Annotated in this window: 55 protein-coding genes and 1 pseudogene (2 of these 56 running past the window's edge); 32 read left to right on the forward strand and 24 right to left on the reverse strand. The window is 55.7% G+C overall.

Going from position 1 to position 56496, the window contains the following annotated elements; genetic code table 11:
• Nucleotides 1-247, forward strand: the 3' portion of a protein-coding gene (gene trmL, locus ID864_RS20860) for a tRNA (uridine(34)/cytosine(34)/5-carboxymethylaminomethyluridine(34)-2'-O)-methyltransferase TrmL (protein ID WP_099754397.1). The gene continues 227 nt to the left of window position 1, outside the view; 247 of the gene's 474 nt are visible here — the last part of the coding sequence; its start codon lies off the left edge, out of view; the stop codon is at nt 245-247.
• A gap of 113 nt (nt 248-360) precedes the next feature.
• Here the strand turns inward: trmL and cysE are convergent, their stop codons facing one another.
• The 5 genes from cysE to ID864_RS20885 form a co-directional block, all read right to left on the reverse strand.
• The gene (cysE, locus tag ID864_RS20865) at nt 361-1182 is read right to left on the reverse strand and encodes a serine O-acetyltransferase (RefSeq protein WP_048914251.1); all 822 of its coding nucleotides are present in this window, start codon (nt 1180-1182) and stop codon (nt 361-363) included.
• A 64-nt stretch (nt 1183-1246) separates the two neighbouring features.
• A complete protein-coding gene (gpsA, locus tag ID864_RS20870) occupies nt 1247-2266 on the reverse strand; it encodes an NAD(P)H-dependent glycerol-3-phosphate dehydrogenase (RefSeq protein ID WP_048914250.1) in 1020 nt (339 codons plus the stop codon).
• Nucleotides 2266-2733 (reverse strand): protein-export chaperone SecB, encoded by a 468-nt coding sequence (gene secB / locus ID864_RS20875; RefSeq protein ID WP_048914249.1) that lies wholly within the window; start codon nt 2731-2733, stop codon nt 2266-2268. The genes gpsA and secB overlap by 1 nt, the downstream gene beginning before the upstream one ends.
• An 82-nt stretch (nt 2734-2815) precedes the next feature.
• Nucleotides 2816-3067 (reverse strand): glutaredoxin 3, encoded by a 252-nt coding sequence (grxC, locus tag ID864_RS20880; RefSeq protein WP_048914248.1) that lies wholly within the window; start codon nt 3065-3067, stop codon nt 2816-2818.
• A gap of 33 nt (nt 3068-3100) precedes the next feature.
• Complete coding sequence (locus ID864_RS20885; RefSeq protein ID WP_048914247.1) at nt 3101-3532, reverse strand: rhodanese-like domain-containing protein; 432 nt, start codon at nt 3530-3532, stop codon at nt 3101-3103.
• A gap of 305 nt (nt 3533-3837) precedes the next feature.
• On the opposite strand from ID864_RS20885, the gene envC reads away from it, so the two are divergent.
• Together envC and ID864_RS20895 are read left to right on the forward strand one after the other, a co-directional pair.
• Complete coding sequence (gene envC, locus ID864_RS20890) at nt 3838-5145, forward strand: murein hydrolase activator EnvC (RefSeq protein WP_048914246.1); 1308 nt, start codon at nt 3838-3840, stop codon at nt 5143-5145.
• Nucleotides 5146-5147: 2 nt separating this feature from the next.
• Nucleotides 5148-6053, forward strand: coding sequence for a divergent polysaccharide deacetylase family protein (locus ID864_RS20895; RefSeq protein ID WP_048914245.1), 906 nt, complete (start codon nt 5148-5150; stop codon nt 6051-6053).
• A 130-nt stretch (nt 6054-6183) separates the two neighbouring features.
• Here the strand turns inward: ID864_RS20895 and tdh are convergent, their stop codons facing one another.
• Together tdh and kbl are read right to left on the reverse strand one after the other, a co-directional pair.
• The gene (gene tdh / locus ID864_RS20900) at nt 6184-7212 is read right to left on the reverse strand and encodes an L-threonine 3-dehydrogenase (protein ID WP_099754404.1); all 1029 of its coding nucleotides are present in this window, start codon (nt 7210-7212) and stop codon (nt 6184-6186) included.
• The gene (gene kbl / locus ID864_RS20905; RefSeq protein ID WP_048914244.1) at nt 7212-8420 is read right to left on the reverse strand and encodes a glycine C-acetyltransferase; all 1209 of its coding nucleotides are present in this window, start codon (nt 8418-8420) and stop codon (nt 7212-7214) included. The genes tdh and kbl overlap by 1 nt, the downstream gene beginning before the upstream one ends.
• 230 nt (nt 8421-8650) lie before the next feature.
• On the opposite strand from kbl, the gene rfaD reads away from it, so the two are divergent.
• Genes rfaD through ID864_RS20925 form a run of 4 tightly spaced genes read left to right on the forward strand, consistent with a single transcriptional unit; the run spans nt 8651 to nt 12716 of the window.
• Complete coding sequence (gene rfaD / locus ID864_RS20910) at nt 8651-9583, forward strand: ADP-glyceromanno-heptose 6-epimerase (protein ID WP_048914243.1); 933 nt, start codon at nt 8651-8653, stop codon at nt 9581-9583.
• A 14-nt stretch (nt 9584-9597) separates the two neighbouring features.
• Nucleotides 9598-10644, forward strand: a complete 1047-nt coding sequence (gene rfaF / locus ID864_RS20915; protein ID WP_191150311.1) for an ADP-heptose--LPS heptosyltransferase RfaF — start codon at nt 9598-9600, stop codon at nt 10642-10644.
• Complete coding sequence (gene rfaC / locus ID864_RS20920) at nt 10645-11634, forward strand: lipopolysaccharide heptosyltransferase RfaC (protein WP_048914241.1); 990 nt, start codon at nt 10645-10647, stop codon at nt 11632-11634. It abuts the gene before it with no gap.
• 5 nt (nt 11635-11639) lie between these two features.
• A complete protein-coding gene (locus ID864_RS20925) occupies nt 11640-12716 on the forward strand; it encodes a glycosyltransferase family 9 protein (RefSeq protein WP_062818046.1) in 1077 nt (358 codons plus the stop codon).
• Nucleotides 12717-12757: 41 nt separating this feature from the next.
• Here the strand turns inward: ID864_RS20925 and ID864_RS20930 are convergent, their stop codons facing one another.
• Both ID864_RS20930 and ID864_RS20935 read right to left on the reverse strand, forming a co-directional pair.
• Nucleotides 12758-13870, reverse strand: coding sequence for a glycosyltransferase family 9 protein (locus ID864_RS20930; RefSeq protein ID WP_048914238.1), 1113 nt, complete (start codon nt 13868-13870; stop codon nt 12758-12760).
• Between the two features lie 70 nt (nt 13871-13940).
• A complete protein-coding gene (locus tag ID864_RS20935) occupies nt 13941-14900 on the reverse strand; it encodes a polysaccharide deacetylase family protein (protein WP_191150312.1) in 960 nt (319 codons plus the stop codon).
• 160 nt (nt 14901-15060) lie between these two features.
• Between ID864_RS20935 and rfaQ the strand changes: the two genes are divergently transcribed.
• The 3 genes from rfaQ to ID864_RS20950 are packed head-to-tail and all read left to right on the forward strand — an operon-like array spanning nt 15061 to nt 18359.
• Entirely contained in the window at nt 15061-16134 is a 1074-nt protein-coding gene (gene rfaQ / locus ID864_RS20940; RefSeq protein ID WP_048914236.1) for a putative lipopolysaccharide heptosyltransferase III, read from the forward strand.
• The gene (locus ID864_RS20945; protein ID WP_048914235.1) at nt 16131-17258 is read left to right on the forward strand and encodes a glycosyltransferase family 4 protein; all 1128 of its coding nucleotides are present in this window, start codon (nt 16131-16133) and stop codon (nt 17256-17258) included. Before rfaQ ends, ID864_RS20945 begins: the two co-directional genes overlap by 4 nt.
• A 3-nt stretch (nt 17259-17261) precedes the next feature.
• A complete protein-coding gene (locus ID864_RS20950) occupies nt 17262-18359 on the forward strand; it encodes a glycosyltransferase (RefSeq protein WP_191150313.1) in 1098 nt (365 codons plus the stop codon).
• Here ID864_RS20950 and ID864_RS20955 read toward each other — a convergent pair.
• The gene (locus ID864_RS20955; RefSeq protein ID WP_191150314.1) at nt 18349-19365 is read right to left on the reverse strand and encodes a glycosyltransferase family 9 protein; all 1017 of its coding nucleotides are present in this window, start codon (nt 19363-19365) and stop codon (nt 18349-18351) included. The genes ID864_RS20950 and ID864_RS20955 overlap by 11 nt on opposite strands.
• A gap of 398 nt (nt 19366-19763) precedes the next feature.
• Here ID864_RS20955 and waaA point away from each other — a divergent pair, with 398 nt between their 5' ends.
• From waaA to coaD, 3 genes are read left to right on the forward strand one after another with little or no spacing between them, the layout of a single operon-like run.
• Nucleotides 19764-21038: a lipid IV(A) 3-deoxy-D-manno-octulosonic acid transferase gene (waaA, locus tag ID864_RS20960; protein WP_048914232.1), complete on the forward strand. Its 1275-nt coding sequence runs from the start codon at nt 19764-19766 to the stop codon at nt 21036-21038.
• Nucleotides 21039-21815 carry a glycosyltransferase family 2 protein gene (locus ID864_RS20965; RefSeq protein WP_048914231.1) on the forward strand — a complete coding sequence of 259 codons (777 nt, stop codon included), beginning with the start codon at nt 21039-21041 and terminating at the stop codon, nt 21813-21815.
• Nucleotides 21812-22288: a pantetheine-phosphate adenylyltransferase gene (gene coaD, locus ID864_RS20970; protein WP_048914230.1), complete on the forward strand. Its 477-nt coding sequence runs from the start codon at nt 21812-21814 to the stop codon at nt 22286-22288. The genes ID864_RS20965 and coaD overlap by 4 nt, the downstream gene beginning before the upstream one ends.
• A gap of 2 nt (nt 22289-22290) precedes the next feature.
• On the opposite strand, the gene mutM is transcribed toward coaD, so the two are convergent.
• From mutM to radC, 4 genes are all read right to left on the reverse strand, one after another.
• Entirely contained in the window at nt 22291-23100 is an 810-nt protein-coding gene (mutM, locus tag ID864_RS20975) for a bifunctional DNA-formamidopyrimidine glycosylase/DNA-(apurinic or apyrimidinic site) lyase (protein ID WP_191150315.1), read from the reverse strand.
• Between the two features lie 107 nt (nt 23101-23207).
• Nucleotides 23208-23375 (reverse strand): 50S ribosomal protein L33, encoded by a 168-nt coding sequence (gene rpmG / locus ID864_RS20980; protein WP_001051798.1) that lies wholly within the window; start codon nt 23373-23375, stop codon nt 23208-23210.
• A 17-nt stretch (nt 23376-23392) separates the two neighbouring features.
• The gene (gene rpmB / locus ID864_RS20985) at nt 23393-23629 is read right to left on the reverse strand and encodes a 50S ribosomal protein L28 (RefSeq protein WP_034888493.1); all 237 of its coding nucleotides are present in this window, start codon (nt 23627-23629) and stop codon (nt 23393-23395) included.
• A 298-nt stretch (nt 23630-23927) separates the two neighbouring features.
• Nucleotides 23928-24611 (reverse strand): RadC family protein, encoded by a 684-nt coding sequence (gene radC, locus ID864_RS20990; RefSeq protein ID WP_048914228.1) that lies wholly within the window; start codon nt 24609-24611, stop codon nt 23928-23930.
• A gap of 191 nt (nt 24612-24802) precedes the next feature.
• Between radC and coaBC the strand changes: the two genes are divergently transcribed.
• The 3 genes from coaBC to slmA all read left to right on the forward strand — a co-directional run bounded on the left by coaBC (nt 24803) and on the right by slmA (nt 27168).
• The gene (gene coaBC / locus ID864_RS20995) at nt 24803-26017 is read left to right on the forward strand and encodes a bifunctional phosphopantothenoylcysteine decarboxylase/phosphopantothenate--cysteine ligase CoaBC (protein ID WP_048914227.1); all 1215 of its coding nucleotides are present in this window, start codon (nt 24803-24805) and stop codon (nt 26015-26017) included.
• Entirely contained in the window at nt 25995-26453 is a 459-nt protein-coding gene (gene dut / locus ID864_RS21000) for a dUTP diphosphatase (RefSeq protein WP_048914226.1), read from the forward strand. The genes coaBC and dut overlap by 23 nt, the downstream gene beginning before the upstream one ends.
• A 118-nt stretch (nt 26454-26571) precedes the next feature.
• On the forward strand, nt 26572-27168 hold the full coding sequence (gene slmA / locus ID864_RS21005; RefSeq protein WP_099755044.1) for a nucleoid occlusion factor SlmA: 597 nt from the start codon (nt 26572-26574) through the stop codon (nt 27166-27168).
• Between the two features lie 58 nt (nt 27169-27226).
• Here the strand turns inward: slmA and pyrE are convergent, their stop codons facing one another.
• Together pyrE and rph are read right to left on the reverse strand one after the other, a co-directional pair.
• Nucleotides 27227-27868, reverse strand: coding sequence for an orotate phosphoribosyltransferase (gene pyrE / locus ID864_RS21010; protein WP_048914224.1), 642 nt, complete (start codon nt 27866-27868; stop codon nt 27227-27229).
• A gap of 57 nt (nt 27869-27925) precedes the next feature.
• On the reverse strand, nt 27926-28642 hold the full coding sequence (rph, locus tag ID864_RS21015; RefSeq protein WP_191150316.1) for a ribonuclease PH: 717 nt from the start codon (nt 28640-28642) through the stop codon (nt 27926-27928).
• 209 nt (nt 28643-28851) lie between these two features.
• Between rph and ID864_RS21020 the strand changes: the two genes are divergently transcribed.
• Nucleotides 28852-30036 (forward strand): NupC/NupG family nucleoside CNT transporter, encoded by a 1185-nt coding sequence (locus ID864_RS21020; RefSeq protein WP_048914222.1) that lies wholly within the window; start codon nt 28852-28854, stop codon nt 30034-30036.
• A gap of 51 nt (nt 30037-30087) precedes the next feature.
• Here the strand turns inward: ID864_RS21020 and ID864_RS21025 are convergent, their stop codons facing one another.
• Nucleotides 30088-30516: a DUF3574 domain-containing protein gene (locus ID864_RS21025; RefSeq protein ID WP_191150317.1), complete on the reverse strand. Its 429-nt coding sequence runs from the start codon at nt 30514-30516 to the stop codon at nt 30088-30090.
• A gap of 155 nt (nt 30517-30671) precedes the next feature.
• Here ID864_RS21025 and ID864_RS21030 point away from each other — a divergent pair, with 155 nt between their 5' ends.
• The 3 genes from ID864_RS21030 (at nt 30672) to ID864_RS21040 (ending at nt 33557) form a co-directional block, all read left to right on the forward strand.
• Nucleotides 30672-31535 carry a YicC/YloC family endoribonuclease gene (locus tag ID864_RS21030; protein ID WP_048914220.1) on the forward strand — a complete coding sequence of 288 codons (864 nt, stop codon included), beginning with the start codon at nt 30672-30674 and terminating at the stop codon, nt 31533-31535.
• 169 nt (nt 31536-31704) lie between these two features.
• Nucleotides 31705-32043 carry a zinc ribbon domain-containing protein YjdM gene (locus tag ID864_RS21035; protein WP_048914219.1) on the forward strand — a complete coding sequence of 113 codons (339 nt, stop codon included), beginning with the start codon at nt 31705-31707 and terminating at the stop codon, nt 32041-32043.
• Between the two features lie 149 nt (nt 32044-32192).
• The gene (locus ID864_RS21040) at nt 32193-33557 is read left to right on the forward strand and encodes an MFS transporter (RefSeq protein WP_048914218.1); all 1365 of its coding nucleotides are present in this window, start codon (nt 32193-32195) and stop codon (nt 33555-33557) included.
• 230 nt (nt 33558-33787) lie between these two features.
• Here the strand turns inward: ID864_RS21040 and ID864_RS21045 are convergent, their stop codons facing one another.
• The gene (locus tag ID864_RS21045; protein WP_048914217.1) at nt 33788-34432 is read right to left on the reverse strand and encodes a response regulator transcription factor; all 645 of its coding nucleotides are present in this window, start codon (nt 34430-34432) and stop codon (nt 33788-33790) included.
• Between the two features lie 442 nt (nt 34433-34874).
• On the opposite strand from ID864_RS21045, the gene ID864_RS21050 reads away from it, so the two are divergent.
• Nucleotides 34875-35492 carry a trimeric intracellular cation channel family protein gene (locus ID864_RS21050; RefSeq protein WP_048914212.1) on the forward strand — a complete coding sequence of 206 codons (618 nt, stop codon included), beginning with the start codon at nt 34875-34877 and terminating at the stop codon, nt 35490-35492.
• On the opposite strand, the gene ligB is transcribed toward ID864_RS21050, so the two are convergent.
• On the reverse strand, nt 35489-37153 hold the full coding sequence (ligB, locus tag ID864_RS21055) for an NAD-dependent DNA ligase LigB (RefSeq protein WP_191150318.1): 1665 nt from the start codon (nt 37151-37153) through the stop codon (nt 35489-35491). The two genes, ID864_RS21050 and ligB, sit on opposite strands and share 4 nt — an antisense overlap.
• Before the next feature lie 260 nt (nt 37154-37413).
• On the opposite strand from ligB, the gene gmk reads away from it, so the two are divergent.
• From gmk to rluF, 8 genes are all read left to right on the forward strand, one after another.
• The gene (gmk, locus tag ID864_RS21060) at nt 37414-38037 is read left to right on the forward strand and encodes a guanylate kinase (RefSeq protein WP_048914210.1); all 624 of its coding nucleotides are present in this window, start codon (nt 37414-37416) and stop codon (nt 38035-38037) included.
• Between the two features lie 56 nt (nt 38038-38093).
• Nucleotides 38094-38369, forward strand: a complete 276-nt coding sequence (rpoZ, locus tag ID864_RS21065; RefSeq protein ID WP_016191359.1) for a DNA-directed RNA polymerase subunit omega — start codon at nt 38094-38096, stop codon at nt 38367-38369.
• Nucleotides 38370-38388: 19 nt separating this feature from the next.
• Nucleotides 38389-40524 (forward strand): bifunctional GTP diphosphokinase/guanosine-3',5'-bis pyrophosphate 3'-pyrophosphohydrolase, encoded by a 2136-nt coding sequence (gene spoT, locus ID864_RS21070; protein ID WP_099754588.1) that lies wholly within the window; start codon nt 38389-38391, stop codon nt 40522-40524.
• 83 nt (nt 40525-40607) lie between these two features.
• Nucleotides 40608-41303, forward strand: coding sequence for a tRNA (guanosine(18)-2'-O)-methyltransferase TrmH (trmH, locus tag ID864_RS21075; RefSeq protein WP_048914208.1), 696 nt, complete (start codon nt 40608-40610; stop codon nt 41301-41303).
• Nucleotides 41303-43384 (forward strand): ATP-dependent DNA helicase RecG, encoded by a 2082-nt coding sequence (gene recG, locus ID864_RS21080; RefSeq protein ID WP_191150319.1) that lies wholly within the window; start codon nt 41303-41305, stop codon nt 43382-43384. The genes trmH and recG overlap by 1 nt, the downstream gene beginning before the upstream one ends.
• 101 nt (nt 43385-43485) lie before the next feature.
• On the forward strand, nt 43486-44874 hold the full coding sequence (locus ID864_RS21085) for a nucleobase:cation symporter-2 family protein (RefSeq protein ID WP_191150320.1): 1389 nt from the start codon (nt 43486-43488) through the stop codon (nt 44872-44874).
• 128 nt (nt 44875-45002) lie between these two features.
• Complete coding sequence (locus ID864_RS21090) at nt 45003-46682, forward strand: AsmA family protein (RefSeq protein WP_191150321.1); 1680 nt, start codon at nt 45003-45005, stop codon at nt 46680-46682.
• A gap of 74 nt (nt 46683-46756) precedes the next feature.
• The gene (rluF, locus tag ID864_RS21095) at nt 46757-47629 is read left to right on the forward strand and encodes a 23S rRNA pseudouridine(2604) synthase RluF (protein WP_048914205.1); all 873 of its coding nucleotides are present in this window, start codon (nt 46757-46759) and stop codon (nt 47627-47629) included.
• Here the strand turns inward: rluF and fabY are convergent.
• The 5 genes and pseudogenes from fabY to typA all read right to left on the reverse strand — a co-directional run bounded on the left by fabY (nt 47626) and on the right by typA (nt 52486).
• A pseudogene (gene fabY / locus ID864_RS21100) lies at nt 47626-48551 on the reverse strand (fatty acid biosynthesis protein FabY). The gene rluF and the pseudogene fabY overlap by 4 nt on opposite strands.
• Before the next feature lie 59 nt (nt 48552-48610).
• Nucleotides 48611-49048 carry a D-aminoacyl-tRNA deacylase gene (dtd, locus tag ID864_RS21105; protein ID WP_048914203.1) on the reverse strand — a complete coding sequence of 146 codons (438 nt, stop codon included), beginning with the start codon at nt 49046-49048 and terminating at the stop codon, nt 48611-48613.
• Nucleotides 49045-49917 carry a virulence factor BrkB family protein gene (locus ID864_RS21110; RefSeq protein ID WP_048914202.1) on the reverse strand — a complete coding sequence of 291 codons (873 nt, stop codon included), beginning with the start codon at nt 49915-49917 and terminating at the stop codon, nt 49045-49047. The genes dtd and ID864_RS21110 overlap by 4 nt, the downstream gene beginning before the upstream one ends.
• Nucleotides 49914-50516, reverse strand: coding sequence for a glucose-1-phosphatase (gene yihX / locus ID864_RS21115; RefSeq protein WP_048914201.1), 603 nt, complete (start codon nt 50514-50516; stop codon nt 49914-49916). The genes ID864_RS21110 and yihX overlap by 4 nt, the downstream gene beginning before the upstream one ends.
• Nucleotides 50517-50662: 146 nt before the next feature.
• Nucleotides 50663-52486: a ribosome-dependent GTPase TypA gene (gene typA / locus ID864_RS21120; protein WP_048914200.1), complete on the reverse strand. Its 1824-nt coding sequence runs from the start codon at nt 52484-52486 to the stop codon at nt 50663-50665.
• 434 nt (nt 52487-52920) lie between these two features.
• Between typA and glnA the strand changes: the two genes are divergently transcribed.
• The 3 genes from glnA to glnG all read left to right on the forward strand — a co-directional run.
• A complete protein-coding gene (glnA, locus tag ID864_RS21125; RefSeq protein WP_048914199.1) occupies nt 52921-54330 on the forward strand; it encodes a glutamate--ammonia ligase in 1410 nt (469 codons plus the stop codon).
• Between the two features lie 149 nt (nt 54331-54479).
• Nucleotides 54480-55529: a nitrogen regulation protein NR(II) gene (gene glnL / locus ID864_RS21130; RefSeq protein ID WP_048914198.1), complete on the forward strand. Its 1050-nt coding sequence runs from the start codon at nt 54480-54482 to the stop codon at nt 55527-55529.
• 7 nt (nt 55530-55536) lie between these two features.
• Nucleotides 55537-56496, forward strand: partial view of a nitrogen regulation protein NR(I) gene (gene glnG, locus ID864_RS21135; RefSeq protein WP_048914197.1) — the 5' portion only. Its footprint extends 450 nt past the window's final position; 960 of the gene's 1410 nt are visible here — the first part of the coding sequence; the start codon lies at nt 55537-55539; its stop codon lies beyond the right edge, outside the window.

Raw genomic sequence — 56496 nt, forward strand, 5'->3', positions numbered from 1 at the left:
TGCACTCACCACCAAGGGAACCCCTGCCCACAGCGCTGTCAGCTACCAGCCTGGCGATTACCTGCTGTTTGGCCCGGAGACGCGCGGCCTGCCCGCCAGCATTCTTGATGCGCTGCCGGCACAGCAAAAAATCCGCATCCCGATGATGGCGGACAGCCGCAGCATGAATTTGTCGAATGCAGTTTCGGTGGTGGTGTATGAGGCGTGGCGGCAGTTAGATTACGCAGGCGCGTTATTGAAAGGCTGATGCAGCTATTCAGGGGCCGTCGGTGTCGCAGCTAGTTTGGATACGGCCAGCGCGCAGTCACCGCAGCGGACACGTAGTTAAGGTAGGGGTCGATCAACGATCGACCCGCAAAATCAAATCCCGTCACCAAATTCAAAGCCCGGCACCATGCCATTAAAATGCTGATCCATATCCATGGATGGCTTGTCGCTGCCCGGCTTGCCGACAATACGCGCCGGTACCCCCGCCGCGGTAGTGTGCGGCGGCACCGGCTGCAGCACCACGGATCCGGCGCCGATCTTCGCGCCGCGCCCCACTTCGATATTGCCGAGGATCTTCGCACCGGCGCCGATCATCACCCCTTCGCGGATCTTCGGATGACGGTCGCCGCTGGTTTTGCCGGTCCCACCCAGGGTGACCGACTGCAGGATCGAGACATCATCCTCGATGATCGCCGTTTCACCCACCACGATGCCCGTGGCGTGGTCCAGCATGATGCCGCGACCAATGGTCGCTGCCGGGTGGATATCCACCGCGAAGGAGACGGAGATTTCGTTCTGCAGGTAAACCGCCAGCGCACGGCGGCCCTCATTCCACAGCCAGTGGCCAATGCGATAGGCCTGCAGGGCGTGGAAGCCTTTCAGGTAGAGCAGCGGCGTGGAGTATTTATCCACCGCCGGGTCACGCTGGCGTACCGCCTGAATATCGCAGGCCGCTGAGATGATCATCGACGGGTCCTGACGATAAGCATCCTGAATCACCTCACGAATGGCGATTGCCGGCATGATCGGATTAGCCAGCTTGTTGGCGAGCATATAGCTCAGCGCGCTGCCCAGGTCATCATGCTTGAGCAGAGTGGCGTGGTAAAAGCTGGCCAGCATCGGTTCACAATCGGCCAGCGCACGCGCTTCCGTTTTGATGTTCTCCCAGATCAGTTCAGGCTCTACACACGGCATGGCTCACTCCCCATTAAAAAATAGCGCCCGTCTGGGCGCCAGCATCACAATATGATGAACCCGGTCAGCTCCCGCTGTTTTCGTCCTTCCTTGTGCGCCCGAGCAGGCTGGTTGCCGCCTCACGCGCATTCTTACCACAGTAAAGCACCTGATAAATCTGCTCGGTAATGGGCATTTCCACGCCGAACCGTGCAGCCAGCGCCTTCACTTCTTTGGTATTACGGAATCCTTCCACCACCTGCCCAATCGTGGCCTGTGCGCCTTCAACATCGGCACCCTGCCCCAGCATCATGCCGAAACGGCGGTTACGCGACTGATTATCGGTACAGGTGAGTACCAGATCGCCCAGCCCGGCCATGCCCATAAACGTCGTGGCATCTGCACCCAGTGCGGCACCCAGGCGGCTCATTTCGGCCAGCCCGCGGGTAATCAGCGCGGTGCGGGCATTGGCGCCAAAGCCAATACCGTCCGACATGCCAGCGCCGATAGCGATAACGTTTTTCACCGCTCCGCCCAGCTGCACGCCGATAAAATCAGGGTTGTTATACACGCGGAAGCTTTTACCGCAGTGCAGCAGCTGCTGCAGCTCTTCGGCAAACTGCGTGTCCGTCGCTGCCAGCGCAATCGCCGTTGGCAGGCCAGCGGCCAGCTCTTTAGCGAAAGTCGGGCCGGAAATCACCGCCAGCGGAATATCGTCACCGAGGATCTCACGCGCCACGTCTTGCAACAAGCGGCCCGTCTCCTTTTCCAGACCTTTCGTAGCCCACACAATGCGCGAATCAGCGCGCAGATGCGGCTTAATCTGTTGCAGCACGTCACCAAACACGTGGCTTGGCACCACCACCAGCAGGTCGCGGCTGGCCGCAATCGCCGCAGCGAGGTCGGTTTCAAGGTGGAGCGTAGCGGGGAAAGGGACATCGGGAAGGAAAGCGGTGTTACAGCGGTCGGCCTGCAGTTGCGCCTGGTGCTGCGGGTTATGCCCCCACAGCACCACGTCATGGCCGTTACGCGCCAGCGTAATCGCCAAAGCGGTGCCGTACGAGCCGGCACCGATGACGCTCATAGAAGCATGAAGGCTACGCATTAAGCGTCCTGCTGCTGTGCTGCACCTTCACCTTCAGACTGCTGCAGATAGTTCATGAACAGCGCGTCAAAGTTAACCGGTGCAAGGTTCAGCTGCGGGAAAGTACCGCGTGATACCAGGCTGGTGATGCACTCACGTGCATACGGGAACAGAATGTTAGGGCAGTAAGCGCCCAGGCAATGAGCCATCTGCGTGCCTTCGATACCACCGATAGAGAAGATACCTGCCTGCTGTACTTCACACAGGAACGCAGAGTCTTCGCCGACGGTTGCGGTCACGGTGACGCGCAGTACCACTTCATACACATCGTCAGCCAGTTGGCTTGACGCGGTGTCGAGGTCCAGTTTCACTTCCGGTTCCCACTCTTTCTGGAAAACCTGTGGCGCGTTAGGCGCTTCGAAAGAGATATCTTTGGTGTAGATACGCTGGATCTGGAAAGACATATCGGTGTTGTTCTGTTCTGACATGGTACGTAATCCTATTGGTTAATAATCCGTTATTGAGCTGCAGCAATAGTCAGGCAATGTGCGCCAGATGCGCAGCCTTCCCTTATTTTAACAGCGGTTCAAGGCCATCACGACCGTCGAGTGCAAACAGGTCGTCACAGCCGCCGATGTGCTGTGCATCAATAAAAATCTGAGGCACCGTGGTCCGGCCGCTACGTTCAATCATCTTTTCACGCAGGTCAGCATTCCCGTCAATTGGAATTTCTTTGAAATTCACGCCTTTCTGGCTCAGTAGTGCTTTCGCCCGATGGCAGAAAGGACAGGTTGCTTTGGTGTAGATCTCAACGTTAGCCATGGTGGCCCTCCAGTAATCGTTATTGCGCGCGGTTTATTTGCCGCGCACCAGCGGCAGATTATCGCCGCTCCAGCCGGATACGCCTTCTTTCAGCACGTAAACCTGCTCATAGCCTGCAGCATTCAGCTGCGCCGCAGAATCGGATGCGGAGGTGCCGGTAGCACACACCACGATCAGCGGTTGGGCTTTATATTTTTCCAGCTCGCCGAAGCTACCTTTCTTGATATCTGCGGCCAGCACATTAATCGCATTAGAAATATGGCCCTTGCGGTAATCATCGCGCCCACGCACGTCCACTACCACGGCTTCTTCTTTGTTAATTAAACGGGTTGCTTCACCACGGCTAATTACTTTTACCTTGGAGAACATGCCCTTAACGGTGGTCACGATCACCAAAACCAGCAGAACAACCCACGCCAGAGCTAAAATGGTGTGATTGCCTGCGAACTGCATAATATCTTGCATGAGGGGTAACAACTCCCGAAAGGGTTAATAAGCTAAAACAAGGCTTCTGAGTATACCTGCCAGGAGTGCCATGTACAGTCGCGTAGAGCCTCAGAGTGATGTTTTCTGCGACAGATTACAAAAAAAAGTTGCCTTAAGTGAAAGCAGCTATCCTGTGATGGCGACGCTGCGTTCTTAAGCGGCGAATTGTTGTGCAATCGGGGCTTTTTGTGGCATCGGATCTGGCGGAAATGTTACCGTCAGTAATAGAAAACCAGCGCGAGATGGCTGGTAAGCTGCTGTTCATCGTGGAATAATCCGGGGCTATGAGGGAAAAAGCGACAGTGTTACATTCATGGACCCCGCGTAAACAGCAGGCTGCTGCCCTGCCACTGCGCGTAAGCATGTCCAATCTGGCAGTCGGGGTACTCTGTACCAGCGCCCTGCTGTTCTCTTTTTCCGCTCTCGCGGCAGAAGACAACAAGTCTCAGCTGCAAAGTATTCAACAGGATATCGCGGCAAAAGAGAAAAGCGTCAGGCTGCAAAAGCAGCAGCGCAGTCAGCTCCTTGACCAGCTGCAGAGCCAGGAGAAGGTCATTGCCCAGGCTAGCCGCCAGCTGCGCGACACGCAGAGCAGCCTCACCACGCTGAATAAAGAGATTTCCGCGCTTAACGCCTCCATTACTCAACTCCAGCAGCAGCAGACCCAGCAGGAATCAATTCTGGCTGAGCAGCTGGATGCCGCTTTCCGCCAGGGTCAGCACAGCGGGCTGCAGCTGATCCTCAGCAATGAAGAGAGCCAGCGCAGCGAACGTATGCTGGCCTATTTCGGCTACCTCAATGAGGCGCGCCAGAAATCGATTGAAGACCTCAAGCAAACGCGCAGCGATCTCTCTGCGCAGAAAGCCAGCCTGGTGGATAAGCAGGCCCAGCAGAAGTCGCTATTAGCACAGCAGCAGTCGCAGCAGGCGAAGCTGGAAAGCGCTCGCCAGGCGCGCAAGAAAACCATCACCACGCTCGAATCCTCGCTGGAGAAAGATCAGGCCCAGCTGGTTGAGCTGCGTCAGAACGAAAGCCGCCTGCAGGATAAAATCGCCAGGGCCGAACGTGAAGCTAAGGCGCGGGCGGAACGTGAAGCGCGCGAGGCTGAAAAAGTTCGCCAGCGTGAGGCGCAGGCGAAGAGCAAAGGCACCACCTACAAACCGACCGACAGCGAGCGGTCGCTGATGTCGCGCACCGGCGGCCTTGGTCGGCCGGGCGGTCAGATGGTCTGGCCGATTCGTGGCAGCATTGAACACCGCTTCGGTGAGCAGCTGCAGGGAGAACTGCGCTGGAAAGGACTGGTCATCGACGCACCGGAAGGCACCGAAGTTAAAGCGATTGCCGATGGCCGCGTGCTGATGGCCGACTGGCTGCAGGGCTACGGCCTGGTGGTCGTGGTCGAGCACGGCAAAGGCGATATGAGTCTGTATGGTTATAACCAGAGTGCGCTGGTGAGCGTAGGTACCCAGGTCCGTGCAGGACAGCCTATCGCGCTGGTCGGCACCAGCGGTGGGCGCGGCACGCCGTCACTCTACTTTGAAATCCGCCGTCAGGGACAGGCAGTCAATCCACTACCGTGGTTAGGAAGATAGTTTTGTTTCAATACCGAAAACTCAGCGGTCTGCTGGTCGCCATCATGATGGTCAGCCCGGCGTACGCCGGTAAGCTTTCGATTGTCATTGACGATTTCGGCTATCGCCCGGCGCAGGAAAATCAGGTACTACAGATGCCTGCAGCCATCTCCGTTGCGGTGCTGCCCAATGCCCCGCACGCCCGTGAGATGGCGACCAAAGCCCACCAGCGCGGCCACGAGGTGCTGATCCACCTGCCGATGGCCCCCCTTAGCAAACAGCCGCTGGAAAAAGACACGCTGCGCCCGGACATGTCGAGCGAGGAGATTACGCGCATCGTGCGTGAGGCCGTCGCCGACGTACCGTTTGCCGTTGGGCTAAACAATCATATGGGTAGCGCGATGACCTCCAGCCTGCCGGGAATGCAGAAAGTGATGCAGGTGCTCGATCGCTACAATTTCTACTTCCTTGACAGCATGACCATCGGCAACAGCCAGTCAACCCGCGCCGCCGCAGGCACCAGCGTGAAGGTGATCAAGCGCCGCGTATTCCTTGACGATACGCAGAATGAGGCCGATATCCGCCAGCAGTTTACCCGAGCAGTACGCCTGGCGCAGCGCGATGGCTCCGCGATCGCCATTGGCCACCCGCATCCGACCACGGTGCGCGTGCTGCAGCAGATGCTGCCGACGCTGCCCGCCGATATTACCCTGGTGCGTCCAAGCCAGCTGCTAAACGAGCCGCAGCGCGGCAGCAATCGCCCGCTGCCGGCAGAAAAACCGCAGCCGCGTAATCCGTTCCGCGGCGCAGAAGTGTGCAAGGTGACGGTTAAACCCGTGCCGGCCACGCGAGCGCTGAGCGTGATCGCTGACAGCATCAGCAACAGCCCGCTGGTGCAGAGCCTGAAGAAAAACCTTTTCGGGAAATAGCCGCTGTAAAGGCCGACCTTTTTTCAGTCAGACCCACCCTGGCTGACCGAAAAAGAGGGTCAGCCCCTACAACTCACTGATATGCATAATAAGGTAGAGGTCGACCGCTTTCGGGTCGACCCTGTCTGAATTAGCTCCAGTCGAGGATCACTTTCCCTGAATGCCCGGAGCGCATCTCATCAAAGCCCTGCTGGAAGGCAGCAATCGGATAGCGGTGGGTGATCACCGGGGTCAGATCCAGCCCGGACTGCAGCAGTGCGGCCATTTTATACCAGGTTTCAAACATCTCCCGGCCATAGATCCCTTTGATAAACAGCCCTTTGAAAATCACCTGATTCCAGTCGATCGCCATTGAGGCAGGGGGGATACCGAGCATAGCGATGCGCCCGCCGTGGTTCATCACGTCGAGCATGGCGCGAAACCCGTCCGGTACGCCGGACATCTCCAGCCCGACGTCAAACCCTTCCGTCATGCCGAGTTCCGCCATCACCTGCGGCAGATTTTCATGGCTGACATTCACCGCCCGCGTGACGCCCATCTTGCGCGCCAGATCCAGCCGATACTGGTTAACGTCGGTGATCACCACGTGCCGGGCGCCAACGTGACGACAGATAGCCGCCGCCATTATCCCGATCGGCCCGGCACCGGTGATCAGCACATCTTCGCCGACCAGATCAAAGGAGAGCGCGGTATGCACCGCATTCCCAAACGGGTCAAAAATCGCCGCCAGATCGTCAGGAATGTTATCGGGGATTTTGAAGGCGTTCACCGCCGGGATGACCAGATATTCGGCAAAGCAGCCCTGTCGGTTGACGCCGACGCCAATCGCATTGCGGCACAGATGCGTGCGGCCACCGCGACAGTTGCGGCAGTGCCCGCAGGTGATATGCCCTTCACCGGACACGCGGTCGCCAATGCGAAAGCCAGCTACTTCCTGGCCCAGCGCAACAATTTCTCCAACATATTCATGGCCCGTGATCATCGGCACCGGAATAGTCTTCTGCGACCACTCATCCCAGTTGTAGATATGCACGTCGGTGCCGCAAATCGCCGTTTTGCGGATTTTAATCAGCACGTCGTTATGGCCCGGCTCCGGGATTGCCGCATCCTCAATCATCCAGATCCCCGGCTCAGCGTGCAGCTTGGCTAAGGCCTTCATCATGCCTCCCGCAGGGCAATCACGCCCAGTTCCTGGCCCACCTTCACAAAGGCCGCTACGGCACGTTCCAGCTGCGCCTGACTGTGCGCGGCGGAGATCTGGGTGCGAATACGCGCCTCTCCTTTTGGCACCACCGGATAAAAGAAGCCGGTAACGTAAATCCCTTCATGCTGCAGGCGGCTGGCAAACTCCTGCGCCAGCCGCGCTTCGCCCAGCATCACCGGGATAATGGCATGATCGGCCCCGGCCAGGGTAAAGCCCGCCGCGCTCATCGCACTGCGGAAATAGCGCACGTTGTCCCACAGGCGCTGGCGCAAGCCCTGCCCGTCCGCCAGCATATTCAGCACCTGAATCGAGGCCGCAACAATTGAGGGCGCCAGCGAGTTAGAGAACAGGTAAGGCCGCGAGCGCTGGCGCAGCCACTCCACCACCTCTTTTTTAGCCGCCGTGTAGCCACCTGAGGCGCCCCCAAGCGCTTTACCCAGGGTGCCGGTGATAATATCTACCCGCCCCATTACGTCGCAGTGTTCATGGCTGCCGCGCCCCTGCTCGCCGACAAAGCCGACGGCATGCGAGTCGTCTACCATTACCAGCGCCTTGTAGTGTTCCGCCAGGTCACAGACGCCGCGCAGGTTGGCGATCGCGCCATCCATGGAGAATACCCCGTCGGTGGCGATCAAAATATGGCGCGCTCCGGCCGCCTGCGCCTGCTGCAGGCGCGCTTCCAGCTCCGCCATGTCGTTGTTGGCATAGCGGTAGCGCTGCGCTTTACACAGGCGGATGCCATCAATGATCGAAGCGTGATTCAACGCATCGGAAATCACCGCATCCTGCTCGCTTAACAGCGTCTCAAACAGCCCACCGTTGGCGTCAAAGCAGGAGGAGTAGAGGATGGCATCTTCCATGCCGAGAAACGCCGCCAGCTGCTGCTCCAGCTGACGATGGCTGTCCTGCGTACCGCAGATAAAACGCACCGAGGCCATGCCAAAACCGTGGGTATCCATGCCTGTTTTCGCCGCGGCGATTAAGGCGGGATGATTCGCCAGGCCAAGATAGTTATTGGCACAGAAGTTCAGCAGCCTGCTGCCGTCCGCCAGCACGATCTCCGCCTGCTGCTCGCTGATAATCTGCCGCTCACGCTTGAACAACCCTTCCTGTTCAGCGCGGGCCAACTCTCCTTTAAGCTGTTGATAGAATTCCTGACTCACCTTTATCCTCCAGAAATCATTTTTTGCGATACAGATTACTGAAAGTGAAGCACAGGCTTGAACAACCACGCGGGGGAATGTGAATTTTGCAGCATAACTCACGGAAAATAACGCTGAGCAGCGGGGGTTACGGACTCCTCTGGCTGTCGAGGGCGCAATGAGATGTTATGATAAGAGCCATTAGCGTGTGAAACCTCCTGTTTCACCCCACTGTATTAGGGTTAAAGCTCATGATTATCGTTACCGGCGGCGCTGGATTTATTGGCAGCAACATCATTAAAGCGCTGAATGATAAGGGTCACACCGACATTCTGGTGGTCGACAATCTGAAAGACGGCACTAAATTCGCCAACCTGACGGATCTCAATATTGCCGACTACATGGATAAGGAAGATTTTCTGATTTCACTGCTCGCCGATGAAGACTTCGGTGATGTGGAAGCCATTTTCCATGAAGGCGCCTGCTCTTCCACCACCGAGTGGGATGGCAAATACATGATGGATAACAATTACCAGTACTCGAAAGAGCTGCTGCACTGGTGCCTGGAGCATCAGGTTCCATTCCTGTACGCCTCTTCCGCCGCCACTTACGGCGGCCGCAACGCTGACTTTATCGAAGAGCGCCAGTATGAAGAGCCGCTGAACGTCTACGGCTACTCGAAAATGTTGTTCGACCACTACGTGCGTAACATCCTGCCGGAGGCGCAGTCTCAGGTGTGCGGATTCCGCTACTTCAACGTGTACGGGCCGCGTGAAGGCCATAAAGGCAGCATGGCGAGCGTCGCCTTCCACCTCAATACCCAGCTGAACAACGGCGAGAACCCGAAGCTGTTTGAAGGCAGCGACGGCTTTAAGCGCGACTTCATCTACGTGGAAGACGTGGCCTCCGTAAACCTGTGGTTCTGGGAAAATGGGGTCTCCGGCATCTTTAACTGCGGTACCGGCCGCGCCGAATCTTTCCAGGAAGTGGCCGATGCCGCCCTGAAATATCATCAGAACGGTGAAATCGAATACATTCCATTCCCGGAAAAACTGAAAGGCCGCTACCAGGCGTTTACCCTGGCGGATCAGACCAAACTGCGTGCGGCAGGCTATGACAAGCCGTTTAAAACCGTCGCCGAAGGCGTGGCAGAGTATATGGCCTGGCTGAACCGTAACGCGTAAGAGGCCTTCCGGCGATGAAAATTCTGGTAATCGGCCCGTCATGGGTCGGCGATATGATGATGTCGCAAAGTCTCTATCGCACCCTGAAGGCCGAAAATCCTGACGCCGTAATCGATGTGATGGCACCCGCGTGGTGCCGTCCTCTGCTATCACGCATGCCGGAAGTGAACGAGGCGCTGTCCATGCCGCTCGGCCACGGCGCGCTGGAAATTGGCGAGCGCCGTCGTCTGGGCAAGTCGCTGCGTGCCGCCGGCTATGAGCGTGCTTACGTACTGCCAAACTCATTTAAATCTGCGCTGGTGCCCTTCTTCGCCGCCATCCCCCGCCGTACCGGCTGGCGCGGCGAGATGCGTTACGGGCTGCTGAATGATGTCCGCGTGCTGGATAAAGCGGCTTTTCCGCTGATGGTGCAGCGCTATGTCGCGCTTGGCTATGACAAGGCGCGTATTCAGCGCGCGCAAGATCTACCGCAGCCGCTGCTGTGGCCTAAGCTGGCGGTAGGGGAAGATGAGAAGCAGGCGACCGTTGCCGCATTCAGCCTTAACCCGCAGCGCCCGATCGTTGGTTTTTGCCCCGGCGCTGAGTTCGGTCCGGCTAAACGCTGGCCACACTACCACTACGCCACGCTAGCGCAGCGCCTGATCGATCAGGGCTACCAGGTGGTGCTGTTTGGTTCGGCGAAAGACGCTGAGACCGGCGAAGCGATCCTCGCCTCGCTGGCTGAAGAGTCACGCCAGCACTGCTGTAATCTGGCCGGGAAAACCCAGCTGGAACAGGCAGTCATTCTGCTGGCTGCCTGCCATGCCGTGATCAGCAATGACTCGGGGCTGATGCACATCGCCGCCGCGCTCGACCGCCCGCTAATCGCGCTGTATGGCCCAAGCAGCCCGGATTTCACCCCACCACTTTCCAATAAAGCACGCGTGATCCGCCTGATTACGGGCTACCATAAAGTGCGTAAAGGTGATGCCGCCGAAGGCTATCACCAGAGCCTGATTGATATTACTCCAGAACGCGTCCTGACCGAGCTGGAAACGCTTTGCCCCCGGCCTGGAGTCTGAATGCGGGTTCTGATAATTAAAACCTCCTCCATGGGGGATGTGCTTCACTCTTTGCCGGCGTTAACTGACGCCATGCACGCCATTCCCGGTATTCGCTTTGACTGGGTGGTGGAAGAGGGCTTTGCCCAGATCCCTTCCTGGCACCCGGCGGTCGACCGCGTGTTACCTGTTGCCATCCGCCGCTGGCGTAAGCACTGGTTCGGTAGCCAGGTGCGTGAAGAGCGGGTCGCATTCAAACGCGAACTGCAGTCGCGGGAATATGACGCGGTGATTGACGCCCAGGGGCTGATTAAAAGCGCCGCGCTGGTGACGCGCCTGGCGAAAGGTATTAAACACGGCGCAGACAGAAATAGCGCACGCGAGCCATTTGCCAGCTGGTGGTACGATAAGCGTTACGAAATCAGTAAGCAGCAGCACGCGGTGCAGCGTACCCGCGAACTGTTCGCCAAAAGTCTTGGTTACGACCTGCCCACCACTACCGGTGACTACGCCATTGCCCAGCACTTCACCGCTGAACTGCCCGCTGATGCCAACCAGTACCTGGTGTTTTTACACGCCACCACGCGCGATAATAAGCACTGGCCGGAAAGCCACTGGCGTGAGCTGATCGGATTGATGCAGCCTTCAGGCCTAAAGATTAAATTGCCTTGGGGTGCCGAGCATGAGCATCAGCGCGCACTCAGGCTGGCCGAGGGCTTCGACTTTGTTGAGGTCCTGCCTAAGCTGACGCTGGAACAGGTTGCCCGCACGCTGGCTGGTGCGCGTGCGGTGGTATCGGTTGATACCGGCCTTAGCCACTTGACCGCCGCCCTCGATCGGCCGAATATTACCCTTTATGGCCCGACGGACCCGGGGTTGATTGGCGGTTATGGCAAGAATCAGTATGTACTGCTGGCTGCAGATAAAAATATTTCCACGATCGAACCCGCAATAGTTTTTAAAGAACTGCAGAATATTCCTAATATTTTTTCTGTTACAGATAGTTGGTAGAAAAGATGAGTAAGAAAAAATTTTCTAAATTACGTGAATGGAATCGTCGTAAAAATTATTTCTTCAAATCCTTACGGATGGATATAGCACGAATTTTACACGATCATAAAAAACCAAGGCATTTTGACCTGGCTTCTGTAAAACAAGTACTCTTTTTACGAGATGATGATAAAATAGGCGACATGGTTGTCTCAACTTCTTTATTTCGTGAGTTTGGGAAGGCAGGCTTCAAGATTGATGTACTGGCTGGAAAAAATAACGCCAGTGTCATTGAGCACAATCCTTATATCCGTCGAATTGTCGTCGCTCCCGGGGATCAAAATGATAGTATTTCCCTGGCAAAGAAATTAGCCCGCCACCAGTATGATTTGGTAGTTGATATGGGAGATAAAATATCTCCGGCAAGACTTCGTTTTATTAAATCAATCAATTCAAAGAACGTCATTGGATTTAATAAATCAAAATATAACATTTATAATAAATCACTCGATTACTTGGGTTACGACACGCACATTACTGCCCGATACTCTTTATTATTAGATACCATGCAGTTTAAAGACTTTAGTACTGACTATGACTTACACTGCCCTGATGAGATTAAAAATTCTGTAGGTTTATTTTTCGATAACCTCCCTGGATCCCTGAAAATAGTGATCAATCCTTTCGCAGCCGATACGCGACGCGATTTATCTATTTCTCAACTGGAAGAACTAGTAAGTAGAATAAAAGAAAAATGGTCAGGGGCAGAAATAATTATTATTGGAATGATGTCACGTATTAGCTGCCTGGCGATCCCTGAGACACATACAAACCCGTTCAACTCCCTAAGTAGCGCAATTGAAATAATTCGACGTGCCGATTTAGTCATTAGCCCGGACACCTCAATCGTGCATATAGCAACAGCTTGGAAAAAACGTTTGGTGTGTTTGTATGGTAATGATGTACATGGAGAGTTTATTAATAGCGCGGTGTGGGGCCCGGGAAACACTCATGCTGTGCAGCTCTTCACAAAAGATAAGGATCATCCAATATCGAGCATCGCAGTTAACGACATAATGTCAGCTATCGAAAAGTTGATTTAAAGATCAAGCTCCAGCTTATGGGGCTTGATCTTTATCGTTAATTAGTTACTCTTTTCCGTTGAACCAGAGATAGTCCTCAAACGAGGAATAATCTTACTTAAAACCATATCAGGTTTAATCAGTGACATTGGGGATGAGTAAATCTGGCTACTCTTGTGACGAGCTACATAAATAACATCATGCAAATGCTTATCCTGCAAGGGACCCGTCGCATAAGGATTAGCAGTAACAAACAGACTTACTGTGGCTGTTTTTGCCGCAATAGCAATATGCAGAGGACCCGTATCCCCTGTAAGCAGCACAGAGAACCGACTAATCATATCCGTCAATTGTTTAAGACCCGTTTTACCGACATGGTCCGTAACCCGATAATGATAAGCAGGATCGATATGCTGCCAGAACGATTTTACCAGCCCCTTCTCTTCTGGCCCGCCAATTAGCGAAATATGTAAAGCAGGAAAGGAGCTTAGTAAGGCTTCAGCGACTTTGGCAAAATTCTCTGGTGGCCAACAACGTTCGGGTTTTGATGCGCCCATCTGAAAACCAACGGTAAGTACAACCGAGGAGCGAGTCTTTGGTATTGCCATTGGCAGTTTCATCTGGAAGTTGCTTATTTCGCAGCCCAGAGGCTCAACCAGCGCAAGTTTGCGCTGTATGATATGACCAACAAATCCAATTGTGTAATCAGTTAACCAGCGATCACGTGGTTCAAAATCATCATAGTAGTTATCGCGAATAACATACTGAGCCCCCGCCAAAATTGCGCTGAGATAATCATAGGGTTCATGGGAATGCAGCAGAAGAGCCAGGTCAGGTTTATCCTTCTCGCTCTTCAATCCTCGAATCATCGCCCCCATGGTAGAATACTTATTATTCCACCATACTACCCTATCCCAGTCCTCACCGTCCTGTAAAAACTCACGAAACTTTTCATGTGCAACGAGCGTTATTCGTGCTGAAGGATAACGTTTTCTGACTGCACGAATTGCCGGGGAGTTGAAGAGAAAATCGCCCAAGGCGGTGGTTGAATAAATGACGATATTTTTAAATTCATGACTTTTGTCAATGGATTGATTTACTTGAAGCCGTCGGTTAAAACGCGTATAGCCTGATAAAAATAGGCTAATCGCCTTTTTCTTCCATTGCTTACTCATCACAATTTCTCAAATTAAGGTTCAGTTAAACAGCCGTTCATCAGCATATAAAGTTACAGGATATTACATCCTACAAGCGCAGTTTTTCTTGATAATACTCTGACAAGGTCTGCCCGACAGTTCTTGATTGCAGCCATTCAAATAGCGCCTCAAGATCATCATACAATGTCTCAATATGTTCGTTCGTCTTAAACGTCGGACTACCACCCGGCATAAACTCTGAGGAGTGCAGCATAAACTCAACATAATCGCTGCCGTCAGCCAGCGTTTTCTCAGCGACATCAATCATCTGTGCAACATTGCCCCCCATCGGGCGCAGCCAGTGAACCGACGGGCTACGCTGCTTGCCACGCAGGCGATCGTAACCCTGCTTGACGACGTTCATTAAGGACGAATGCTTATAGCGGATGCTCATCGGCACTTCCAGCAAGGGCGACTGCCCCGCTTTTGCTATGTCATGTTCGTCGATAAAATAGGCGCAGTCGGGGAAATGCTGATAGTTAGTCCCACCTTGACCTTTTGGGTCCCCCGGAGAAAATGCCCAGTTCACGCGTGGGGTAACAGAGCAGTCAACCTGATAACCAAGCTCAATCAGCAGCTGAGCATAATACTCATTGAATGCCCAGCGGCCGGCACGATGGCTGCGCATCTTGACCTGCAAAGTATCCTCAAGCAGCTGAGTCATATAGCTAACCTTTTCTCTGATAACCTTTGCAGGATACTCAATCAGATAGGGCTTGTTCCGCCAGTCATCTCCGGTAAGGTCGTGTAGCGGAGGGCTGTTCCATGCATGCAGATGCATCCCGATTTCACCACTGTTGCGGGCAATCACATCGCGCGCGAATTCGACATAGGCGGGATCAACCGCCATTTCATAGTTGGTCAGCCATGTGGGTTTAAAGGAATACTTCTCGCAAAGCTGCTGGAATCGAGGCAGAAAAAGGGTGTTTTCCGTTGTGATACGGTCATGGTTTTGCCAAAGGTTATCGCCTTCGGTATCGATGGTGATGATAAACGCGGGCTTAGCCATTTTCCTTCCTGCAGTGAGATTTATCTGCCCGTTATGTTACGTAGCCAGCGGCAATTGCGCAAAGTTATTCTCCCCCCAGACAGCCAGGTGGCTATGATGCTAGCCACGTCCCAGCCACTGCTTTAGAATCAGCAACTGGTTTACTAAACAGTGATCGAGTATGACAAATCAGGACCTGCCGCTTTCATCCCACCCTGTTGCCCGCATTCTGGTGATCAAGTTTCGTCACCATGGCGATATGCTTTTAACCACTCCGGTTATCCGCTCGCTGAAAGCAGCCTGGCCCGATGCCACTGTGGACGTACTGCTATATGAAGAAACCCGCGCCATGCTTACGCATCATCCTGATATTCATCAGGTCTATGCAATAGACCGTACGTGGAAAAAACAGGGCATTCGCTTTCAGGTCAGCCAGGAGTGGCAGCTGTTGAAAACGCTGAGAAAGCAGCGTTACGATCTGGTGGTGAATCTTGCTGACCAGTGGCGCAGTGCATTGATTACACGCTTTACCGGTGCCCCGGTGCGGCTTGGTTTTGATTTTCCAAAACGTCAGGGCGCGCTATGGCGCCGCTGTCATTCGCATTTAGTCCCAACAGAGACACATAATACTCTGCATACCGTAGAACAGAATCTGTCGCTACTTGCCCCGTTAAAATTGCCCTCCACCGACACTACCGTTGGTATGTATTACGCCGAAAGCGATCGCCTTAAAGTGCGCGAGCAGATCAATGGCGCAACGAAATATATCGTGGTACAGCCTACTTCGCGCTGGTTTTTCAAATGCTGGAGCGAGGAGAAAATGGCCGCCGTTATCCAGTCATTGCAGAATGATGGCCATACTATTGTGCTGACTTCCGGACCCGATAAAAAAGAGCTGGCGATGGTCAGTCAGATTGAGGGCCTACTCTCATCACGGCAGAATGTTATCTCCCTGGCCGGTCAGCTGACGCTAAACCAACTGGCGGCGCTGATAGATGAGGCCGGGCTATTTATTGGTGTGGATTCCGTACCCATGCACATGGCCGCCGCATTGCAAACCCCCTGTATCGCGCTTTTTGGCCCGTCAAAGTTAGTCTTCTGGCGGCCATGGCAGGTAAACGGTGAGGTAATCTGGGCTGGCGACTTTGCTCCCCTACCCGATCCAGATGCTGTCGATACCAAAACCGCAGAACGTTTCCTGGATGCCATTCCAGTGGAAACTGTGCTCAGTGCAGCGAGGAAATTACTGGCATGAAACCGATTCGGCTGGCCATTGTTCGCCAGAAATACCGCCCGGATGGCGGAGCGGAGCGCTTTATCTCTCGCGCACTTGAGGCGCTGGATAATCAGGCGATGGATCTCAATGTCATCACCCGTCAGTGGCAGGGCGAACGCCAGGCTAACTGGCATCTGCATATTTGCGATCCGTTTAAATGGGGCCGCATCAGTCGCGAGCGTGGCTTTGCCGATGCTGCCAGAAAAATCTGGCAGCGTGAGAAATTCGATATCGTGCAGAGCCACGAGCGCATTGCCGGTTGTGATATTTATCGTGCCGGAGATGGTGTTCATCAGCGCTGGCTGGAACAACGTTCGCTTATCCTTCCTGCATGGCGTCAGAAGCTGCTGATGAGTAATCGTTATCACCGCTACGTGATGCATGCCGAACGCGAGATGTATCAGGCAAAGGAGCTTAAGGCCGTTATTTGCAACGCGCAAATGGTGAAAGACGAAATCATTGAGCGTTTTGGCGTTGCTGGCGACAAGATCCATGTTATCTACAATGCCATCAGCACTACCCAGTTTGTTCCAGTCAGCGAAGTGGAACGCAGTAAGCTGCGTGCCAAACTGGGTCTTCCTCTTAATGCCACCATTCTGATCTATGTCGGTTCTGGCTTTGAACGTAAGGGGCTGGCCGCCGCCATCAGAGCGGTCGCTGGCACCAACCGCTATCTGGTGGTGGTTGGCAAAGATAAGGCGGAAAAACAGTATCAGTCACTGGCCAGCGAACTGGGCTGCAGCGAACGGATTATCTTTGCGGGTATGCAACAGGATACGCGCCCATGGTATCAGGCCGCTGACGGTTTATTACTGCCAACGCTCTATGACCCCTTCCCCAATGTCATTCTGGAAGCCATGGCCTGTGGATTACCCGTGATCACCTCGACCACCTGTGGTGGCAGCGAGTTTATTGAGCAAGGGAAAAATGGCTATGTCTGCGATGCGCTGGACATTTCCGCGCTGCGTGATGCAGTGATGTCACTCCCCGACCACGCCGTTGGCAGCGAGATGGCAAATCATGCCCGAGCGCGCGTGATGGGTTCATCCCCTCAGCGCCTGTCGCAGCAGCTGGTTGCTCTTTATCAACACATTCTGGATTAAACCATGCGTATCTTGATGATTATCGATGGACTGCCGGGTGGCGGGGCTGAAAAAGTGGTGCTGACGCTCTGCGAAGGCATGCAGAAGATGGGACATCAGGTTACTCTGTTTTCCCTGCGTAATGTCTGCAAGTACGCTCTTCCTGAGGGGATTGATTATCAGGTTGTGGAGAGTGATAGCAAGGTACCGTGGCGTAAACTGACTGAACTGAAACGTCGGGCAGCCGGTCTGGACCGTGCAATTGCCGCCAGTGAAATGCAGGCAGGAAGTTTCGACCTGGTCTTCTCGCACCTGCACAAAACCGATCGCATCGTTGCTCGTTGTAAAAATCTGTCGCCGGAAAAAATGTGGTACTGCATTCACGGCATACTCTCCACTTCGTATCTCGGGCACCGTAAAGGTATCGATCGCTGGATCAAGCTGCGAAAAATAGCCCGAATTTATCAGGGAAAGAATATTGTTGCCGTCTCACAGGCCGTGGCGGATGATTTGCAAACCAGGCTCTCGATAACGCCGCGCCGGCTGGCGGTGATCAATAACCCGTTTGATATCGCCCATCTGCTTGCTCAGGCAGAACAGCCCTTTTCTCTGACAAAAGAGCCCTATATCGTCCATGTAGGTCGTTTTCACCCGACAAAACGCCACGATCGTCTGTTAAAGGCTTATGCCGGGACAGGGATTGAGGCCAAACTTGTGCTGGCAGGGACAGGCGACGAAGCGCGGATAGCATCAGTTAAAGAGCTGGCTGAAAAACTGGGCATCAACGATCGCGTCATTTTTGCGGGTTTCCAGGCTAATCCCTATCCCTTGATCAAACATGCCGGGATGCTGGTACTCAGTTCAGATAGCGAAGGCTTTGGCAATGTGCTGGTCGAAGCATTGCTATGTGGTACCCCCGTTGCCAGTACACGCTGCCCCGGGGGACCTGCAGAAATTCTGGAACGTGCGGGCATGAGCAATGCGCTTTCAGAGTTGAGCAGTGAATCACTGGCGCAAGTGATGGCTGATATCTGGCAGAACCCCCCAGTTATCAATCGCCAACGGCTGATGAGCTACGATCTGCAGCCCATCTGTCAGCAGTATCTTTCGCTTAAGGATTAATTCGTGCCAATTTCTGCCAGACCTCATCAACACTCACATCGACACAATCACCTGATGAGGTCTGCAGTATTTGCGACTCACCCGACCACGGACGCCATGATTTCTGGTCAGTATCACCAAAAAACACCACCTGCTTTTTCTGCATCGCTGCGGCCAGATGCATCTGCCCACCATCACTGCATAGCACCTGCGCACACTGCTCGTACGCTGCAACCAGCTCACGCACGGAAGCGGTAGGATAGAGTGAAACACGCGGGCTATGACATGCCGCCAGTACCTGCTCGGCGCGGTGCCGATCGCCAACATCATCCGGCGCCAGCGTGCCCTGCGGCGACCAGAAGATCAGTACACTTCCGCTGTTTTCCTGCAGATACTGCTGAATAATGGCGACATAGCGCTCCAGCGGCCAACGCCGTTTCGGACTGCGGCTGCTGATGTGCACAGCCAGCCCAATCGGTTGCCTTGGCTGAAGCTGTTCAATACGTTGCCGGGCATGCTCGCGCTCCTGCTCGGTGAGCCAAATGCGCACGGGCGGAATGGCAATCTGTTGGTCAGTGATCGCTGACAGATAACTGAAGGTCTGCTCAACCTGATGCTCACCGCGAAAATCCGCACGGCGGTAAGGCACAGTGATGCTTTTGTCACCGGTATCGGCGCCAATAATATGCTTTGCACCGGCCATTTTCGCCAGACGCAGACTGTATTTACAAGGAACGGGATTCGCAAGAATGGTGGCGTCAAAATGAATGCGGCGCAGCTGCATAAACATTTTCAGGCGTTCAAAATAGACCCCCAGCTTGGCGGATCTCCCCGCAGCGTGCTTCGCCTTGCGGTAAATAAAGGTGCGGGTAATATGCGGATTATTTTTCACCACGTCCTGACTAACAGTGTTGATCAGCAGATAGACGTTAGCCTCAGGATAAGCCGTTTTTATCCCTTCGATCAGCGGTGTTGTACAAACCAAATCGCCGATATTGTCCCGGCGTATCACTAAAATATTCTTCATTACTCATTAACCTGCAGCGCACGGGTGCGCCAGATATACATAATCGATTTAAGGCGCGATTAGCGCGTTACCATCCCCTGAGTACTCCTCATCCATTGAATATTTCCTCCTTACCGCCAGCGGCAACGGGTGTTGCCTGGGCTATTTGACATCTCTCAGACGGGAATTGCACACGGAAAGTCAAAAAAAATCCAGGTAATCCTTTGCAGTTTGAACCCATTCAAATTTACAGGGATGACTATTTTCTCAGATGAGGGGATGATTTCAGTGCTCCAGCCGCAGGTTCACCCTTATGAAGTAGTGTGAGCCCGCCCAACTTATCTGCTAACATGCCGCATTATTTCTCTTTTTTTGGCTATCTCCGGGCGTAAGTCTCTGTTCACCTGAAAAGCAATGTGATGATTACCATTTATACCGCTCTGCTGTATCTCATTCAGCCGTTAATCTGGCTTCGTCTCTGGCTCCGCGGCCGGAAAGCTCCTGCCTATCGCAAACGCTGGGCGGAACGCTATGGCTTTTGCGCAGGCAAAGTAAAGCCTGACGGTATTCTGTTGCATTCAGTTTCGGTGGGCGAAACGCTGGCCGCCATTCCGCTGGTGCGGGCGCTGCGCCATCGCTACCCCGATCTGCCTATCGTGGTCACCACCATGACCCCCACCGGGTCTGAACGAGCCAGCTCCGCCTTCGGCAAAGATGTGCATCACGTCTATCTGCCTTACGACCTGCCCGGGGCGATGAACCGCTTCTTCGATACCGTGCGCCCACGCCTGGTGATCATCATGGAAACCGAGCTCTGGCCGAACATGATCACCCAGCTGCACGAGCGCAAAATCCCGCTGGTGATTGCCAACGCGCGGCTGTCAGAACGCTCCGCCAGGGGTTACCAGAAAATCGGCAAATTTATGAAGCGATTGCTGCAACGTATTACGCTTATCGCCGCGCAGAATGCCGAAGACGGGGAGCGCTTTATCAGCCTTGGTCTGAAGCGCTCTCATCTGGCGGTCACCGGCAGCCTGAAATTTGATATTTCCGTGACGCCAGAGCTGGCTGCCCGCGCGATCACGCTGCGCCGCCAGTGGGCGCCACGCCGCCCGGTGTGGATTGCCACCAGTACCCATGAAGGGGAAGAGAGTATTATTCTGGACGCGCACCGCAAATTACTGGCGCGATTCCCTAATCTGCTGCTGATCCTGGTGCCGCGCCACCCGGAACGTTTCGAGACGGCGCGCGCGCTGACGCAAAAAAATGGCTTCAGCTATATCCTGCGCAGCAGCGGTGAGATCCCGTCCGGCAGCACTGAGGTGGTGATTGGCGATACCATGGGCGAGCTGATGCTGCTGTACGGTATCGCCGATCTCGCCTTTGTTGGCGGCAGCCTGGTCGAGCGCGGTGGCCACAATCCACTGGAGCCTGCCGCCCACGCAATTCCGGTACTGATGGGGCCACATACCTTTAATTTTAAAGATATCTGCGCCCGCCTGCAGCAGGCAGATGGTCTGATTACCGTTACGGATGCGGAGTCGCTGGATAAAGAGATCGGCAATCTGCTGACCGATGAGGACTACCGCCTCTACTACGGCCGTCATGCCGTTGATGTGCTGCATCAGAACCAGGGTGCTCTGCAGCGCCTGCTACATTTACTGGAACCTCATCTGCCACAGCGGAATCATTAAATGAGCGTACGTCAGAAACTGTCGGTAGTGATGATAGCCAAAAACGCGGCCGAGCTGCTGCCTGAATGTCTTGAGTCCGTTAGCTGGGCGGATGAAATTATCGTACTCGACTCCGGCAGCAGCGACGCCACCGCGGCCATTGCCGAACGGCACGGCGCGCGGGTTTATCACTCCAGCGAGTGGCACGGCTACGGCAAACAGCGCCAGCTGGCACAGAGCTACGCCAGCCATCCGATGATTTTAACCCTCGACAGCGATGAGCGCGTCACGCCTGAACTGCAGCACGCCATTGAACAAGTGCTGCAGCAGCCCGCTTCAGACAGCGTCTACAGCATCGCCCGGCGCAACCTGTTTCTCGGGCGCTTTATGCGCCACAGCGGCTGGTATCCCGACCGCGTCACCCGCCTCTATCCACGCCACTACCGTTACAACGACAACCAGGTGCATGAGTCGCTGGAAACATCCGGCAAGCGCGCCACGCCGCTCAAGGGCGACCTGCTGCATCTGACCTGCCGGGATTTTTCTGCCTTCCAGTGGAAGCAGTTTGCCTACGCGGAAGCCTGGGCTAAACAGCGTCACCAGCAGGGTAAGCGCTGTGGGATTGCCGCCATTTTCGGCCATACCTTCGGGGCATTTTTCAAAACGCTGGTGCTGCGCGCAGGTTTTCTTGATGGTAAGCAGGGATGGCTGTTGGCGGTGGTCAACGCACAGTATACTTTTAACAAATACGCGGCCCTCTGGGCTCTGAATCACGCATCCAGGAAGGGCAGACTATGAGCACCAAAGCCATCTACCCCGGCACCTTTGATCCGATGACTAACGGCCACCTTGATATCGTGTCCCGCGCGGCCCTGATGTTTGACAGCATCGTGCTGGCCGTTGCCGCCAGTCCGAGCAAAAAACCGCTGTTTTCCCTTGAGGAGCGCGTGGCGCTGGCGACCGAGGTGGTCGCGCATCTGCCAAATGTGGCAGTGGTGGGGTTTAGCGACCTGATGGCGAACTTTGCTAAAGCGCAGCAGGCGAATGTCCTGGTGCGCGGCCTGCGCGCCGTCTCCGACTTCGAATACGAGCTGCAGCTGGCGCATATGAACCGCCACCTGCTGCCGACGCTGGAAAGCGTTTTCCTGATGCCTTCCGAACAGTACTCGTTTATCTCATCGTCCCTGATGAAAGAGGTGGCGCGCCACGGTGGTGAAGTGCAGGCGTTCCTGCCAGCGCCGGTATATCAGGCGCTGAAAACCAAACTCTGAGATTACTTCTGGCAGCGGCGGCAGAAGAAGGTGCTGCGCTGCCCGTGCTTGCTGATTTCAATCGGCGTACCGCACGCTCTGCACGGCTCCCCTGCCCGACCATAAACCTGCAGCTCCTGAGCAAAATAGCCCGGCTTGCCGTCGCTTTGTAAAAAGTCGCGCAGCGTGGTGCCGCCCTGCTCAATCGAACGCAGCAGCACCGCCTTGATGGTGCGGACCAGCAGCGCGGTATCGGCTTCGCTCAGTTCCATTGCCGGACGATCGGGCAGGATCCCAGCGACAAACAGCGATTCGCTGGCGTAGATGTTGCCCACCCCCACCACTATCTTGTTGTCCATCAGCCACGGTTTTACCGCCGTGCGTTTGCCGCGTGATTTTTCAAACAGATACTGCGCGGAAAAGTCATCGCTCAACGGTTCTGGCCCGAGGTGGGAGAGTACCGAGCTGGCCGTCAGATCCGGGCTCCACAGCCAGGCGCCAAAGCGGCGCGGGTCGGTATAACGCAGCACTTTGCCATTGCTCATCACCAGGTCGACGTGGTCATGCTTCGCCGCAGGTAGCTCCTCCGGCAGCACGCGCAGGCTGCCCGACATACCGAGGTGGATGATGATCCAGCCCGTCGGCAGCTCCAGCAGCAGATATTTAGCCCGGCGCTGAACGCTGAGGACCGGCTGGTCGCTTAGCGCGTGGATCTCCTGTGACACCGGCCAGCGCAGGCGTGAATTTCGCACCACCGCATGCAGAATAGTGGCGCCAACCAGGTACGGTTCGATCCCGCGTCGGCTGGTTTCTACCTCGGGTAACTCTGGCATATTCTCGCCTCCGTTGCTGTTTGGTCACCTGCGATGCCGCATAGTATTACAGACCCGCAGAAACAAAAAAACCCGGCCGAAGCCGGGTTTTTATCCACTGAGATTAATTACTTAATCTTAGCTTCTTTATAGATCACGTGCTGGCGGACAACCGGATCGAATTTCTTCAGTTCCAGTTTTTCCGGCTTAGTACGCTTGTTCTTCGTGGTGGTATAGAAGTGACCTGTCCCAGCAGAAGAAACCAGCTTGATCTTCTCGCGAATACCTTTAGCCATGATTCAGTTCCTTTACCTTAGTACTTCTCACCACGGGTACGCAGATCGGCCAGAACCGTCTCAATACCCTTTTTATCAATTACGCGCATGCCTTTGGCAGTTACGCGCAGTGTAACGAAGCGCTTTTCGCTCTCAACCCAAAAACGGTGAGAGTGCAGGTTCGGCAGGAAACGGCGTTTCGTCGCGTTCATTGCGTGGGAACGGTTGTTACCCGTCACCGGACGCTTGCCAGTTACTTGGCAGACTCGTGACATGTCTATTCTCCAAAAATCAAATCAGCTCGAGCTTTAAAAATAAGGTTTTAGCCGCCTCGTCAGGCTTATAGCCCATCCAGGCGAGTTCTATGTGAACCCGCTGAGCAGGCCCAAAACGCCAAACCCGAGATTCTCAAAGGTGGCGTAGTATACGCCCTGTGGCGCGAGTGCTCAAGCCCCGTACAGATAAAGATCCCTCTGGATCGCGTACAATTGTCTTATCTGCACGGGATTTGTTCGCTTTAGCTGCTGTAAAACCTCAGGTAAAGCAAAAAAAGGCTAAATTACAGGCTGGCGCTCACAGCCATCCGCGTTCGGCAAATGAGACGTACTCCTCCCGGCCGAGCACAAAGTGGTCGAGCACCCGAATGTGCATAAGAGTGCAGGCACTCACTATTTGCTGCGTAATATTGCGGTCGGCCCGGCTGGGCTCAGCCACGCCGGACGGGTGATTATGTGCCAGAATCACTGCACCTGCATTGCGTTTCAACGCTTCACGCACAATTTCCCGCGGGTGAACCTCCACGCTGTTCAGGGTGCCGCTGAACATTTCGCTGGTGTAGATCACCCGGTGCTGATTATCCAGAAAGATCACCTGAAAAATCTCCCTTTCTTTATCCCCAAGCGAACTGCGTAAGAAATCCAGCACCTCGGTAGAACTATCAACCACACGGTTTTCCACCGATTCCCGGCAGGCATGGCAGCGCTTTGCCAGCTCCGCTATCGCCTTGAGCTGGGAATATTTCGCTAATCCGATGCCATGGATGGCCTGCAATTTTTTCGCGGGCGCATTCATCAGCTGATAGAGAGAACCGAACTCGACCAGCAGCCGCTGTGCCAGCGCCATCACAGACATCTCTCTGGTACCGATGCGCAGAAAAATCGCTAATAGTTCGCTATCACTAAGCGTGGCCACCCCAAATTTATCCAGCTTTTCACGCGGAGGCATCCCCGGCTCCTGCCACCCGTTGGTTTTGCTCATCGTTTGCTCCCTCTTCCTGAAGTGCAGAAAGCATGGCATTATATACAGTAGTTTTCTATGGCGATGTGCTGACTTTACGAGACGGCTCGCAAAGGTGGCGAGGTGCGAAATAGTCAGCCAGACGGAGTGTGGTAAAATGTTTCTCTTGTGGCGCGAATAGCGCCAGCAGGCTTAACAGAAGGCGACAGCAAATGATGGAATTAACCGGGAAACGTATTGTTCTGGGCGTCAGCGGGGGTATTGCCGCGTATAAAGCCCCCGAGCTGGTGCGCCGCCTGCGCGACCGAGGCGCGGAAGTGCGCGTGGTCATGACCGACGCGGCAAAAGCGTTTATTACCCCGCTCAGCCTTCAGGCCGTTTCCGGTTATCCGGTCTCTGATGATTTGCTCGACCCGGCAGCAGAAGCGGCAATGGGCCATATCGAACTCGGCAAGTGGGCCGAGTTGGTGATTCTGGCACCTGCCACCGCTGACCTGATTGCCCGCGTGGCGGCAGGGATGGCTAACGACCTGGTGACCACCATTTGCCTGGCCTCTGCGGCACCGCTGGCCGTGGTCCCGGCGATGAATCAGCAGATGTACCGCGCCCTGCCTACCCAGCACAATTTGCAGGTGTTGGCCCAGCGTGGGGTGATGATCTGGGGGCCGGACAGCGGCAGCCAGGCCTGTGGTGATATCGGGCCGGGGCGCATGCTCGACCCGCTGGCGATTGTTAACTATGCGGTGAGCTGGGCCGCCCCCGTTAACGATCTGCAACATCTCAACCTTATGATCACCGCCGGCCCGACGCGGGAAGCGCTCGACCCGGTGCGCTTTATCAGTAATCACAGCTCGGGGAAAATGGGCTTTGCCATCGCCGCTGCGGCCGCAAAACGCGGCGCCCGCGTTACGCTGGTTGCCGGGCCGGTAGAGCTGCCGACCCCGGCGGGCGTCACGCGGGTGGATGTGGTCAGCGCACTGGAGATGCAGCAGGCAGTGATGGACCAGGCAGCAAGCCAGCAGATCTTTATCGGCTGTGCGGCCGTGGGCGACTACCGCGCGGTGGCCATTGCTGAGGAAAAAATCAAAAAACAGGGTGAAGAAATTACCCTGAAAATGGTGAAAAACCCTGATATTGTCGCCGGCGTGGCGGCGATGCAGGAACACCGTCCCTTTGTCGTAGGATTTGCCGCTGAAACCCAGAATGTGGAAGAATACGCGCAACAAAAACGCGTGCGCAAGAATCTGGACATGATCTGCGCTAACGATGTTGCCAAAGCCGGGCAGGGTTTCAAAAGCGATACCAATGCTCTTCACCTTTTTTGGCAGGAGGGAGAAAAAGTCTTACCGCTCAGCGATAAGTCACTCCTTGGCCAACAGTTACTAGACGAGATTGTCAGCCGTTATGATGAAAAAAATCGACGTTAAAATCCTGGATGCGCGCGTAGGCAGCGATTTCCCGTTACCTACCTATGCCACCTCCGGTTCCGCCGGGCTGGATCTGCGCGCCTGCCTGGATGAAGCATTCGTACTGAATCCGGGTGCCACCACGCTGGTACCCACCGGCCTGGCTATTCATATCGCCGATCCTGAACTGGCCGCGGTGATCTTGCCGCGCTCTGGCCTTGGCCATAAACACGGCGTGGTTCTGGGCAATCTGGTTGGCCTGATTGACTCTGATTATCAGGGGCAGCTGATGGTTTCCGTCTGGAACCGCGGGCAGGACTCCTTTACTATCGAGCCTGGCGAACGTATCGCTCAGATGGTGTTCGTGCCGGTGGTACAGGCTGAATTCAATCTGGTGAACGACTTCGACGCCAGCGTACGTGGCGAAGGTGGTTTCGGTCACTCCGGCCGCCAGTAACTCTCCACCGCTCCGTAACGAACGATAAGCTGATTTTTTTCTTCCGTGAGCCTTTGCTCACGGACGTTGCGTGGGCATTTGCCCGTTTATGGTGATGTTCTCAGGGGTCTTTTAAGGCATGGCAGAAAAAAAGAGTGCGAAAAGGAATCGTCGCGAAGAAATCCTGCAGGCACTGGCGCAGATGCTGGAATCCAGCGATGGCAGCCAGCGCATCACGACCGCCAAGCTGGCGGCGAATGTTGGGGTATCAGAAGCGGCTCTTTACCGGCATTTTCCCAGCAAAACCAAGATGTTTGACAGCCTGATCGAATTTATTGAAGACAGCCTGATTACGCGCATCAATCTGATACTGAAGGACGAGAAAGAGACGCTGCCGCGTCTGCGTCTGATTACCCAGTTAATTCTGGGCTTTGGTGAGCGTAATCCAGGTTTAACGCGCATTCTGACCGGTCATGCGCTGATGTTCGAACAGGATCGTTTGCAGGGGCGGATTAATCAGCTGTTCGAACGCATTGAGGTGCAGCTGCGCCTGGTGATGCGCGAAAAGAAAATTCGTGAGGGTGAAGGTTTTGCCACCGATGAGGCACTGCTGGCCAGCCAGCTGCTGGCGTTCTGCGAAGGGCTGCTGTCGCGCTTTGTGCGTTCAGAGTTCCGTTATCGTCCGACCGTTGACTTCGACGTGCGCTGGCCGCTGCTGGCCGCTCAGCTGGTGTGACATTGTGGGTTGATCATAAGGGCCGATCGAAAAAGAAGATCGGCCCCTACAGAAACGCTTAAATACCAAACTCGCTGCGGTACTCGCGCACCGCCACCAGGTGGTCGGCCAGTTCCGGCTTCTCTTCCAGATAGGCAATCAGCTCTTTCAGCGTGATAATTGAAATCACCTTGCAGCCGTAATCGCGCTCCACTTCCTGAATCGCAGAAATCGCCCCGCGCCCGCGTTCCTGGCGGTCTAACGAAATCAGCACGCCTGCCAGCGTGGCATTGTTTGCCGCGATGATCTCCATCGACTCACGGATGGCCGTCCCCGCGGTGATCACGTCATCCACCAGCATAATTTTTCCCTGCAGCGGGCTGCCCACCAGCGTGCCGCCTTCGCCGTGATCTTTGGCTTCCTTACGGTTAAAGCAGTAAGGGACATCGCGGTCGTGGTGATCGGCCAGCGCCACCACGGTGGTGGTAGCAATCGGAATACCTTTGTAGGCCGGGCCAAACACCAGGTCGAAATCAATACCGGAATCGACCAGCGCCTGAGCGTAGAAACGGCCCAGCAGAGCAAGATCGCGCCCGGTATTGAACAGGCCTGCGTTAAAGAAATAAGGGCTTTTGCGCCCTGATTTCAGCGTGAACTCACCAAACTTCAGCACCTGCTTGTTGATGGCGAATTCGATAAATTGGCGCTGCCAGGCTTTCATGTCGTGTTCCTCAATTTTCAGGCAAGAAAAAGGCGACTGCGAAGTCGCCTGAAAAATTTAGTTGGATAACGCCGCTTTCTGCGCCGCGACCAGGATATCAATACCGCCTCGCGCCAGCGCCAGCAGCTTGAGCAGCTCGTCGTGGCTGAACGGTTCGCCTTCTGCGGTGCCCTGCACCTCAATCATGCGGCCATCTTCGGTCATCACCACGTTCATATCGGTTTCCGCCGCGGAGTCTTCCACGTACTCGAGGTCGCACAGCGCTTCGCCATTAACGATACCGACGGAAATCGCCGCGACCATGCCTTTCATCGGGTTGGCTTTCAGCTTACCGATGGCGACCAGATGATTCAGGGCATCGGCCAGCGCCACACAGGCGCCGGTGATGGATGCGGTACGGGTACCGCCATCTGCCTGCAGCACATCGCAGTCGAGGGTAATGGTAAATTCACCCAGCGCTTTCAGGTCAATTGCTGCACGCAGCGAGCGGGCGATCAGACGCTGGATCTCCAGCGTGCGTCCGCCCTGCTTACCTTTAGCCGCTTCACGCGCGTTACGGCTGTGGGTCGCGCGTGGCAGCATGCCGTATTCGGCGGTGACCCAACCCTGGCCCTGACCTTTCAGAAAGCGCGGCACGCCTTCATCAATGGTGGCAGTACACAGCACTTTGGTATCACCGAATTCAACCAGCACAGAGCCTTCTGCATGTTTGGTGTAATGACGGGTCAGGGTGACGGGGCGCACCTGCTGTGCGCTACGGCCTGATGGACGCATAGTATCTCTCCGGCTAGCTAAACATTATTGACCGCGCATTATACGGATTTCGCGGGGGAATGCCTAACGCGCTGGAAATGACCGCGCGGGTTATGCAAAACGCCGCTATTTAAGCACTAAAACAGCAAGATAGTCGGCGGCAGGATGTAAAAACGCCGTAAATGTGGCTAAATACGTCTCTTTTCTTCTCCCGCATACCGGACTTTTGTATGACCTCTGTTTTCCATTTTATTTTAGCGCTGGTGGTCATTGGCTGCCTGGCGCTGCTGTTCAGCAACGATCGTCGCAAAATCCGCCCGCGCGTGCTGCTACAGCTGGTGGTCATTGAAGCGCTACTGGCCTGGTTCTTCCTGCACGCCTCCGCCGGGTTGAGCATCGTCACCGCCTTTTCCGGCTTCTTCGAAGTGCTGCTGAAGTACGCGGCTCAGGGCACCGATTTTGTTTTCGGCGGCATGGCAGCGCAGGGCATGGCGTTTATCTTCCTCGGCGTGCTTTGCCCGATTGTTTTTATCTCTGCGCTGATCGGTATTTTGCAGCATGTGAAAATCCTGCCGGTGCTGATTAAAGTGGTCGGCACTGCACTGTCTAAAATCAATGGCATGGGCAAGCTGGAGTCGTTCAACGCGGTCAGCACGCTAATCCTTGGCCAGTCGGAAAACTTTATCGCTTACAAAGGTATCCTGGCAGAGATTTCCCAGCGCCGCCTTTACTCTATGGCGGCGGCGGCAATGTCCACCGTTTCGCTGTCGATTGTTGGCGCGTATATGTCGATGATTGAACCGCGCTATGTGGTGGCAGCGCTGATCCTCAACATGTTCAGCACCTTCATTATTCTGTCGATTATCAACCCGACGCCGATTGGCGACGAGCCGGAAATCCGCCTGGAGAAGCTGCACGAAGATCAGAGCTTCTTCGAGATGCTCGGCGAATATATTCTTGCCGGTTTCAAAGTGGCGATGATTATTCTGGCGATGCTGATCGGCTTTATTGCGCTGATTGCGGCGGTGAATGCACTGTTCTCCACGCTGTTCGGCATCAGCTTCCAGCAGATCCTCGGCTATGTCTTCTGGCCGTTCGCGTGGCTGATTGGCATCCCGGCTGCGGATGCGCTGCCGGCCGCCAGCATTATGGCCACCAAGCTGGTGACCAACGAATTCGTGGCGATGATTGAGCTGAAGAAGATTGCGGCTGAGCTGTCTCCGCGCGGGCTGGGGATCCTGTCGGTATTCCTCGTCTCCTTCGCCAACTTTGCCTCTATCGGCATCGTCGCCGGGGCAATCAAAGGGCTGAACGAGCATCAGGGCAACGTGGTGTCGCGCTTCGGTCTGAAGCTGATCTACGGCTCGACCCTGGTCAGCCTGCTGTCGGCAGCCTTCGCCGGTCTGGTTCTGTAAACGCTATCCGGGCGCAGCCAACGCGCCCGCAGCGTGAAGAGTGAAGGGGATTTAAAATGCCACGCAGGTCGGAGCATCCACCCGCATTACCGACTCCTGCGCGAAGCGCTGCTTGTAGATCGCCCGCAGCGCTTCAATATTCTGCTCACTGGCCTTATCCGGGCTGTGGATCAGCATCAGCGCTCTGCTGTTTTCGCGCGCCACCTTGCCATCATTGCCCAGCCACTGCCCTTGCGCCGTAAATACCGTCAGCCCGTCTTTGAAGCGTGGCGTCACTTCGCCGTCAACAAAACCCTGCCATTCTGCCTGTGAGATTGCGGCACCATGCGGGCGGTTGAGGCCAAAGTAAAGTGTGGTCTGCGTCATGACGTCACCCAACGCGCAGGCGGCGGCGGGCGGTGTGGCGGCCTGACGTGCCGGAGTACTACAGCCGCTAAGCGCCAGCAGTAGCAGGGAAGAGAGGATAAGACGCGGTGCCATGGGTGCTCCTGGTTTTTATTGTCTGAGTTGTCATCATCTTAAGCTGTGAGCGGCAAAACGTCAGCCAAAACACCGTCATTTGAGCGAATGCCTGTTAAGGCAGCGCCTGCGCCGCTATAATCCCTGCATCTTTTATCTTTATAACGGTACGCAAAATGATCCGCAGTATGACCGCTTACGCCCGGCGCGAAACCAAAGGCGAATGGGGCAGCGCAGCCTGGGAGCTGCGTTCCGTCAACCAGCGCTATCTTGAAACCTATATCCGTCTGCCCGAGCAGTTCCGCGGGCTGGAGCCGGTGATCCGTGAACGCATCCGCAACCGTCTGACGCGTGGCAAAATCGAAGTTAACCTGCGTTTTGATGCTGACCCAAGCGCGCAAAGCTCGCTGGTGCTGAACGAGAAGCTGGCCGTGCAGCTGGTGCAGGCAGCTAACTGGGTCAAGATGCAGAGCGACGAGGGTGAAATCAACCCGGTTGATATTCTGCGCTGGCCGGGCGTGATGTCCGCTGAAGAGCAGGATCTGGATGCAATCTCTGCCCAGCTGCTCAGCGCGCTGGACACCGCCATCGATGAGTTTATTACCGCACGCGAAAGCGAAGGTTCGGCGCTGAAAGCGCTGATTGAGCAGCGTCTGGAAGGCGTCAGCGCCGAGGTGCTGAAAGTGCGAGCCCATATGCCTGACGTGCTGAAATGGCAGCGTGAGCGCCTGCTGACTCGTCTGGAAGAGGCCCAGGTACAGCTGGAAAATAATCGTCTTGAGCAGGAGCTGGTGATGCTGGCGCAGCGCGTTGATGTGGCTGAAGAGCTGGACCGCCTGGAAGCGCACGTGAAAGAGACCTACAACATCCTGAAGAAGAAGGAAGCCGTAGGCCGCCGCCTCGACTTTATGATGCAGGAGTTCAACCGCGAGTCGAACACCCTGGGGTCTAAATCGATTAATGCCGAAATCACCGCGTCAGCGATTGAGCTGAAAGTGCTGATTGAGCAGATGCGCGAGCAGATTCAGAATATCGAGTAATCTGCTGATAAGATTGACGGTAAAATATCACTAAGCTCACCAACTGGTGGGCTTTTTTTTCAGGAAATTGGCACCGCGTTCAGCGCTTTTCCTTTTAGCTATAGGCACCCACCGCGCCACAAGGTAAACTATCCCCTTATTTTATTATGGATTTAATTGAGGCTAACCCATGCAAACATTACCTCCCTGCCCAAAGTGCCACTCAGAATATAGCTGGCAGGATGGCGCCATGTTGAACTGTCCGGAGTGCGGCCACGTCTGGGCTGAAGGCGCGCAGGACGCGGCGGAAGAGAGCCTGGTGGTGAAAGATGCCAATGGCAACCTGCTGGCCGACGGCGATAGCGTCACGGTGATTAAAGATCTGAAGGTGAAAGGCAGTTCCACGCCGCTGAAGATTGGCACCAAAGTGAAAGGTATCCGTCTGGTGGAAGGCGACCACAATATCGACTGCAAAATCGATGGCTTTGGCCAGATGAAGCTGAAGTCCGAGTTTGTCAAAAAGAACTGATCCCTGCCGGTAGCCCCGCGCTACTGGCCTCTTTCCCCTGCCCGGTTTCCTCAAAGCCTGCGAAGCTGCTAGTATCAAAACGCATCATAAGTTTGCGTTAAGGGCGTACGGCGCTCAACGGACCGACTCAGGACACCCCAGGGGGAAGAGTGAATAAGACGATAGGCGTGTTCTTTCCGCTGTATACCACCACACTATTAATGCTGCTCGGTTCCGGGCTGCTGACCACCTATGTTTCTCTGCGACTGACCTCTATCCATGTCTCCGGCGGCCTGATCGGGGCGATTATCGCTGCGAACTATATCGGCCTGGTGATTGGCGGTAAGGTTGGGCACTTTTTTATCTCCCGTGTCGGGCACATTCGTACTTATGTCTCCTGCGCCGGGATTATTACGGCGGCGGTACTGGCCCACGGTCTGACGGAGTTTATCCCAGCCTGGGTAGGACTGCGTCTGATCATCGGCATGTGCATGATGTGCCAGTATATGGTGCTGGAGAGCTGGCTGAACGATCAATCGGAATCCGACCAGCGCGGCAAGGTGTTTGGCTGCTATATGGTGGCAACCTATCTCGGCATGTCGCTCGGCCAGGTCGTGCTGATGTTGCAGACCGATCTTGGCCTAAGCACGCTGCTGCTGATTGCGCTCTGTTTCTCGCTCTGCCTGGTGCCGATTGCACTGACCACCCGTACTCATGCTCGCCAGCTGTCGCCGGCTCCGATGGAATTACGCTATTTTATCGGCGCCATCCCTAAGGTGCTGTTCACCACGCTGGCGATTGGTATGGTGGTCGGATCGTTCTACGGTCTGGCGCCGGTGTATGCCAGCCAGCAGCAGCTGACCACCAGCCAGACCGGCCTGTTTATGGCCATCGCGATTTTCGCCGGGCTGGTGGCGCAGTTCCCGCTCAGCTGGCTGTCCGACCGCTATAACCGCACCCGCCTGATGCGCCTCAATGCCGTTGTGCTGATCATCGCCGCGCTGCCGCTGGCAGTACTGCCGCACATCACCTTCCCGCTGCTGCTGGTGCTGGGGTTTGTGGTCAGCATGCTGCAGTTTTCCCTTTATCCGCTGGCGGTCGCGCTGGCCAATGACCTGATTGAACCAGAGCGCCGCGTGTCGCTGGCCGCCTGTCTGCTGATGGCCTTTGGCGTGGGTGCCAGCATTGGTCCGCTGGTGGTGGGCTTACTGATTGAGCCGCTGGGGGCCAATACGCTGTATGCCTTCTTCGCCCTGTGCGGCCTGTTGATTGTTGCTCTGAGCCGGACGGTGAAACAGGATGAAGCCCAGTTTGTCGAGGATGCACCGGTGCCGCATATCGTGATGGCGGATAGCCTGGTAAGTTCTCCGCTGTCACCGGCTCTTAATCCGGCCTTTGACGAACAGATGATTGAAGAAACTATGCCCGCGATCGACAGCGAACCGGTTGAAGAGGTAGCAACGGAGAGCGAAACCCAGCAGGGGGCCGATCCCGATGAAGAAACCGGGCTGAAGAAAGCCTTTGAGAAGCTTTGAATCAGCCAATTTTGGTTTTTTCAGGCAGAGTGATGGGGGGCGCAGACCTGCTACCCCTCATCAACCATTTCATCTCCTGCGTTTTGCACTCTTTTACCGCTGCGGATAACCGATATCCAACAACGAATAATGTCGGAAAAAACTGATAAACCTTTAATTTTATTCTGTATCAAATGGCAACTTATTAACGTTATTTTCCAATAAATTTTAGCGCGATTAAAAAAACGGCCTCAGATTAAACCTTGCGCATAGGCAAAGCGTATCAGTTCAATATTTGAAGAAATACCAAGCCGCCGCATAGCATTATACTTCTGCGTAGATATAGTGCTGATTGTTCTGTTCTGCCGCCGGGCAATTTCTGCCAGCGAATAGCCTGAAGAGAATAACCGCACGACTTCTAACTCCTTAGGCGTGAGGGTAGTACCCCGATCGTGATTTTTCCCCGGTTCAGCTTTGAGATAATCCAGCGAAGATGAAAAGTAGAGCCCACTCTGCATCATCACATGGTGGCAGGCAGTGAGCGTCTCTTCGATATCATCTGACTTACTGACTATTGATCTTACACCATAATCACATGCCTTCCTCAGAATCGCAGTATTTCCCAGAGAGGTCAGCAAAACCACCTTCACATCAGGAAAGCGGCCGCTCAGAGCACGCAGTTTGGAAAATCCATCCAGCGTCGAGTTTTCGTTTCCCAGAGAAAAATCAGTAATGACGATATCCGTTCGATTGTTGGCCAGCGAAGCTAATAGCTCTTTGCCACACAGAGACTCATTGGTAACCTGATAGCGAGAGTCGTTAGCAAACAACATCTTTAACGAATGCAATATATGCGGATGATCGTCAGATATGGATACCGTGTGCCTGTGATGCATGTGCCCTCCTTGATTTTCACAAATACAAACAGGGCTAATATACGATCGATTAACAGACTAAGAAAACAAAATATTCTTTTTTCTCCTTAAAGTTAGATCTTGTAAGAAAGTGACATAAAATTTATTTAGAACATAATAGAAAATTCAGGAAATTTAATAGCGGCATTATTTAATAAGGTGAAATGGGTTCGGTGCAGCACTCTCTTAAATCCCTGTGCTGAAAAGGGCATGCAGGGTTTAAAATCAATGGACGGAATAATGAATAAATAATATATTTCTTGCCTATTATTGCTAATTAACATCCTGCGTACGCTGTACATGCAAATGAGAGTGAAGCCCTATTGCGCCAGGACGTTTTACTCAGATAAAAGCAAGCCCCTTAAGCATCTTGCCGTTTGACAGGCGATCCCTTAGGCTTGCCGCCTGTTTTCAGGAGCTGGCTATGTTACTCACTGTCCTTTACATCATCGGTATTACAGCAGAATCCATGACCGGAGCGCTGGCCGCTGGCCGCCGCAAGATGGATATGTTTGGCGTGATTATTATTGCTTCCGTGACGGCGATAGGCGGTGGTTCTGTGCGCGATATGCTGCTCGGCCACTATCCGCTCGGCTGGGTGAAGCATCCTGAATACATCATGATAGTCGCCGCCGCAGCGGTGGTGACGACCCTGGCGGCGCCGCTGATGCCGCACCTGCGCAAAGTCTTTCTGGTACTGGATGCACTGGGATTAGTGGTGTTTTCAATTATCGGAGCGCAGGTGGCGTTGGATATGGGCCACGCTGGCATTATCGCCGCGATCAGTGCCGTGGTCACCGGCGTCTTTGGCGGCGTGCTGCGCGACATGTTCTGCAACCGCATCCCGCTGGTATTTCAGAAAGAGTTATATGCAGGTATCGCTTTTGCCTCCGGATGGCTCTATATCCTGCTGCTCAAAACGGCCCTGTCGATGGAGACGGTGATCATCATTACCCTCCTGGCTGGCTTTATCGCGCGCCTGGGTGCACTGCGCTTCCGCCTTGGTCTGCCGGTATTTAACTATCCCCATGACGACCACTAATCCCCACGCAGATTAAGACCTTCAATGAGCTGCTGCACTTCGCGCTGCTGCAAAAAGGCGCGAATAGTATGGGCCAGTTTAGTACCAACCCCGGGCAGCTGCTGCCACTCTTCCACGCTATGCGACAGTAACTGCTGCCAGCTGTCATCAGGTAGCGCACGCAGCGCCCCTTCCGGGATCGGAACGCCCAGCGCCCGCACCCAGCGTTTAAACGGCAGCTGGCGGCTGAGCCGGAACTGCTGCCAGAAGAAGTGCGCTTTGGGCTGACCGATGCCGGGTATGTCTTCAAGCTGCTGCTGCGACAAGGCCAGCCAGGAGAGCAGATGGGTGAGGTGCCCGGACTGGATCAGCCGCTGCCAGTTTTGCCGCCCCATCCCCGTCAGGTTCAGGGCCGTGCTGCTGCTTAACCACTCCAGCCGTGCCAGAAACTGCTGACGGCACGCCGGGCTGAGGTGAAAACAGCTGACCATAGAAAAGCGCCCGGCATCGGGGGGCTGCGGATAGTCGCGCTGCGCCACGCGCCATACCACACTGTTGAGGCGCGGGATCCCCTGCCCGGCCAGGCTGAGGCTGACCTGATCCCCCGCAATCACATCGCGCTCACGCCAGCGCGCAACGGGCCCGATGCTAACCCGGCTGACGCGTTTATCATCCAGCTGTACGGGTTGCAGGTGGAGTACCGTGCTGATTTTACCGCTGCGCCCGACGGTGAATTCCACTGAGCGCACTTCGCTGGTGACTTCAGGTGGCGGATATTTCCAGGCAATGGCCCAGTCCCCCAGCTCGGGCAGCCAGCTTTTTCCCGCCAGCACCGGCATGCTGTGTACCACCACGCCGTCCGTCACAAACGGGAGCGCGCCGTGGAACCAGCGCTCGCGCCAGCCTTCAACCTCATCAGCATCTTGTACCTGCCGCGTCCAGCTGCGGATAGCAGGAAATCCCGCACTTTCCAGAGCGTCCAGCCTCTGCTGCAGCAGCCCTGGACCATCTGGCCATGCCCAGACAAATAGCCCAACGCGCTGCAGTAAAGATGAGGGCTGTTTTGCCATTAATGCTCCCGCCACCTGCGAACGGGCATTTTTCCCGCCGTCACGACCCTGCTGGTGATCGGTCATCTTCAGGTAAAGCTCGCCCTGGAATACCTGCTGCCCGGCATTCAGCGTAATAGATTGTGGGATCGCGGGGATCAGGCGCGCTTTCGCCGTCCAGTCCTCCCCCTGCATACCGTTGCCGCGGCTAACCATCCGGGTCAGTTTTCCCTGACGATAGACCAGGGTTACCGCCACCCCGTCGACTTTAGGCTGTACCCACAGGCCGTGGCGGTTCTCCATCCAGCGCGCCACCTCGGCTTTGCCCGCCAGTTTTTTTACACCGACGTGGGCAACCGGATGGCGCACTTTACCATCGGTCATCAAAACAGGCTGACGGCGATCGCTGGCGGGATGAAAGCAGTGCTGCCACTGCTGTAGCTTGCCCTGCAATGCATCATAACGTTCATCGGTCACGCTACTCTTACCCTGACGGTAGTAGGCGTCATCCCAGTGCGTGAGCTGTGCTGCCAGCCGGGTCATCTCCAGATCGGCCCGCGCAGGCGACCATACCGGGCACTGTGCCGCCAGCACAGCGCTGTATAACCCAATGGCTAAAATGAGGTAGCGCATCCCTGTCTCTCCTGCTTTCCACTTATACCGCTCAACAGTAAAGCGTGCGGGTCGGGGATTAGCGAGTGGCATAGTCAGATTATGGAAAGCCGCTCCGGAACAATTCAATGCAGCCGACATCGGGCTACAAAACGCCGTGCAGCGCTTTCCATTTCCTCAGAAAATCCCCTGGATCATCGCCTAAACGCTGCATCACGCCCTGCACCTGTGTATACTGTGCAGGAAGTAGACTCCGCTTTATTGGCATATCAAGAATAATCATGGCTCAAGGCACGCTTTTTATTGTTTCCGCCCCTAGCGGCGCGGGTAAATCCAGCCTGATTCAGGCGCTGTTAAAAACGCAACCGCTGTACGATACCCAGGTATCGATCTCCCACACCACGCGTGGGGTACGGCCGGGCGAAAATCATGGTGAGCATTATTACTTTGTGAACCACGATGAGTTTCGTTCCATGATTGAGGAAGAGGCGTTTTTAGAACATGCCGAAGTGTTCGGTAACTATTACGGCACCTCGCGTAAAGCCATTGAACAGGTGCTGGCAACCGGCGTTGATGTGTTTCTCGATATCGACTGGCAGGGTGCTAAACAGATCCGTGAGAAAATGCCGGCAGCACGCAGCATTTTCGTGCTGCCGCCGTCGAAAGACGAACTGGACCGCCGCCTGCGTGGCCGTGGTCAGGACAGCGAAGAAGTGATTACTAAACGTATGGCCCAGGCTGTTGCTGAGATGAGCCACTACGCCGAATACGATTATTTAATCGTGAATGATGATTTCGACCTGGCATTGTCCGATCTGAAAACCATTATTCGCGCTGAGCGTCTGCGTATGGGCCGTCAAAAAGCCCGCCATGATGCATTAATCAGCAAACTATTGGCAGACTGAGGGTAACTCAGTATGATGCCCAGTCATTTCGTCACCACCCGTGGAGTATCACACTTATGGCACGCGTAACCGTACAGGACGCAGTAGAAAAAATTGGTAACCGTTTTGATCTGGTTCTGGTAGCAGCACGCCGCGCTCGTCAGATGCAGGTTGGTGGTAAAGATCCACTGGTCCCGGAAGAGAACGACAAATCTACCGTTATCGCGCTGCGCGAAATCGAAGAAGGCCTGATCACCAATCAGATCCTCGACGTGCGCGATCGCCAGGAGCAGCAAGAGCAGGAAGCCGCAGAATTACAGGCTGTGACTGCTATCGCTGAAGGTCGTCGTTAATCAGCACTAAAGGCCTGCCTTGTATCTGTTCGAAAGCCTCAATCAGCTGATTGAAAAATACTTGCCTGAGGAGCAAATCAAGCGCCTCAAGCAAGCTTATCTTGTCGCACGTGATGCTCACGAGGGACAGACACGCTCCAGCGGTGAGCCTTATATCACCCATCCGGTAGCCGTGGCCTGCATCCTGGCGGAAATGAAACTCGACCATGAAACACTGATGGCCGCGCTTCTGCACGACGTTATTGAAGACACCCCCGCCACCTATAAGGATATGGAACAGCTGTTCGGCCAGACCGTCGCCGAGCTGGTTGAAGGGGTTTCTAAACTCGACAAGCTGAAATTCCGCGACAAGAAAGAAGCCCAGGCTGAAAACTTCCGCAAGATGATCATGGCGATGGTGCAGGATATCCGCGTCATTCTGATCAAGCTGGCCGACCGTACGCACAACATGCGTACCCTCGGCGCGCTGCGACCGGATAAAAAACGGCGTATCGCGTTGGAAACGCTGGAAATCTATAGCCCACTGGCTCATCGCCTGGGTATTCACCACCTGAAAACCGAACTGGAAGAGCTGGGCTTTGAAGCCCTGTATCCGAACCGTTTCCGCGTGATTAAGGAAGTGGTCAAAGCGGCACGCGGCAACCGTAAAGAGATGATCCAGAAAATCCTCTCGGAAATTGACGGTCGTCTGGAAGAAGCCGGTATTACCCGCCGCGTCAGCGGTCGCGAAAAACACCTCTATTCCATCTACTGCAAAATGCACCTGAAAGAGCAGCGATTCCATTCGATTATGGATATCTATGCCTTCCGCGTCATCGTGCGTGATGTCGATACCTGTTATCGCGTACTGGGCCAGATGCACAGCTTGTATAAGCCGCGCCCGGGCCGGGTGAAAGATTATATTGCTATCCCAAAAGCCAACGGCTATCAGTCGCTGCATACATCAATGATCGGTCCGCACGGCGTGCCGGTTGAGGTGCAGATCCGCACCGAAGATATGGATCAGATGGCAGAGATGGGGGTAGCAGCGCACTGGGCTTATAAAGAACAGGGCGAGAGCAGCACTACCGCACAGATCCGCGCGCAGCGCTGGCTGCAAAGCCTGCTGGAGCTGCAGCAGAGCGCCGGAAGCTCATTTGAATTTATCGAAAGCGTCAAATCCGATCTGTTCCCGGATGAGATTTACGTATTCACTCCGGAAGGCCGCATTGTTGAACTGCCAGCCGGCGCCACGCCGGTCGACTTTGCCTACGCCGTGCATACCGATATCGGCCATGCCTGCGTGGGCGCACGCGTTGACCGTCAGCCTTATCCGCTGTCGCAGCCGCTCACCAGCGGCCAGACCGTCGAGATTATTACCGCCCCAGGTGCGCGCCCGAACGCAGCGTGGCTGAACTTTGTCGTGAGCTCGAAAGCGCGCGCCAAGATCCGCCAGCTGTTGAAAAACCTCAAGCGTGATGACTCTGTCAGCCTTGGCCGACGCCTGCTCAATCATGCCCTGGGCGGCAGCCGCAAGCTGGCTGAGATCCCGGAAGCCAATGTCCAGCACGAGCTGGAGCGCATGAAGCTGACCTCGCTGGATGACCTGCTGGCAGAAATCGGTCTCGGTAACGCCATGAGCGTGGTGGTGGCGAAAAATCTGCAGCAGAGCGAGCAGAATGTTCCCGCCAACACCGGCAGCAGCAGTAGCAGTAGCATCAGCGGCGCTCGCAGCAAGCTGCCAATTAAGGGCGCCGATGGGGTGTTGATCACCTTCGCTAAGTGCTGCCGCCCGATCCCCGGTGACCCGATTGTGGCGCACGTCAGCCCCGGTAAAGGCCTGGTCGTGCACCATGAATCCTGCCGTAATATTCGTGGCTATCAGAAAGAGCCAGAGAAATACATGGCGGTGGAGTGGGATATTGCCACCGAGCAGGAGTTTGTCGCCGAGATTAAGGTGGATATGTTTAACCACCAGGGCGCGCTGGCAAACCTGACGGCGGCAATTAACACCGCCGGCTCCAATATCCAGAGCCTGAACACTGAAGAAAAAGATGGCCGTGTTTACAGCGCCTTTATCCGTCTGACGGCACGCGATCGCGTTCATCTGGCCAATATCATGCGTAAGATCCGCGTGATGCCGGATGTCATCAAGGTGCATCGCAACCGCAATTAAGCAAAAGACGGAGCCTGCCTCCGTCTTTTGCTTCCCCATGTCGCCGCAGACGGGATGACTGATTTTAGGGAGTCCACTTTCGCATGAATGCCCAACGTTATGCCCGTATCCGCGCAATGCTCGCCGCCCGTCAGCACGACCTGACGGTGTGTATGGAACAGGTGCATAAACCTCATAACGTCTCTGCGGTGATCCGCACCGCCGACGCCGTTGGCGTGCATGAAGTTCACGCCGTATGGCCGGGAAGCCGCATGCGCACCATGGTCTCGTCCGCCGCGGGCAGCAACAGCTGGGTGCAGGTGAAAACCCATCCGACCATCCGTGATGCCGTCAGCCATCTGAAAGATCGGAAGATGCAGATTCTGGCGACGCACCTCTCCGCTAAAGCGGTCGATTTCCGCGAGATCGACTATACCCGTCCGACCTGCATCCTGATGGGCCAGGAAAAAACCGGGATTACCCAGGAAGCCCTCGACCTTGCCGACCAGGATATTATTATCCCGATGATCGGTATGGTGCAGTCGCTGAACGTCTCCGTGGCATCGGCCCTGATCCTCTATGAAGCTCAGCGCCAGCGGCAGAATGCCGGTATGTATCTGCGTGAAGAGAGCACGCTGGAGTACGCCGAGCAGCAGCGTCTGCTGTTCGAAGGGGGTTACCCGGTACTGGCCCGCGTGGCGAAGCATAAAGGGCTGCCCTACCCTGAGATCAACGATCGCGGTGAAGTGGTGGCGGAGCCGGAATGGTGGGCCACCATGCAGTCGAAGGCGCGTAAATAATGCAGGGCCGCCTGCTGGATGCCGTTCCGCTCAATACGCTATCCGGCGTGGGCGCCAGCCAGGCGGCAAAGCTGGCCAAACTTGGCCTGCTGACCGTACAGGATCTGCTGCTGCATCTGCCGATGCGCTATGAAGACCGCACTCAGCTTTACGCCATCAACGACCTGCTGCCGGGCATCTATGCCACGGTAGAGGGCGAAGTGCTGCACAGCGATATTTCGTTTGGCCGCCGCCGCATGCTGACCTGCCAGATTAGCGACGGCAGCGGCATCCTCACCCTGCGCTTTTTCAACTTCAATGCCGGAATGAAGAACAGCCTCGCCACCGGCCGCCGCGTCACCGCTTACGGTGAAATTAAACGCGGCCAGCGCGGGGCGGAGATCATCCACCCGGAGTACAAAGTGCAGGGTGAGAGCAGCGTCACCGAATTACAAGAGACGCTGACCCCGGTCTACTCCACGACAGAGGGCGTGCGCCAGGCGACGCTGCGCAACCTGACCGACCAGGCGCTGACCCTGCTGGAAACCTGCGCGATTAGCGAACTGCTGCCGCCGGAGCTAAGCCAGGGAATGATCAGCCTGCCGGAAGCGCTGCGCACGCTGCACCGCCCGCCGCCGGATATGGCGCTGGCCGATCTCGACAGCGGCCGCCACCCGGCGCAGCGCCGCCTGATTATGGAAGAGTTGCTGGCGCACAACCTCAGCATGCTGGCGGTACGCGCTGGCGCGCAGCGTTATCATGCGCTGCCGATGGCTGCCCGCCACGACCTGAGCGATAAGCTGCTGGCCGCGCTGCCCTTTAAACCCACTCATGCGCAAGAGCGTGTGGTGCGTGAGATCGAAACCGACCTCGCCCACGACTACCCAATGATGCGTCTGGTGCAGGGCGATGTGGGCTCCGGTAAAACGCTGGTTGCCGCGCTGGCGGCACTGCAGGTGATTGCTTACGGTAAGCAGGTAGCGTTGATGGCGCCGACCGAGCTGCTGGCCGAGCAGCACGCCAATAATTTCCGCCAGTGGTTTGCACCGCTCGGGCTGGAAGTAGGCTGGCTGGCAGGGAAGCAGAAAGGCAAAGCGCGCATCGCCCAGCAGGAAGCGATCGCCAGCGGGCAGGTGTCGATGATTGTTGGTACCCACGCTATCTTTCAGGAGCAGGTGCAGTTCAACGGGCTGGCGCTGGTGATCATCGATGAGCAGCACCGCTTTGGCGTCCACCAGCGTCTGGCGCTGTGGGAGAAAGGCGAAGAGCAGGGTTTCCACCCGCACCAGCTGATTATGACTGCCACACCGATCCCGCGCACCCTGGCGATGACCGCCTATGCCGATCTCGATACCTCAACCATCGACGAACTGCCGCCGGGACGTACCCCGGTGACCACCGTCGCGATCCCTGACACGCGCCGCGCTGAGATTATTGCCCGGGTGAAAAGCGCCTGCGGCAGCGAAGGCCGCCAGGCCTACTGGGTCTGTACCCTGATTGAGGAGTCGGAGCTGCTGGAAGCCCAGGCGGCGGAAGCCACCTGGGAAGAGCTGAAGCTGGCGCTGCCGGAGCTGACTATCGGCCTGGTACACGGCCGGATGAAGCCGCAGGAGAAACAGGCGGTAATGCAGGCGTTCAAGCAGGGTGAAATCCATCTGCTGATTGCCACCACGGTGATAGAGGTCGGCGTGGATGTACCCAATGCCAGCCTGATGATTATCGAAAACCCGGAACGCCTCGGGCTGGCGCAGCTGCATCAGCTGCGCGGTCGCGTTGGCCGTGGCGCGGTCGCTTCCCACTGCGTGCTGCTGTATAAGGCGCCGCTGAGTAAAACCGCGCAGAAGCGTTTACAGGTGCTGCGCGACAGCAACGACGGCTTTGTGATTGCCCAGTGTGACCTCGAAATTCGCGGCCCCGGCGAAATGCTGGGCACGCGACAAACCGGTAACGCCGAGTTTAAGGTTGCTGACCTGCTGCGCGACCAGGCGATGATCCCGGAAGTGCAGCGCGTGGCGCGCCATATCCACCAGCACTATCCGGAGCAGGCTTCGGCTCTGATTGAACGCTGGCTGCCGGAAACCGAACGCTATACCAACGCGTAACCCCCTCAATGACTGTCTTCACCGTCGATAGGGTGGCAAACGATTGCTTTTACTCTGAAGAAGATTAAAATCGCCACTTTATTGCCGCTGGGAAGCCTGACATGTCCGTTGAAAGCCAACATACTGCCGCCGATCGTACTCCGGTCGCGGCGGGAAAAAGTGAGCTGATTTACCGCCTTGAAGACCGTCCGCCGCTGGCGCAAACGCTGTTCGCCGCCTGTCAGCATCTGCTGGCGATGTTTGTGGCGGTGATCACGCCCGCTCTGCTAATCTGCCAGGCGCTGGGCCTGCCCGCGCAGGATACGCAGCACATCATCAGCATGTCGCTGTTCGCCTCCGGGGTGGCGTCGCTGCTGCAGATTAAAACCTGGGGGCCGGTCGGTTCCGGGCTGCTGTCGATCCAGGGTACCAGCTTTAACTTTGTCACCCCGCTGATTATGGGTGGCCTGGCGCTGAAAACCGGCGGGGCCGACGTGAAAACCATGATGGCGGCACTGTTCGGCACGCTGATGCTGGCATCCTGTACCGAGATGGTGCTGTCACGCGTGCTGCATCTGGCGCGCCGGGTGATCACCCCGCTGGTTTCCGGCATTGTGGTGATGATTATCGGTCTGTCGCTGATCCAGGTTGGCCTGACCTCCATCGGCGGCGGTTTTGCCGCAATGAACGATCACACCTTTGGCGCACCGAAAAACCTGCTGCTGGCCGGTGTGGTACTGTCGGTGATCATTCTGCTCAACCGCCAGCGCAATGCCTATCTGCGCGTCGCTTCGCTGGTGATCGCGATGGCGGTAGGCTATCTGCTGGCCTGGGCGCTGGGGATGCTGCCGGAAAATAGTGCCGCGGCGAACAGTGCGCTGATCGCCATTCCCACCCCGCTCTATTACGGGCTGGGTATCGACTGGAATCTGCTGATCCCGCTGATGCTGGTGTTTATGGTGACCTCGCTGGAAACCATTGGCGATATCACCGCCACCTCAGATGTCTCCGAGCAGCCGGTCAGCGGCCCGCTGTATATGAAGCGCCTGAAAGGCGGCGTGCTGGCGAACGGGCTGAACTCCTGCGTTTCTGCGCTGTTTAACACCTTCCCCAACTCCTGCTTCGGTCAGAACAACGGCGTGATCCAGCTGACCGGCGTGGCCAGTCGCTACGTCGGTTTTGTCGTGGCGCTGATGCTGATTGTGCTCGGGCTGTTCCCGGCGGTCAGCGGCTTTGTGCAGCACATCCCCGAGCCGGTACTCGGCGGTGCCACGCTGGTGATGTTTGGCACTATTGCCGCCTCAGGCGTGCGTATCGTGTCGCGCGAGCCGCTCAACCGCCGGGCGATTATGATTATCGCGCTCTCGCTGGCGGTCGGCCTTGGCGTCTCCCAGCAGCCGCTGATTCTGCAGTTTGCCCCTGACTGGCTGAAAACGCTGCTTTCCTCCGGGATCGCTGCCGGCGGTATCACCGCTATCGTGCTGAATCTGGTGTTCCCGCAGGAGAAGTAGCGGCTACGCTCATTCTGAAAACAGCGGCCGGGGTGCGATATTTGCTCCGGCCGCTGCGCTGTGGGTTGAGAAGTGACGATAAATCAGGCATAACAAGCCATTACCCGATATTCATAGGGATGGTTGTGATGAAGTTTTTCGGAAAAGTTTTGCTTACCCTGCTGCTCATTCTGCTGCTGGCCCTGGTCGCTATCTACGTGCTGCTGCAAACCCAGTGGGGCGCGGGATGGATTAGCCGCCAGGTCAGTGCCAGCAGTGATTACCAGCTGTCGCTCAGCAAAATGGAGCACAATTTTTCCGATCCCAGCCATCTGCTGCTTAACGATGTCGCCTTTGGCCGTAAAGACCAACCCGCCACGCTGGTGACCAGGCGCGTTGACCTTGGCCTCAGCCTGATGCAGTTCAGCAGCCCGCTGCATTTTGCCAGCATTCGACTCGATCAGGGTACGCTAAACCTCAGCGATAAAAGTGCCCCCCTCTCCTTACAGGCAGACCGTTTACAGCTTAGCCAGATGGCGCTTAACCGCAATCAGGGCGACTGGCCGCTGCAGGCACAGCGCGTCGACGGAGGCGTCACCCCGTGGAAGCCTGAAGCGGGCAACGTGCTGGGCAAAGAGGCCAGGTTCCAGATGAGCGCCGGTTCCCTGACGCTGGACGGTATTCCTGCGGCGAATGTGCTGGTGCAGGGCAGTATTCACGGACCGCAGCTGGTGTTAAGCAATTTCGGGGCTGACGTGGCGCTCGGCTCGGTGACCGCCAGCGCGCAGCGTGATGCGCAGGGCTGGCAGGTGAACAGCCTGCGCCTGAACAGCATTCGCCTGCAGAGTGATAAAACGCTGGCTGAGTTCCTGCAACCGCTGCGCACGCTGCCGACGATGCATTTTGACCGCATTGATATGACCGATGCCCGCCTGCAGGGGCAGGACTGGGCGGTGACCGACCTGGACCTGACATTGAAAGACCTGACGCTGAGCAACGGCGACTGGCAGAGCGACAACGGTTCGCTGTCGATGAACGCCAGCAGCTTTGTGAATGGCAGCATGCAGCTGGACGACCCGATCGCCAATATGGACTTCTCCGCGCAGGGCGTGCAGCTGACGCAGTTCAGTTCGCGCTGGGTCAATGGCCTGGTGCGTGCGCAGGGCAGCTGGACGCGCAGCGACAAGAAACTGACGCTGGATGAACTGGTGGTGGCCGGGCTGGAATACACCCTGCCGCTCAACTGGCGCGAGCGCTGGATGGAGACGCTGCCATCGTGGCTGGAGAGCGTGCAGGTGACCAAACTCAGCGCCAGCCGTAACCTGATTATCGATATCAATCCGGACTTCCCGTTCCAGATGACGGCGCTGGATGGCAATGGCAGCAACCTGCTGATGGCGCGCAATCATCAGTGGGGCATCTGGTCAGGCAATCTGAGTTTCAACGCCGCCGCCGCAACCTTTAATCGCGTCGATCTGCGCCATCCGTCGATTGCCCTCAGCGCAGATGACAACGCTATCAATGTGTCAGAAATGAGCGCCTTCAGTGCCGACGGCATGCTGGAAGGGCTGGCAACGCTGAGCCAGCAGCCGCAGCGGGCACTGTCGCTGACGCTGAATGGCCGCCAGGTTAACGCCACTCTGCTGCAGAACTGGGGCTGGCCGACGATCCCGCTGAACGGCAACGCCACGATGCAGCTGAAAATGCAGGGCAGCCTGCAGGCCAGCCAGCCGCTGAAACCCTCCGTCAACGCCACGCTGGCGGTCAGCAACGGCGAGCAGTCGGTGCAGCAAACTCTGCGCGGGGGCCTGCTGAGCGGCTCACAGTAAGGTAAAAAGGGCCAGGTCGGCCCTTCGCAACCCGTCGCGGGTAAGGTATAGTCCGTTTTTTTTACGGGGGAACTATGCTGACCAACTCATCTATTCGTCTGAACAAATACATCGCCGAGAGCGGGATCTGCTCGCGTCGCGATGCCGATCGCTTTATCGAACAGGGAAATGTTTTTATTAACGGTAAGCGCGCCTCTGTGGGCGACCAGGTATTTGCCGGCGATGTGGTAAAAGTTAACGGTCAGCTAATCGAGCCGCGTAACGAAGAAGATCTGGTGCTGATTGCGCTGAATAAGCCCGTGGGCATCGTCAGCACCACGGAAAATAGCGAGCGCGACAACATCGTTGATTTCGTTAACCACAGCAAGCGCGTGTTCCCGATTGGCCGCCTGGATAAAGATTCGCAGGGGCTGATCCTGCTGACTAACCACGGTGACCTGGTGAATAAGATCCTGCGCGCCGGCAACGACCACGAAAAAGAGTATCTGGTCACCGTGAACAAGCCGGTCACCGAAGAGTTTATCCGCGGGCTGGGCGCGGGCGTGCCGATGATGGGCACGGTAACCAAAAAGTGTAAGGTGAAGAAAGAGTCGACGTTTGTCTTCCGCATTACGCTGGTGCAGGGGCTGAACCGTCAGATCCGTCGCATGGCCGAGCACTTTGGCTACGAGGTGACCAGGCTCGAACGCATCCGCATTATGAACATTTCCCTGAAAGGGGTGCCGCCGGGCGAGTGGCGCGACCTGACCGATGACGAGCTCATCGAGCTGTTTAAGCTGATTGAGAACTCCTCTTCCGAGGACAATAGCAAAGCGAAGAGACCGGCGCAGAAGGCGAAGCCCGCAGCGGCAAAAAAACCGGCCGCCAAAGCCGCCGATAAACCGGCTGCCACCCCGGCCGGACGCAAGCGTTTCGTCCAGCCGGGTCGCAAGAAAAAGGGGCGTTAAACGCCGCAGCCCCCTTCCTCCAGTGGCCCGTCGGGATCGGCGGGCAGCACCATATACACCCCTTCAAATACCGCTCCGGATTCATCATTGCCGAACAGCTCCACCTCCAGCTGCACGCGGGCTTTACGCCCGCGCGCCAGGCGGTCAAGGAGCCAAGGTCGGCAATCGCCCCCGGCTTGCCGGTAATCGGCTTGCTGTAGCGAATATGCGCATCGGCGAGGATAATGGTGCCGCCGAGATGACGCTCGCGCAGCAGCAGCCAGATTAAGCCCCAGCCGGTCAGCGTCGCCAGCGAAAACAGGCTACCGGCAAACAGCGTATGGTGCGGGTTCTGATTGCCGGTTTCCGGCATGGTGGTAATAAACTTCTGCCCGGTATATTGCAGAATACGCACGCCCATCTTTTCGCTCAGTGGGATATGTTCGTACCACGCCTGCTGCAGCTGCCCGCACCAGTCGGCACGGTGCAGGATGTCGTCCAGCGTCACTACCGGTTTGATCATCAGGAAGTGCCGTACTGGCGTGGTTTGCGGCGCGGTAATCTCCCCCTGATTGAGGTAGCCCAGCTTGGAGAAGAACTCCACGGCATCTTCGCGCGCGCTGCACACCACGCGCTTTACCCCTTCCTGGCGCGCGACAGACTCCAGCGTCATCGCCACCAGCGTACCCAGCCCTTTGCCCTGCACCGAGGGATGAACGGCGAGGAAGCGGATAGCGGCTTCGTTATCGGCATTGATATAGAGGCGGCCAACGGCAACCGGGTCGCCGTGTTCATCCACCACCATCTGATGATGCGCCAGCGCATCCCAGGCGTCACGCTCGGACCCCAGCGGCTGGTGCAGCGGCTTACGCAGCATCTCCCAGCGGAACTGGTAGTAGGTATCTAGCTCTTCTGCGGTTTCAGGTACGCGGAGGTGATACATAAAATGGTTCTCTCTGTCTGAGCCCGTCAGGCCATTCCTTTGCCGCTCGGCCAGCTGCGTCAAACCTGCAGCCAGAAGGTGACGGGACCATCGTTGACCAGCGCCACTTTCATGTCGGCGGCAAAACGCCCGGTTTGCGTGGCAATCCCTTTTTCACGACAGCAGGCGGTGAAGTAGTCATACAGCTCTTCGGCAACCTCCGGGGCGGCCCCGCCGGAGAAACTCGGGCGCATCCCTTTTTTGGTGTCTGCTGCCAGCGTGAACTGCGACACCACCAGCACGCTGCCCCCGGCCTGCTGTACGTTCAGATTCATTTTGTCATTTTCGTCGCCGAAAATACGGTAACCCAGCACTTTATCGACCAGTTTGCGCGCGCTCTCCCGGGTATCTTCTTTTTCCACCCCGAGCAGGATCAGTAATCCCGGCCCAATCTCACCAACAGTTTCGCCCGCTACCGTGACGCTGGCAGAAAGTGCCCGCTGAATTAATGCAATCATGATTCCTCGTTTTCTCTTTCTTGTTCTTCTTGTTTCAGCTGGCGGTAATCACCCAGCGTGGCGGTAATTTCCGCCCCTAATAGAACGATACACCACGTCCAGTACACCCACAGGAACAAGATGGGAATAACGGCAAGCACGCCGTAAATTAACTGGTACGAGGGGAACATCGTAACATACAGCGCAAAGCCCTTTTTCCCCAACTCGAAGAGCAATCCGGCCACCACCGCGCCGATGAGCGCATCGCGCCCTGCCACCTGAATGGTCGGTACAATGCTGTACAGCAGCCAGAAGGAGAGGATCGACAGCAGCAGAGGGAAGATGCGCAGCCCCATATCCACCAGCCCGCTGACGCCGCTGACCGTTGCCCAGTGCAGCGACAGTAGATAGGAGCTGATTGCCAGACTGGCACCGGCCAGCAGTGGGCCGAGCGTCAGGATCATCCAGTACACCGCGAAGGAGTAAACCAGCGGCCGTTTGCGTTTGCTGCGCCAGATAACGTTGAGCGCGGTGTCGATGGAGTACATCAACAGCAGCGCGGTGAACACCAGGCCGCCCACGCCGACCGCCGTCATTTTGCTGACGTTGGCGACGAACTGCTCCAGATAGTTCTGGATAGTCGCCCCGGCGGCCGGGACAAAGTTGTTAAACACGAAGTTCTTGAGCTGGACGCTGACGTCCGAAAACATCGGGAATGCGGCAAACAGCGCAAAGACCACGGCAATTAACGGCACCAGCGACAGCAGCGAAACATAGGCCAGGTGCCCGGCCAGTATCGTCATGCCATCTTCGTCAATGCGCTGCCACAGCAGTTTGATCCACGACCAGAATGCCCGCCCGCGGTGGCGATAGTGATTGAGTAAACTCATGTTTTAATACGGTCGGCGAAGAATGCCGGGATAACTTTGGCATCGGTAATATGCAGGCTGTGAATGCCGACAGCACGCGCTCCTTCGATGTTTTCCAGATTATCATCAAAGAAGATAGCCTCCTGAGCTGAGGTCTCTTCCTCATTTAGCAAGCGCTCATAAATTTTCTTGTCCGGCTTGCGTAGCCCCATCTCCTGGGAAAGGTAGACTTTATCAGCGGCTTGCTGCACTTCCGGGTACTGCGACGGCCAGAAATTACAGTGCAGGCGATTAGTGTTCGACAGGATCACCACGCGATCGCCCTGCTCACGCAGTTTATTCATAATGGCGATCACTTCCGGGCGCACGCCGACAAACACTTCCTGCCAGCCTACCGCGAACTGTTCAAAACTTAGCGACAAGCCTAACTCGTCAGACATTTTTTGCGCGAAGACTTCATCGCTGATTTCACCGCGTTCGTGCTGGTGAAAGCTCTCGCCCATGTGGAAACGATTTCGCAGTTCGGCCAGCGGCACGCGGCTTAAATCGCTCCAGACACCAAGAACCCGGTTGAAATCAATATCAACAATGACGTTACCCAAATCAAAGATATACAGCATGGCCATCTCCTTTTGTTCCGGTGAGGTATTCACTCTAGCCGTAAAACGGGAGGCTGAACAGGAGGGGAAATTGAAAAACTGCGGGGAAGTATCAGGTGAAACGATGGGCCGGAAGAGCTCCGGCCCATAACAAGACTAAAGAAGAATTACGCTTCTTTAGGACCGCGGGTTGCGCGTTTACGGTCGTTTTCAGTCAGGTGACGTTTACGAATACGCACAGACTGTGGAGTCACTTCTACCAGTTCGTCATCATCGATGAACTCAAGCGCCTGCTCAAGGGACATCTTCTGTGCCGGAACCAGCGTGGTGGCTTCGTCAGTACCGGAAGCACGCATGTTGGTCAGCTTCTTACCGGTCAGGCAGTTAACGGTCAGGTCGTTTGAACGTGAGTGAATACCGATGATCTGGCCTTCATACACTTCAGCACCGTGACCGAGGAACAGCTTGCCGCGGTCCTGCAGACCGAACAGGGCGAAGGCTACCGCTTTACCCTGACCGTTAGAGATCAGCACGCCGTTCTGACGCTGGCCCACTTCGCCCGGACGAACGTCGTCGTAGTGGCTGAAGGTGGAGTACAGCAGACCGGTACCGGAAGTCATGGTCATGAATTCGTTACGGAAGCCGATCAGGCCACGGCTTGGAATAACATAATCAAGACGCACACGGCCTTTGCCATCCGGGTCCATGTTTTTCATGTCGCCTTTACGCTCACCCATCGCCTGCATCACAGAACCCTGGTGCTGTTCTTCGATGTCGAGGGTCACGTTTTCGAATGGCTCCTGCTTGCGGCCTTCGAATTCACGGAAGATAACTTTCGGACGGGATACCGCCAGTTCGAAACCTTCACGACGCATGTTTTCGATCAGAACTGACAGGTGAAGTTCACCACGGCCTGAAACGCGGAAGGCGTCGGCGTCCGGGGTTTCTTCAACACGCAGTGCCACGTTGTGCACCAGCTCTTTGTTCAGACGGTCAAGGATCTGACGTGAAGTCACATACTTACCTTCTTTACCGCAGAACGGAGAGGTGTTAACGCAGAAGAACATGGTTACGGTTGGTTCATCAACGCTCAGGGCTGGCAGCGCTTCCACATTCTGCGTGTCGCAGATGGTGTCAGAGATGTTCAGCTCGCCCAGACCGGTGATGGCGATGATGTCGCCCGCTTCCGCTTCAGCAGATTCGATACGCTCCAGACCCATGTGGCCCAGCACTTTACCGACTTTACCGTTACGGGTTTTGCCTTCGCTATCGATGATCGTAACCTGCTGGTTAGGACGCACTTTACCGCGTTTGATGCGGCCGATACCGATAACACCCAGGTAGTTGTTGTAGTCCAGCTGGGAGATTTGCATCTGCAGCGGGGCTTCCAGCTCAACCTGTGGTGGAGAAACGTGTTTCACGATCGCTTCGTACAGCGGGGTCATATCTTCCGCCATATCCGCGTGATCCAGACCTGCAATACCGTTCAGGGCTGAAGCATAGATAATCGGGAAGTCGAGCTGCTCGTCGGTCGCATCCAGGTTAACGAACAGGTCAAAGACCTGGTCAACAACCCAGTCAGGACGTGCGCCAGGGCGGTCAACTTTGTTGATTACCACGATCGGCTTCAGACCATTAGCGAAGGCTTTTTTGGTCACGAAGCGGGTTTGCGGCATTGGGCCATCCATTGCATCCACAACCAGCAGCACCGAGTCAACCATCGACATTACACGCTCTACCTCACCGCCGAAGTCGGCGTGTCCTGGGGTATCAACGATGTTGATGCGATAGTCGTTCCATTTAATGGCGGTGTTTTTTGCGAGGATGGTAATCCCACGCTCTTTCTCCAAATCGTTGGAGTCCATTACGCGTTCGGTCGCTTCGGTGCGGGCATCAAAGGTCCCGGACTGCTGTAGCAACTTATCAACCAGGGTAGTTTTACCATGGTCAACGTGGGCAATAATGGCGATGTTACGCAAATTTTCGATCACAGCTTTGCCTCAGGCATTAGAAATAGCGCGCTATTGTACACGGATTAATCGAAGGACTGAACAGGATCACAAATTTCATATAAAGATAACTGTTCGGATTGCTTTTATAGCCATTTTCAGTGCAAAGCTTGCACTGTGACGAAAAATTGCACCAAAACAGTGCCCATTTATCAGCCAATGGCACCAAAATGGTGCGCGACTTCCATCGTGGTGCAGTCCTCGTCTCACGAGAGGGCGCATCATAGCGCTTTTTTCGGAAAATAAAAAAGTTGGCATAGATTTCGCAATTACTCTAACAAGCAAAAAATGCCAGTTTCCACAACGGTTGTAAGCTTGTCAGAGATCTTTATTATCGGAGTAAGCGCGGCGAAACGCAAAGCGCACCGTGAAGATCTCTAACCACGACGACAATGACAAATCCAGGAGAGTTAAGTATGTCCGCTGAACACGTTCTGTCGATGATGAACGAGCACGAAGTCAAATTTGTTGATCTGCGTTTTACCGATACCAAAGGTAAAGAGCAGCACGTGACTATCCCCGCTCATCAGGTTAATGCTGACTTCTTCGAAGAAGGCAAAATGTTTGACGGCTCCTCGATTGGTGGCTGGAAAGGTATCAACGAATCAGACATGGTTCTGATGCCTGACGCAACCACCGCTGTCCTTGACCCGTTCTTCGAAGATTCCACTCTGATCATCCGTTGTGACATCCTTGAGCCAGGCACCATGCAGGGCTACGACCGTGACCCACGCTCTATCGCTAAACGCGCTGAAGATTTCCTGCGCTCTTCCGGCATCGCGGACACCGTGCTGTTTGGACCAGAACCCGAGTTCTTCCTGTTTGACGATATCCGTTTCGGCAGCAGCACTTCCGGTTCCCATGTCGCTATCGACGACGTTGAAGCTTACTGGAACTCCGGTAAAGCCTATGAAGGCGGTAACAAAGGCCACCGTCCAGGTCTGAAAGGCGGTTACTTCCCAGTGCCACCGGTCGACTCATCACAGGATATCCGCTCTGCTATGTGTCTGACCATGGAGCAGATGGGCCTGGTGGTTGAAGCTCACCACCACGAAGTGGCGACCGCGGGTCAGAACGAAGTGGCAACCCGCTTCAACACCATGACCAAAAAAGCTGACGAAATTCAGATCTACAAATATGTGGTTCACAACGTCGCTCACGCCTACGGCAAAACCGCGACCTTCATGCCTAAGCCAATGTTCGGTGATAACGGTTCTGGTATGCACTGCCACATGTCTCTGTCTAAAGGCGGCACCAACCTGTTCGCTGGCGACAAATACGGCGGCCTGTCTGAAATGGCACTGTTCTATATCGGCGGTGTGATCAAGCACGCTAAAGCGATCAACGCCCTGGCGAACCCGACTACCAACTCTTACAAGCGTCTGGTCCCAGGCTACGAAGCACCAGTTATGCTGGCTTACTCTGCCCGTAACCGTTCTGCTTCTATCCGTATCCCTGTGGTTGCCAGCCCGAAAGCACGTCGTATCGAAGCGCGCTTCCCGGATCCAGCGGCTAACCCATACCTGTGCTTCGCTGCACTGCTGATGGCTGGCCTGGACGGCATCATCAACAAGATCCACCCTGGCGATGCTATGGACAAAAACCTGTACGACCTGCCACCGGAAGAAGAAGCTGAGATTCCAAAAGTTGCAGGTTCCCTGGACGAAGCCCTGGCTGCACTGAACGAAGACCGCGAGTTCCTGACCCGTGGTGGCGTGTTCACTGACGATGCCATCGAAGCGTACATCGAACTGCGTAAGTCTGAGATTGACCGCATTCGTATGACTCCGCACCCGGTTGAGTTCGAACTGTACTACAGCGTTTAATTGGTTTTATTTGTTGCCGTGGAAACTTTTCAGCCCATCTTCGGATGGGCTTTTTTCTCCACGAATTCAACGTCAGGACGACGATTTCCGGGTTGCATGACTATAATGCACCAATCTGGTGCAGATAAATTACTCAGGAGAACGCTGTAATGGCAACTGGCACGCTGCCCGATGCTGGGCAGATTCTCAATTCACTGATCAACAGTATTTTACTGGTTGATAACGAGTTGGTGGTTCATTACGCCAACCCTGCGGCTCAGCAACTGCTGGCGCAGAGTTCCCGCAAGCTGTTTGGTACGCCCCTGCCGGAACTGATGGGTTATTTTTCCCTGAATATTGAGGTGATGCTCGAAAGTCTGGATGCCGGACAGGGCTTTACCGATAGCGAAGTGACCCTGGTGGTCGACAGCCGTGCGCACATTATGTCGCTCACCGCGCAACGTCTGCCCGAAGGGTTAATTCTGCTGGAAATGGCTCCGATGGATAACCAGCGCAGGCTCAGCCAGGAACAGCTGCAGCATGCACAACAGGTGGCAGCGCGGGATTTAGTCCGCGGTCTGGCACACGAAATTAAAAACCCGCTGGGGGGACTGCGCGGCGCAGCACAGCTGCTGGCCAAAGCCCTGCCCGACCCGTCGTTAACCGAATATACCAAGGTCATCATTGAACAGGCCGATCGCCTGCGCAATCTGGTTGACCGTCTGCTTGGCCCGCAACAGCCGGGGATGCACGTCACCCAGAGCATCCATCAGGTCGCTGAACGCGTGGTCAATCTGGTGTCGATGGAGCTGCCGGACAATGTGTCGTTAATCCGTGATTACGACCCAAGCCTGCCGGAGCTGCCGCACGACCCGGATCAGATAGAACAAGTCCTTTTGAATGTAGTCCGCAACGCGTTACAGGCGTTGGGTGAAGAAGGCGGCACCATTACTTTACGTACCCGCACGGCGTTTCAGTTAACCCTGCACGGTACGCGCTATCGCCTGGTGGCACGCATCGATATTGAAGATGACGGCCCAGGCATTCCGGCGCAGCTACAGGACACGCTGTTTTACCCGATGGTGAGCGGCCGCGAAGGCGGCACCGGGCTGGGGTTATCCATCGCCCGCAGCCTGATCGACCAGCATTCGGGAAAAATAGAGTTCAACAGCTGGCCCGGACATACTGAATTCTCGGTTTACCTGCCTATTCGCCAGTGAGGTTTCTATGCAACGAGGGATAGTTTGGATCGTCGATGACGATAGCTCCATCCGCTGGGTGCTCGAACGTGCGCTCACTGGAGCCGGTTTGAGCTGCGCGACTTTTGACAGCGCGAACGAGGTGCTGGAAGCCCTCGCCACTAAGACCCCAGATGTATTACTGTCAGACATTCGTATGCCCGGCATGGACGGACTGGCGTTACTGAAGCAGATTAAACAACGCCACCCGATGCTGCCGGTGATCATTATGACCGCGCACTCCGATCTGGATGCGGCGGTGAGCGCTTACCAGCAGGGCGCGTTTGACTACCTGCCTAAACCGTTTGATATCGATGAAGCGGTGGCGCTGGTTGAGCGTGCCATCAGCCACTATCAGGAGCAGCAGCAGCCGCGTAACCAGCCGGTCAGCGGGCCGACCACCGATATTATCGGTGAAGCCCCGGCGATGCAGGATGTGTTCCGTATTATCGGCCGCCTGTCGCGCTCATCGATCAGCGTGTTGATTAACGGCGAGTCCGGTACGGGTAAAGAACTGGTCGCTCATGCCCTGCACCGCCACAGTCCGCGCGCCAAAGCGCCGTTTATTGCGCTGAATATGGCGGCCATTCCCAAAGATCTGATTGAATCCGAACTGTTTGGCCATGAGAAAGGCGCATTTACCGGCGCAAATCAGATCCGCCAGGGCCGTTTTGAGCAGGCCGACGGCGGCACGCTGTTCCTCGATGAAATCGGTGATATGCCGCTGGATGTACAGACTCGTCTGCTGCGCGTGCTGGCCGATGGTCAGTTCTATCGCGTGGGCGGCTATGCGCCGGTGAAAGTGGACGTGCGTATTATTGCCGCGACCCACCAGAACCTGGAGCTGCGCGTGCAGGAGGGGAAATTCCGTGAGGATTTATTCCACCGCCTGAACGTGATCCGCGTACACCTGCCGCCGCTGCGTGAACGTCGTGAAGATATTCCGCGC

It is taken from the genome of Erwinia aphidicola (genome assembly GCF_014773485.1).
Lineage (GTDB): Bacteria > Pseudomonadota > Gammaproteobacteria > Enterobacterales > Enterobacteriaceae > Erwinia > Erwinia aphidicola.

Excerpts from the sequence above, each read along its gene's own strand:
- ID864_RS20950 (WP_191150313.1), top strand. The coding sequence starts at position 17,262 with ATGCGTATCTTGATGATTATCGATGGACTGCCGGGTGGCGGGGCTGAA.
- ID864_RS20925 (WP_062818046.1), top strand. The coding sequence starts at position 11,640 with ATGAGTAAGAAAAAATTTTCTAAATTACGTGAATGGAATCGTCGTAAA.
- secB (WP_048914249.1), bottom strand. The coding sequence starts at position 2,733 with ATGTCAGAACAGAACAACACCGATATGTCTTTCCAGATCCAGCGTATC.
- gmk (WP_048914210.1), top strand. The coding sequence starts at position 37,414 with ATGGCTCAAGGCACGCTTTTTATTGTTTCCGCCCCTAGCGGCGCGGGT.
- ID864_RS20935 (WP_191150312.1), bottom strand. The coding sequence starts at position 14,900 with ATGGCTAAGCCCGCGTTTATCATCACCATCGATACCGAAGGCGATAAC.
- recG (WP_191150319.1), top strand. The coding sequence starts at position 41,303 with ATGCAGGGCCGCCTGCTGGATGCCGTTCCGCTCAATACGCTATCCGGC.
- yihX (WP_048914201.1), bottom strand. The coding sequence starts at position 50,516 with ATGCTGTATATCTTTGATTTGGGTAACGTCATTGTTGATATTGATTTC.
- gpsA (WP_048914250.1), bottom strand. The coding sequence starts at position 2,266 with ATGCGTAGCCTTCATGCTTCTATGAGCGTCATCGGTGCCGGCTCGTAC.
- rfaF (WP_191150311.1), top strand. The coding sequence starts at position 9,598 with ATGAAAATTCTGGTAATCGGCCCGTCATGGGTCGGCGATATGATGATG.
- ID864_RS21110 (WP_048914202.1), bottom strand. The coding sequence starts at position 49,917 with ATGAGTTTACTCAATCACTATCGCCACCGCGGGCGGGCATTCTGGTCG.
- ID864_RS20885 (WP_048914247.1), bottom strand. The coding sequence starts at position 3,532 with ATGCAAGATATTATGCAGTTCGCAGGCAATCACACCATTTTAGCTCTG.
- ID864_RS21020 (WP_048914222.1), top strand. The coding sequence starts at position 28,852 with ATGACCTCTGTTTTCCATTTTATTTTAGCGCTGGTGGTCATTGGCTGC.
- ligB (WP_191150318.1), bottom strand. The coding sequence starts at position 37,153 with ATGCGCTACCTCATTTTAGCCATTGGGTTATACAGCGCTGTGCTGGCG.
- waaA (WP_048914232.1), top strand. The coding sequence starts at position 19,764 with ATGATTACCATTTATACCGCTCTGCTGTATCTCATTCAGCCGTTAATC.
- dut (WP_048914226.1), top strand. The coding sequence starts at position 25,995 with ATGATGAAAAAAATCGACGTTAAAATCCTGGATGCGCGCGTAGGCAGC.
- ID864_RS21025 (WP_191150317.1), bottom strand. The coding sequence starts at position 30,516 with ATGGCACCGCGTCTTATCCTCTCTTCCCTGCTACTGCTGGCGCTTAGC.
- rpmB (WP_034888493.1), bottom strand. The coding sequence starts at position 23,629 with ATGTCACGAGTCTGCCAAGTAACTGGCAAGCGTCCGGTGACGGGTAAC.
- coaBC (WP_048914227.1), top strand. The coding sequence starts at position 24,803 with ATGATGGAATTAACCGGGAAACGTATTGTTCTGGGCGTCAGCGGGGGT.
- ID864_RS21045 (WP_048914217.1), bottom strand. The coding sequence starts at position 34,432 with ATGCATCACAGGCACACGGTATCCATATCTGACGATCATCCGCATATA.
- glnL (WP_048914198.1), top strand. The coding sequence starts at position 54,480 with ATGGCAACTGGCACGCTGCCCGATGCTGGGCAGATTCTCAATTCACTG.
- ID864_RS21085 (WP_191150320.1), top strand. The coding sequence starts at position 43,486 with ATGTCCGTTGAAAGCCAACATACTGCCGCCGATCGTACTCCGGTCGCG.
- envC (WP_048914246.1), top strand. The coding sequence starts at position 3,838 with ATGAGGGAAAAAGCGACAGTGTTACATTCATGGACCCCGCGTAAACAG.
- ID864_RS21090 (WP_191150321.1), top strand. The coding sequence starts at position 45,003 with ATGAAGTTTTTCGGAAAAGTTTTGCTTACCCTGCTGCTCATTCTGCTG.
- ID864_RS21050 (WP_048914212.1), top strand. The coding sequence starts at position 34,875 with ATGTTACTCACTGTCCTTTACATCATCGGTATTACAGCAGAATCCATG.
- rph (WP_191150316.1), bottom strand. The coding sequence starts at position 28,642 with ATGCGTCCATCAGGCCGTAGCGCACAGCAGGTGCGCCCCGTCACCCTG.
- rfaQ (WP_048914236.1), top strand. The coding sequence starts at position 15,061 with ATGACAAATCAGGACCTGCCGCTTTCATCCCACCCTGTTGCCCGCATT.
- rluF (WP_048914205.1), top strand. The coding sequence starts at position 46,757 with ATGCTGACCAACTCATCTATTCGTCTGAACAAATACATCGCCGAGAGC.
- ID864_RS21030 (WP_048914220.1), top strand. The coding sequence starts at position 30,672 with ATGATCCGCAGTATGACCGCTTACGCCCGGCGCGAAACCAAAGGCGAA.
- tdh (WP_099754404.1), bottom strand. The coding sequence starts at position 7,212 with ATGAAGGCCTTAGCCAAGCTGCACGCTGAGCCGGGGATCTGGATGATT.
- rpoZ (WP_016191359.1), top strand. The coding sequence starts at position 38,094 with ATGGCACGCGTAACCGTACAGGACGCAGTAGAAAAAATTGGTAACCGT.
- ID864_RS20930 (WP_048914238.1), bottom strand. The coding sequence starts at position 13,870 with ATGAGTAAGCAATGGAAGAAAAAGGCGATTAGCCTATTTTTATCAGGC.
- coaD (WP_048914230.1), top strand. The coding sequence starts at position 21,812 with ATGAGCACCAAAGCCATCTACCCCGGCACCTTTGATCCGATGACTAAC.
- grxC (WP_048914248.1), bottom strand. The coding sequence starts at position 3,067 with ATGGCTAACGTTGAGATCTACACCAAAGCAACCTGTCCTTTCTGCCAT.
- glnA (WP_048914199.1), top strand. The coding sequence starts at position 52,921 with ATGTCCGCTGAACACGTTCTGTCGATGATGAACGAGCACGAAGTCAAA.
- rfaC (WP_048914241.1), top strand. The coding sequence starts at position 10,645 with ATGCGGGTTCTGATAATTAAAACCTCCTCCATGGGGGATGTGCTTCAC.
- slmA (WP_099755044.1), top strand. The coding sequence starts at position 26,572 with ATGGCAGAAAAAAAGAGTGCGAAAAGGAATCGTCGCGAAGAAATCCTG.
- rfaD (WP_048914243.1), top strand. The coding sequence starts at position 8,651 with ATGATTATCGTTACCGGCGGCGCTGGATTTATTGGCAGCAACATCATT.
- trmH (WP_048914208.1), top strand. The coding sequence starts at position 40,608 with ATGAATGCCCAACGTTATGCCCGTATCCGCGCAATGCTCGCCGCCCGT.
- rpmG (WP_001051798.1), bottom strand. The coding sequence starts at position 23,375 with ATGGCTAAAGGTATTCGCGAGAAGATCAAGCTGGTTTCTTCTGCTGGG.
- ID864_RS21035 (WP_048914219.1), top strand. The coding sequence starts at position 31,705 with ATGCAAACATTACCTCCCTGCCCAAAGTGCCACTCAGAATATAGCTGG.
- mutM (WP_191150315.1), bottom strand. The coding sequence starts at position 23,100 with ATGCCAGAGTTACCCGAGGTAGAAACCAGCCGACGCGGGATCGAACCG.
- ID864_RS20945 (WP_048914235.1), top strand. The coding sequence starts at position 16,131 with ATGAAACCGATTCGGCTGGCCATTGTTCGCCAGAAATACCGCCCGGAT.
- pyrE (WP_048914224.1), bottom strand. The coding sequence starts at position 27,868 with ATGAAAGCCTGGCAGCGCCAATTTATCGAATTCGCCATCAACAAGCAG.
- cysE (WP_048914251.1), bottom strand. The coding sequence starts at position 1,182 with ATGCCGTGTGTAGAGCCTGAACTGATCTGGGAGAACATCAAAACGGAA.
- radC (WP_048914228.1), bottom strand. The coding sequence starts at position 24,611 with ATGAGCAAAACCAACGGGTGGCAGGAGCCGGGGATGCCTCCGCGTGAA.
- ID864_RS20965 (WP_048914231.1), top strand. The coding sequence starts at position 21,039 with ATGAGCGTACGTCAGAAACTGTCGGTAGTGATGATAGCCAAAAACGCG.
- dtd (WP_048914203.1), bottom strand. The coding sequence starts at position 49,048 with ATGATTGCATTAATTCAGCGGGCACTTTCTGCCAGCGTCACGGTAGCG.
- ID864_RS20955 (WP_191150314.1), bottom strand. The coding sequence starts at position 19,365 with ATGAAGAATATTTTAGTGATACGCCGGGACAATATCGGCGATTTGGTT.